This window comes from Rhodococcus sp. BE178 (assembly GCF_050433545.1).
Lineage (GTDB): Bacteria > Actinomycetota > Actinomycetes > Mycobacteriales > Mycobacteriaceae > Prescottella.
The window spans coordinates 55,506-113,176 of sequence record NZ_JBNPXA010000011.1 but is presented as its reverse complement, the minus strand read 5'-3'; the positions used below and the strand labels follow the sequence as shown (position 1 = coordinate 113,176).

The window sequence follows — 57,671 nt, the reverse complement described above, 5'->3', positions numbered from 1 at the left end:
TCGCAACGCCGGCACCCCCGGCCCGCAGTTCCGGACCCGCATGCTCGAGATTCCCGGCGTCGGCGACGGCGCCCCCGGCCGGCGGTCCCGTTCCCGCTCGACCCGGGGCCGCACCGTCCGGACGACGACCGAGTCCGGTCACGGCCTGCACCTGGTGGGGACGCTGTTCGCCGCCGCCGAACACCAGGCGGACCGCGGGCGGTGCGACGGTCCGATGCGGCTGGCGCCCAGTGACATTCGGGGAGCGATCCGGGAAGGTCGCGAGGGCAACCTGGTGCTGTTCGTCGTCGACGCGTCCGGCTCGATGGCCGCCCGGGACCGCCTGTCCGCGGTCACCGGTGCGGTGGTGTCGTTGCTGCGCGACGCCTACCAGCGGCGCGACAAGGTCTCAGTGATCACCGTCCGCGGCCGCGACGCGGAGCTGGTCTTGCCGCCCACGTCGTCGGTGGACGTCGCGGTGCGGCGTCTGCGGTCGATGAAGACCGGCGGCAGAACCCCACTGGCGGAAGGCTTCCTGAGTGCCCGCGACGTCGTGTTGCGGGAACGGGTCCGCGATCCGCGCCGCCGCGCGCTGGTGGTGTCCCTGACCGACGGCCGCGCCACCGGCGGGCCGGACGCCGTGTCGCGGGCCAAGCGCGCCGCCGCGATGCTTGCGGACACCGGCGCCGCCTCGATCGTCGTGGACTGCGAGACAGGAATGGTCCGGCTCGGCCTGGCCGCCGAACTGGCCCGTGACCTGCGTGGCGGCTACGTGCGGCTCGCGGAGCTGTCGGCGCAGCAGGTCGCCGGTGTCGTCCGCGCCGCCGCCTGACCCGCCCGAACATCCGAGTCCGAGGAAGGGACTGCACATGCCCAAGGGCGTACCCGAGAACGTGCCCGTGGACGGGCTCACCACCCGTCAGCGCCGCAACCAGCCGGTGCTCGCCGTGCACACCGGACCCGGCAAGGGGAAATCCACCGCCGCCTTCGGCATGGCGCTGCGCGCCTGGAACCAGGGCTTCGACGTCGGTGTGTTCCAGTTCGTCAAGAGCGCGAAGTGGAAGGTGGGCGAGGAGGCTGCCTTCCGGGCGCTCGGCGAACTGCACGAGAGCAGCGGTGTCGGCGGCGCCGTGCAGTGGCACAAGATGGGCGAGGGCTGGTCGTGGACCCGCAAGCAGGGTTCCGAGGAGGACCACGCGGCCGCCGCGGCCGAGGGTTGGCAGGAGATCGCCCGTCGGCTCGCGGCCGAGACACACCGCTTCTACGTGCTCGACGAGTTCACCTACCCGCTCAAGTGGGGCTGGGTGGACGTCGACGAGGTGGTCGAGGTGTTGCGCAACCGGCCCGGCAACCAGCACGTCGTGATCACCGGCCGGGACGCCCCGCAGGCCCTGATCGACGCGGCCGACCTGGTCACCGAGATGACCAAGATCAAGCACCCCATGGACGCCGGCCGCAAGGGCCAGCGCGGCATCGAGTGGTGATCACCCCCAGCACCCCCGCCGTCGTCATCGCGGCACCGGCGTCCGGCAGCGGCAAGACGACCGTCGCGACCGGACTGGTCGGGGCGCTGCGGGCCGCCGTGGACCGGGTGGCTCCGTTCAAGGTGGGCCCCGACTACATCGATCCCGGCTACCACGCGCTCGCCGCGGGACGGCCCGGCCGCAACCTCGACCCGGTCCTGGTCGGCGCCGACCGGATCGGGCCGCTGTTCCGGCACGGCAGCGCCGACTGCGACATCGCCGTCGTCGAGGGCGTGATGGGCCTGTTCGACGGCAAGATCGACCCCGGATCGTCGGAACCGTCGGCGGAGGGGTCCACCGCGCAGGTGGCCGCCGCGCTGGGCGCGCCCGTCGTGCTGGTGATCGACGCCCGCGGACACAGCCAGAGCCTCGCCGCCGTCCTGCACGGCTTCTCGACGTACGACCCGGCGGTCCGGATCGGCGGGGTGATCCTCAACCGGGTCGGCAGCGCCCGGCACGAGCAGGTGCTGCGGCAGGCGAGCGAACGAGTGGGCCTGCCGGTCCTCGGGTCGGTGCCCCGGCTGGCGGAACTCGAGGTGCCGTCGCGCCATCTCGGGCTGGTCCCGGCCGTGGAACACGGCAGGGCGGCGCTGGACGCCGTCGCCGCGATGACGGAACTGGCGGCGGCGCACCTGGACCTGATCGCCATCCGATCGCTCGCGCGCTCGTCGGTCGACACGCCCACCTGGGACCCGGCGAGCGAGGTCGGTCCGGTGGCCCCCGGCACGCGGCCGGTGATCGCGCTGGCCGGCGGTGTCGCGTTCACCTTCGGCTACGCCGAGCACCGCGAACTGCTCACGGCGGCGGGCGCCGACGTCGTCACCTTCGATCCGCTGCTCGACGAACTGCCCTCCGGTGCAACCGGTCTGGTGCTGCCCGGCGGATTCCCCGAGGAACATGCCGTGGCGCTGTCGTCGAATGCTGCACTGCTGCAGCAGGTTCGGCAGCTGGCCGCGGACGGCGCACCGATCCACGCCGAGTGCGCGGGGCTGCTGTACCTGGCCCGTAGCCTCGACGGGCATCCGATGGCCGGAGTGGTCGACGTCGACGCGCGGTTCGGCTCCCGGCTCACCCTCGGATACCGCGATGCCGTCGCGCTCACCGAGTCGACACTGTTCGCCGCCGGCACGCGGGTGACGGGCCACGAGTTCCACCGCACGTCGCTCACGACCGACACCGCCGACGGAACGGGCCCGGCGTGGGGGTGGCGCGCGTGGGACGCCGGCGCCACCCGCGAAGGGTTCGTCGGCGGGCCCGCCGGACCCGGAGGCTCCGCCGGCACGGTGCACGCGTCGTACCTGCACACCCATCCCGCCGGGAACCCGGAGTCCGTGCGCCGATTCGTCGAGGCCGCCCGTGGCTGACCGGGCCGGGTGGTGCGTCGGGGTCGGCGCGGGCAGCCGGGTGGGGGCGGCGGACATCGTCGCCGCCGTCCTGGACGTGTGCGGTGACGAACCGGTGCGCAGGCTGGCCACGCTCGACCGGAAGGTGACAGCCGACCCTTTCGTGGACGCCGCAGAGGTCCTCGGCGCGACGCTCGTCGGGTACACCGCCGATCGGCTCGCCGCGGTTCCGGTGCCGAATCCGGCGGACGCTGTGGCCGGGGCGGTGGGGACGCCGAGCGTCGCCGAGGCTGCCGCCGTCCTCGCCGCGGACGGCGGTCGCCTGGTCGTGTCGAAGCGGGTCACGAATGGCGTCACTGTCGCAGCTGCCCGTAGTGTTTCGTGATCTGTCGTATGAACAACAATCCGCAATTCGAGAACAGGGAGTACGCAGTGTCTGCTGCCGCCGGTGACGAGACCAGCTACCTGGTCGGACTCAACCTGACGGACCGTCGTGTCGTGGTGGTCGGGGGCGGCACCGTCGCGCAGCGCCGCCTCGGTCTGCTGATCGCGTCCGGGGCCCGAGTGCACCTCATCAGCCGCGCGGTCACCCCCGCGGTGGAGGGCATGGCCACCGCTGGGCAGATCACGCTCGAACTGCGCGACTACGTCGACGGCGACCTCGACGGCGCCTGGTACGCCATCGCGTGCACCGACGAGCCCGAGACCAACGCCGCGATCGTCGCGGAGGCCGAGCGCCGCCGCGTGTTCTGCGTGCGCGCCGACAGTGCCCGCGAGGGCACGGCCGTGACCCCGGCGACGGGAATGTTCGACGGCCTGAGCATCGGCGTCCTCGCCGGCGGCGCGCACCGGCGTTCCGCGGCCGTGCGGACGGCGCTGCTCGAGGCACTGCAGTCCGGCGCCGTCTCCGACACCGACGAGGCGCCCGCACCCGGCGTCGCGCTGGTCGGTGGGGGACCGGGCGACCCGGACCTCATCACCGTGCGTGGCCGACGGCTGCTCGCCGGTGCCGACGTCGTCGTCGCCGACCGCCTCGCCCCGCCGGAGTTGCTGGCCGAACTCGGTCCGCACGTCGAGGTGATCGACGCCGCGAAGATCCCGTACGGCCGCGCCATGGCGCAGGAGGCGATCAACGCCGCCCTGATCGAGGGCGCGAAGGCCGGCAAGTTCGTGGTCCGGCTCAAGGGCGGCGACCCGTACGTGTTCGGCCGCGGCTACGAGGAACTCGAGGCGTGCGCGGCCGCGGGTGTCCCGGTAACCGTCGTCCCCGGCATCACGAGCGCCATCTCGGTGCCGTCGGCGGCCGGGATCCCCGTCACACACCGCGGCGTCACACACGAGTTCGTCGTCGTCAGTGGACACGTCGCGCCCGACCATCCGGATTCGCTCGTCGACTGGTCCGCGCTCGCGAAGCTGCGCGGCACGATCGTGCTGCTCATGGCGGTCGAGCGGATCGAACAGTTCGCGACCGTCCTGGTCGCCGGCGGCCGGCCCGCCGACACCCCGGTCACCGTCATCCAGGAGGGCACGCTGCGCACCCAGCGGGTGCTGCGCGCCGACCTCGCGACCGTCGCGGCGCGTGTCCGGGAGGAGAACATCCGCCCGCCTGCGATCGTGGTCATCGGCACTGTGGCCGGGTTTTCCGCCGACGCTCGGTAACGTGAACTCTCGTGTCTGACTCCATCGTCGTGAAGTACCCCGTGACCACGCGGGCGTTCGGCCTCGCGATCGTCGTCCTCAGCGGAATGCAGCTGATGATGGTGCTCGACGGCACGGTCGCCTCGCTCGCGCTCGCCAAGATCCAGGAAGACCTGGGACTCAGCGATTCCGGTCGCAACTGGGTCATCACGTCGTACGCGCTGACCTACGGCGGGCTGATGCTGCTGGGCGGCAGGCTCGGCGACTCGTTCGGCCGCAAACGGGTGTTCATCGGCGGCGTCGCATTGTTCACGGTCACGTCGCTGCTGTGCGGACTCGCCGTCAACGAGGCCACGCTGGTTGTGGCGCGCGCACTCCAGGGCGTCGGCGCGGCGATCGCGTCACCGACCGCGCTGGCGCTGGTGGCCACAACGTTTGCGCCCGGCCCGGTCCGGAATCAGGCGATCGCGATCTTCGCGGCGATGACCGGCATCGGCTCGGTGCTGGGGCTGATCATCGGCGGTGCGCTCACCGAAGTGTCGTGGCGGTGGATCTTCCTCATCAACGTGCCGATCGGCCTGGTGATCCTGGTGTTCGCGTTCCGCGCGCTGGAGGAGACCAACGCCGAGCGCCTGAAGCTCGACGTGCCGGGCGCGATCCTGGCAACCCTCGGCTGTGCCGCCGTCGTCTTCGGGTTCACCGAGGGCCCCGAGATGGGCTGGGGCAGCCCCCTCGTACTCACCGGGCTGATCGGCGGCGTGGTCCTGCTGGGCGCCTTCCTCGCGGTCGAGCGCCGTGCGGAGAACCCGCTGCTGCCGTTCTCGCTGTTCCGCAACCGCAGTCGGGTCGCGACCTTCGTCTCCATCGCCCTCGTCGGCATGGTGATGTTCTCGCTGGCGCCGTTCGTCGCGCTGTTCGTCCAGGATATCCTCGGCTACACGCCGCTGCGCGCGGGCCTCGCGTTCGTGCCGTTCGCGTTCGGCCTCGGTGCCGCCGCGTTCGTTGCGTCGAAGCTCGCGGTGAAGGTGCAGGCGCGCTGGCTGGTGGTGACCGGCACCCTCATCACGTTCGTCGGCCTGCTTTACGGATCGACGCTCGACGCGTCCGCGACCTATGTCGGCAACATGTTCTTGCTCGTCGTCGGAGTCGGCTTCGGCGTCGGTCTCGCGGTGGTGCCGCTGCCGCTGTGTGCGATCGCCGGCGTCGGCCCGCACGAGATCGGCCCGCTGGCCGCGATCGCGCAGGTCGCGCAGACGCTGTTCGGCCCGGTCGGTCTGGCGATCGTCGGCGCGATGGCCACGTCCAAGACCCTCTCGCTCGGCGGCACCTCGGGTGTGGCCGCGGACATGACGTCGGATCAGCTGTTCGCACTGAGCGAGGGCTACACGTTCGCACTGCTGGGCTGCGCCATCTTCGCGCTCCTGGCGGCGCTGACCGCGCTGTTCATCCGGTTCACCCCCAAGCAGGTGGCGCAGGCCCAGGCCGCGGAGAAGGCCGCGCAGGAGGCATAGAAGGCCGCGGGTCGGCCGTGCGCGGGCCGGCGGCGTCGGGATCCACCCGGGACACACGGGTGCGCTGTGCCCGAAATGTCCTGGCTGAACGGGCCGCCGCCCCGTAACGTGCCCTCGGTGCTGCTGACACTGACTGCTACCGCCACAGACGGCGTCCCGGACGCCTCGGACCTCGGCTACCTGCTGCACAAGCATCCCGATCGGGTGCAGACGTTCGAGTTGTCCGTGGGCACCGCGACGGTGCTGTACCCGGAGTCGACCCGGGCGCGGTGCACCGCGGCGCTGCTGCTCGACGTCGATCCCATCGAACTCGCGCGCAGCAAGTTCCGCCGCGGCAGCGACGGATTCGCGCTGGGCCAGTATGTGAACGACCGGCCGTATGCCGGGTCGTCGATGCTGGCGGTTGCCCTGTCACGGGTATTCAAGTCGGCGTTGGCAGGCGTCTGCAAGACACATCCGGAGCTTGTCGACGCCGCGATGCCGCTGCAGATCACGATTCCGGCGATGCCCGCTCGTGGCGGGGCAGATCTGCCCGGCCGACTGTTCGGCCCGCTCGGCTGGGACGTGACTTCGATCCCGCTGCCCCTCGACGAGACGATTCCGCGGTGGGGCGACGCGGACTACGTGCGCCTCGAGCTGGCGGGAACCACGACACTGTCGGCGGCTCTGCGTCACCTGTACGTGCTGCTGCCGGTGCTCGACGACGTCAAGCACTACTGGGTGGGCGAGGACGAGGCGGACAAGCTGGTGCGGGTGGCCGGCGAATGGCTCGCCGGGCACCCCGAGACCGGACTGATCGCGTCGCGGTACCTCGCACACCGCCGAGAACTGGTGTCGTCGGTCGTCGATCGACTGACCGACGATGTGGCAGGGCAGGACGCCGACGCGCCCGCACCCGACACGAGCCTCGCGCAACTACGCCAGGACGCGGTGCTGACGACCCTCGAGAACCTGGGTGCAGCACGAGTGGTGGATCTGGGCTGCGGGGAGGGTCGACTGCTGCGGGCCCTGCTCGCCCGACCGTCGTTCACCAGGATCGTCGGCGTCGATGTCAGCGACCGCGCACTCCGCAAGGCCGAGAGCAGGCTCGGCGTCGACGAACTGCCGGACGGTCAGCGGGACCGTGTCGCGGTGCTGCAGTCCTCGGCCACCTACCGCGACGCGCGGCTTCGTGGCTTCGACGCGGTGGTGCTGATGGAGGTCGTCGAGCACGTCGACGAGTCGCGCTTGCCCTCCCTCGTGCAATCGGTCTTCGGTGACATGCGGCCGCGGGTGGTACTGGTGACGACACCCAACGCGGAGTACAACGTGCTCTACCCGAACCTCGAGGCGGGCGCGTTCCGGCATCCGGATCACCGGTTCGAATACACCCGAACACAATTCGAGAGCTGGGCGGCCGACGGAGCCGCCACGCATGGCTACGACGTGAGTTTCACCGGGATCGGCGAGCACGACGAGACCCACGGCGCGCCCACCCAGATGGCCGTATTCACCCGAAAGGAGGGCTCGTAGATGAGTGTCCTCGAGATTCCCGAACCGTCCTTGGTCGTGCTCGTCGGGATCAGTGGATCCGGCAAGTCTTCGTTCGCTGCCCGGCATTTCGGCCCCTACGAGGTGATCTCCAGTGATCACTGCCGGGGGCTCGTCAGCGACGACCCGAACGCGCAGGCCGCGACGGCCGACGCGTTCGAGGTGCTCGAGTTCATCGCGGCCAAGCGTCTGCGTGCGGGCAAACTGACCGTCGTCGACGCCACGAGTGTTCAACCGGCGGCGCGGAAGAAGCTGGTCGACCTCGCCCGCAGCCACGACACTCTTCCCGTGGCGATCGTCATGAACGTCCCGGAGCCCGTCTGTGCCGAACGCAACGCGGCGCGCGGGGACCGAGCCTTCGATCGCGCCGTGCTGCGCCGTCAGCACCAGCAACTGAGCCGTTCGTTGCGCGGGCTCTCCCGTGAGGGATTCCGGGTCGCGCACGTGCTCGACGGCGTCGACGCCGTCGAGTCGGCCCGGATCGTCCGACAGCCGCTGCGCAGCGACCGCCGCGACCTGACCGGACCGTTCGACGTGATCGGTGACATCCACGGTTGCCTCGGTGAGCTCGAAACACTGCTGGGTGCGCTGGGGTACACGGTGCTCCGCGATGACCTGGGTCGGGCGGTGGACGCGGTTCCGCCGGCCGGCCGGACCGCGGTCTTCGTGGGCGACTACGTCGACCGGGGACCCGACTCTCCCGGTGTGCTCCGGTTGGTGATGGGGATGGTCGGCGCCGGTCATGCGCTCGGCGTGCCCGGAAACCACGAGAACAAACTGGTCAAGGCGTTGCGCGGTAGGAAGGTCAGCGCCACGCACGGTCTCGAGCGCACTCTCGAGCAGCTGGCCGGCGAGCCCGAGGAGTTCCGCAGACAGGTCGCGGACTTCTGCGACGGGCTGGTCGCGCACCTCGTTCTCGACGGGGGACGCCTGGTCGTCGCGCACGCCGGGCTCAAGGAGGAATACCACAACCGCGCGTCGGGCCGGGTGCGCAGCTTCGCACTGTACGGCGAGACCACCGGGGAGACGGACGAGTTCGGGCTTCCGGTGCGCTATCCCTGGGCCGAGGACTATCGGGGTGAGGCAATTGTGCTCTATGGGCACACACCCGTGCCGGACGTGCGTTGGGTCAACCGCACCGCCTGCCTCGACACCGGATGCGTCTTCGGCGGCGCGCTCACCGCAATGAGATACCCGGAACGCGAAGTGGTGTCGGTGCCCGCCGAGCGGCAGTGGTACCGACCGGTGAAGCCGATCCACCAGCCCACCTCGGATCCGCAGGCCCTCGACATCGACGACATCCTTCGGGCCGGGGGAGTGGAGACGTCGACTCGCGGGCGGATCTCGGTTCGCCCGGAGAATGCGGCGGGCGCACTCGAGGTGATGAGCCGCTACGCGGTGGACCCGCGGTGGCTCACCTACCTTCCGCCGACGATGTCGCCGTGCGCGGCGTCCACACTCCCGGGACTGCTCGAGCACCCTGCTGAGGCCTTCGCTGCCTATCGAAAGGCGAAGGTGGACAAGGTGATCTGTGAAGAGAAGCACATGGGTTCGCGCGCTGTGGCGCTGGTGTGCCGTGATGCCTCCGTCGCCGCGGAGCGTTTCGGTGTCGGCGACGGGCTGTCGGGGATGGTGCACACCCGCACCGGTCGGCGCATGTTCGGAGAGACGCAGACCGAGTTGCTGGTCGCCAAGGTCGCGGATGCCGTCGGGGCCGCCGGGCTGTGGGACGAACTCGGCACCGACTGGCTGCTGCTCGACACCGAACTGCTGCCGTGGTCGGCGAAGTCGGAGGAGCTGCTGCGGTCGCAGTACGCGGCCGTTGGTGCGGCCGCGTCCGCGGACCTGTCCGCGCGCGTGGCGGTGCTCGATGCCGCGTCCGGGCGGGGACTCGATGTCGGTGCTCTGCTGGCCGTGACCAGGTCCCGAGCCGACGACGTCGAGCGCTACGTCGAGGCGTACCGGAGATACGTGTGGCCGACGGACGGGCTCGACGGCGTGCGGCTCGCGCCGTTCCAGTTGCTCGCGACCGAAGGGGCGAGCTACGGCGACCGTGACCACGGTTGGCACCTCGAGGTCGCCGATCGACTCGCCGACGTCGCGCCCACGCTGTTCACGACGACGCGGCGAGTGGTCGTGGACACGACAGTGCACGAGTCGGAGGAGTCGGGCGTTGCCTGGTGGGAGGAGCTGACCGCGGCGGGCGGGGAGGGAATGGTGGTCAAGCCGTTCCACAACCAGAGCGGTGGCGGACGTGTGCAGCCGGGCATCAAGGTGCGGGGACGCGAGTATCTGCGGCTGATCTACGGCCCGCACTACACCGAGCCGGAGAACCTGGCCCGACTGCGGAATCGGAGCCTGGGCCACAAGCAATCGATGGCGTTGCGCGAGCACGCGCTCGGAATGGAGGCGATCGACCGGCTGATCAAGGCCGAGTCGCTGTGGCGGATCCATCAGGCGGTGTTCGCCGTCCTCGCGCTCGAGTCGGAGCCGGTGGACCCGCGGTTGTAGGTCGAGCCGACTAGGTCAGGATGATCAGTTCGCCGTCGGAGGCGGTCTCGACGGTGAGACCGGCCTTCGACGCGACGCGGGCGACGCCCTTGATGTCGGTCGGCTCGGCGCGCGAGACGGTCAGTGCCCGCGCGAGCAGGCCCTTGTGGTGCTTGTTGAAGTGGCTCACCACTTTTCGTGAGCCGTCCGGCTGTTCGGTGAGTACGGTCGCGATGATCGCACCCGGCACCGGGCCCAGCTGCTGGTAGGTGCCGGAGCGCAGGTCGACCACGAGACCGCCGTCGGCCTCCGCCACCAGGGCGTCGGAGAGTTCCGGCTTCCACAGCGACTGTAGGGTGCCGAAGCCGGGCAGCTTGGATCCGCCGGACAGCCGGTACGCGGGAATCGGGTCCCCGGCCCGCACCGCACCGAACAGTGCCGAGCCCATCCCGAGCCGGCGATAGGCCTTCTCCCGCTGCACCTTCGTGAAGGACGTCGCGTCGAGCGCGTCGAACAGCACTCCCGTGTAGCGCTCGAGCGCGGGGCGGGTGGGGGAGACCCACAGCTTCGCGTTGCGTTCGATCTCGTCGGCCTGCTTCGGGCCCAGTCCCAACGCCAGATTCGAAGCCTCGGTGTCCTCCGCCAGGTCGACGAGCGCTTGGACGAGCAACTCGCGCGTCTCGGTCAGCTGCGGCATCGACAGTTCGCTGAGATCGAGCGGCGCGCCCTTGCCGCCGTCGGACTTGGTTTCGGAAGGGGGAAGCAGGACAAGCACGAACGCCAACGCTACCGGGCGGCCGCGGCGCCGACGCTCGCGGCGTGCGGATCTGAGTCGCGAACCGTCGGGCACACGAAACAGGTCTGGCCTCCGCTCCGGGGAGCGAAGGCCAGACCTCAGTTGTTCTGCGGGTTCAGCTCAGGTGCGACGACCTCAGGAGCGACGACCTCAGGCGCGACGACTCAGTGCCGTCACGGCCAGGCCGGCAGCGATGGCGCCACCAATGGCCAGCGGAGCGACCGGCGGGCCCTCACCGGCGTCGGACTGGACGCTGGCGACGTTCTGGATCTCGGGAGCATCGACGACCAGTGCGGAAACCGGTGCGGCAGCAGGCGCCGTGAAGGTGATCGAGGTCTTGGTGTCCTGGCTGCGGTCCGTGGAGCCATGGGCCATGACGGTGTAGATCGAGCACGCGTTCACGAAGCAGTTCGAGACGCCGTTGACGGCGGTCGCGTTGATGGTGGCGGTCCAGGCACCGCCCACGATCTGACCCTTGGTGATGAATCCGGTGGTGATCCACGCGCCGGCGTTGGTGGTCGAGAACTGGTCGTCCTGGACGATGCCGTAGTACAGGCCGGTGCCGGCCGCGGCACCTTCGAAGCCGGTGCCCGAGACGGTGATCGTCTCGCCGACAGTCAGGTTGGTGGTCTTGTTCGCGGTCACCGCGGGTCCGGTGGGCACGACGACCGGCGGCGCGAAGGTGACCGGCGTCTGGGTGTCCTGGCTACGGTCGTCGATCGTGTTGTGATCGGCGAGCGTGAAGATCGAGCACGCGTTCTCGTAGCAGTTCGCGTCACCCTTGATCGCGGTGGCCTTCAGCGTGGTGGTGAAGCCGCCGTCCACGATCTGAGCGGCCTTGATCCACTCGGTGGAGTGGAAGGCGCTGCTGTTGGTGCCGGAGTACTTGTCGACCTGGGCGAGACCGACGTAGATGCCCTGGCCCTCGCGGCCGAAGCCGGTGCCGGTGACGGTGATCTCCTCGTCGTTCGTCAGACCGGTTGTCTTCGAGATCGTCACGGCAGGGCCGGCCGGCACGACGACGGGCGCCGCGAAACTCACCGGGGTCTGGGTGTCCTGGGTGCGGTCGGGCGAGCCGTGTGCGGCGACGGTGTAGATGGAGCAGGTGTTCTCGAGGCAGTTCGAGTCGCCCTTGACGGCGGCGACGTCGATGTCGGCGGTCCAGGCGCCGCCCACGATGTCGGTTGCCTCGAGCCACTTGGTGGTCATCCAGGCGGTGGAGTCGGTGGCGGAGTACTTGCTGTCCTGGATGAGGCCGACGTAGATGCCGGCGCCGGCGCCGGAGAAGCCGCTGCCCGTGACGGTGATGGTCTCACCGTCGGCGACGAGGTCGGTGGCCTTCGACAGCGACACCAGTGGCGTCACCTCGCCGGGTTCCTCGGTTCCCGGGTCGCTGGAGCCGAGGCTGCCCAGCGAGCCGAACGGGCTGGTCTGCGCTGCCGCGACGCCCAGCGGCATCGTGCAGGCGACCGTGGTGGCAACCGCCACGATCGCGGACTTTGTGAACGCGCGCATTTTCCTACTTTCTGATGTGGGCCGCCGGAACGCGGCGAAGATTAGGCAAAGCTAGCCTTAGTTGGATTCGCGGTAAAGGGGTAGCCGGAAGCAGATTTCAGGGCCGCGGATGTTCGCATGTAGCCAGTTCAGGGCACGTTCAGGTGAGGGGCATCCGGTTCGGATGCCCCTCACGCGAAAAGGGGTGGCGCTAGGTGCGGCGGCGCAGTGCGAACGTCGCTGCCACTGCAATTCCGGCTCCGACGACGCCACCGATGAGCAGTGGCAGGATCCAGGCGGTGCCGTCGGTGAACGCGTCCGACAGATTGCGGATCGCCGAGGAGGCGGTGTTCGAGTTGTCCGAGGAGGTCGTGCCTCCGTCGTTCGAGCCGCCGTCTGCACCCGCCGCCAGTGCTGCTTCTTCGGCCTTGTCGGCGTTGGGTGCGTTCGGGTCGTCGCCGAAGCTGACGGGAGTCTGCGTGTCCTGGCTGCGGTCGCTCGAGCCGTGAGCCGCGATCGTGTAGATCGAGCACGCGTTCTTGGTGCAGTCCGAGTCGCCCTTGACGGCCTGCACCTTCATGGTGGTCGACCAGGCGCCGTCCTTGATCCTGCTCGGCGTGATGAACGCCGTGGTCATCCAGACGCCGGCGTCAGTGGTGGAGAACTTGTTCTCCTGGATCAGGCCGACGTAGATGCCGGGTTGCGCACCGGAGAATCCGGTGCCCGAGATGGTGATCTCGTCGCCCTCGACCTTGAGTCCCTTGGCCTTCGACAGCGTCACGGCCACGGTCTTCGCGGCGCCGGGAGCGCCGGCGGCATTCAGCACCGGAGGCGCCGTGACGGTGCCCGGTGCGACTCCGCCGACGAAGCTCACCGGGGTCTTGGTGTCCTGGCTGCGGTCCGAGGAGCCGTGGGCAATGACGGTGTAGATCGAGCACGCATTCTTGATGCAGTCGAAGGCGCCCTGGGTAGCGATCATTTCCACGGGGAGGGACCAATTGCCACCGGAGATCTGCTCCGGCTTGATGAACGCCGAGGTCATCCAGACCGACGCGTCGGCGGCCGAGAAGACGTTGTCCTGCACGAGGCCGACGTAGAGGCCCGGAGCGGCGCCGGAGAAGCCGGAGCCGGAAACCGTGACGGTCTCACCCGACGGGTTGATACCGCTCGACTTCGAGAGCGACACCGACAAACTGCTGTTCGCCGTGAACGTTTCGCCGGGCGCAGCGCCGGCCGCGCCGCCACCAGCAGCCCCGCCGGTCCCGGCTCCGACGCCGCCACCACCGCCACCACCGGTGACCGGGGGTGCGGTGCCGACGAAGCTGATGGAGGTCTTGGTGTCCTGGCTGCGGTCACTCGAGCCGTGCGCGGCGAGCGTGTAGAGGGCACACTTGTCGGCGATGCAGTCGCCGCCCTCGAATGCGCCGATGACGTCGATACTCGTCGAGAACGAACCACCCGGCATTTCGGACGGCTTGATGAACTTCGGCTTGTAGAAGACCGAAGCGTCGGTGGACGAGTACTTGTTCGTCTGCGCGATGCCGACGTAGATACCCATGCCGGAAGTCGAGAACCCGCTGCCGCGGACATTGATCGTGTCACCGGCGGCATTGAGTCCGCTCGTCTTGCTCGCGTTGACCCGGGGGCCGCTGCCCGTGACCGGAGGCGTCGTCGGCTTGGTGGTCGTGGTCGGCGGCGGCGTGGTGGTCGTCGGCTTGGTGGTGGTGGTGGTCGTCGTCGGCGGTGTCGTGGTGGTCGTCGGAGTGACTGCGGCAAAGGACACGGGGGTCTCGGTGTCCTGGCTGCGGTCGGCGGAGTCGTGCGCGGCGACGGTGTAGATCGAGCACGCGTTCTGGGTGCAGTCCGAGTCGCCCTTGACGGCTACGACATCGACGGTGGTGCTCCAGGAGCCGCTCTTGATGTCGGCTGCCTTGATCCCCGCGGTGGTCATCCATGCGCCGGCGTCGGTGGCCGAGAACTTGTCGTCCTGGACGAGGCCGACGTAGATGCCGGGTTGTGCGCCGGAGAAGCCGGTGCCCGAGACGGTGATGGTCTCACCGTCGACCAGGCCGGTCTTCTTCGAGACGGTCGTGACCGGAGTGCCGGAGGTGGTCTTGACCACCGGAGCGCCGGCCACGGTCGTGATCACCGGAGTGCTGGCGGCGGTCGTGACCGGGGTGGTGGTGGCGGCGGTCGTGACCGGGGTGCTGGAAATGGCTTGGGCGGCAGCGTCGCTGCCGTCTGGGGTATCGGGAGCAGCAATGGCGATGCCCACCGGCGTCGTCAATGCCAAGGCGACCGCCATGGTCGCGAACGCAGCCCTGCTGAACGCGCGCATCTTCCTTCTTCCTGGTCACGGCCGCAGTCCACGGCGCCATAGGGCGAACAGACCTCGAGTTAGGTTAGCCTATGTTGGGCTAGGCGAGCCTAAGCTACATCACTTTTCGTGATTTTGGTGAGCCAGGATTTCGGGTCGGGTTCGTAGCCGACGGATTTCGGTCCCCGGAGGAGACGGCGGACGAGCGCTCTGCCGGCCGTGAGTGGCGGACGGCTAGGGCGTCGCGGATCCGGGCGTTTGGATCTGCACGGCCAGCCAGGGCAGCGCGTCGGCGAAGCCCTGTGCCGCGAACTGCCAGGTGTGACGACCGTTCGATGTGTGCACCTCGCAGGAGATCCCGACCGACGACGCGGTGGCACACAGTTGCTCGGCCGCACCGGTCTCGCCGGCATCGTGGGTGTCGTCGTGGCCACCCGTTCCGTCCATCCCCGGACTCGGCGCCGGCGCGGGGCCGGACAGGTTCGCGCCCTGTCGCGGCGGTACGTCGCTGTCCTGGAACCAGCCCGAGATCCCTTGGTACAGCCTGTGTTCGGTCATCGCCTTCGTCGGATCGAACCGGTCCCGCAGCGCGGTGTCGCCGCCGTACAGGCGGTCCAGGGTCTGCTCGTCGGTGCCGGCGGTCGGGGCGACGTCTCCCGCGATGTCCTCGAAGGTGCTGAACAGGTCCGGATGCATCACGATGAGATCGACCGCGCACGTGCCACCCATCGACCAGCCCACGACACCCCAGTTTTCGGGGTTTGCCGATGCACCGAACGTGGACACGACGTACGGGCGGACGTCGTCGACCAGGTGGGATGCCGAGTTTCCTCGCGGGCCGTCGACACATTCGGTGTCGTTGTTGAAGCTGCCGCCGGCATCGACGAACACGAGGATCGGGGCCTGGCCGCCGTGTGCCTGCGCATAGGCGTCGACGGTGTCGACGGCGCCGCCGGTCCGCAGCCAATCCGCAGCAGTGTTGAACTCGCCGCCGACCATCATGATGACCGGCAACGCGGGAGGCGTGTCGCCGGCGAACCACGCCGGCGGCAGATACACGTACTCGGTCCGATGCTTGAAACCGCTCGCGGCGTCGGGGACGTCGACCGGCACCACCTTCCCCGTCGACATGGTCGTGTTTCGAAGGACAGGGAGGTCCGCGGCATCCACCTGATCCGGGACCGGGCCGGCCGTCGCCGCGCCCCACGCGGTCTGCACGGTGGGGTAGTAGCCCACCCACTGGTTCAACGTCAGCGCCACACACGCGAAGGTCGACGGGATCAGAACGATCGACAGGCCGCGTCGCCACCAGCGGGTTCCCCGCCACCCGAGCACCGCGATCGCGATCGCGGCGACGAACACCGCCGACCACGCCCACAGCTGGATCGGTGCCGGATCCGACGCCAGCCCCTGCTGTCCGACGAACCAGTGCGCGGTCGCCGCGGCCGCCACGCCCAGCGCCGCGGCGACCGGCACCCACAGCAGCCACCAGCGCCTGCTGCGGCGGACCAGGACGGCAATCAACACGACGACGCTGACAATCTCCACCGTCAGTGGAAGCCAGCCGCCCAGCAGCGATACGCCGCTGCGGTAACCGCCCTGCGCAGCCACCCCGGCGGCCGGAGCGGCCGCGAGAAGGGGGGAGACCACGGAGTCCACCTACCCAGTGTGCGACGCGAACCTGGCAACCGGCTGTGCCCTCGATCGGTCTCGCACGCTCAACCCCTGTGCCCTCGATCGGTCTCGCACGCTCAACCCCTGTGCCCTCGATCGGTCTCGCACGCTCAACCGACTAGGCTGCTACACCGTGATCACCCGCATGTCGCACCTGTTCCTCCGTACCCTCCGCGACGACCCGGCCGACGCCGAGGTCGCCAGCCACAAGCTGCTGGTCCGTGCCGGCTACGTGCGGCGTATCGCGCCAGGCGTGTACTCGTGGCTGCCTCTGGGTCTGCGGGTGCTGCGCGAGGTGGAGCGCGTGGTCCGCGAGGAGATGAACGCGATGGGTGCGCAGGAGATCCTGCTGCCCGCGCTGCTGCCGCGCGATCCCTACGAGACGTCGAACCGCTGGACCGAGTACGGCGCAAGCCTGTTCCGCCTCCAGGACCGCAAGGGCAACGACTACATGCTCGGCCCCACCCACGAGGAGCTCTTCGCGCTCACCGTGAAGGGCGAATACAACTCGTACAAGGACTTCCCGGTCACCCTGTACCAGGTGCAGACCAAGTACCGCGACGAGGAGCGTCCCCGCGCCGGCATCCTGCGCGGCCGCGAGTTCGTGATGAAGGACTCGTACTCGTTCGACCTCACCGACGAGGGCCTGACGGCGTCCTACCAGGCGCACCGCGACACCTACGAGCGGATCCTGTCCCGGCTCGGCGTCAAGTACGTCATCGTGTCCGCCACGTCGGGCGCGATGGGTGGCAGCGCGTCGGAGGAGTTCCTGGCCGAGAGCGAGATCGGCGAGGACACCTACGTCCGCTGCATCGAGTCCGGCTACGCCGCCAACGTCGAGGCCGTCAAGACCCTGGCTCCCGCGCCGATCCCGTTCGACGGGCTGCCGGCCGCCGAGGTTCGTGACACCCCCGGCACCGAGACCATCGACACCCTCGTCGAGTGGGCCAACGGCGCCGACCTCGGCAAGACCGTGACCGCCGCGGACACGCTGAAGAACATCATGGTGAAGACCCGCGTGCCCGGCGGCGAGTGGGAACTGCTCGCGATCGGCATCCCCGGCGACCGCGAGGTGGACGAGAAGCGCCTCGAGGCTGCGCTCGAGCCGGCCGAGTACGTGCTCATCACCGAGACCGATTTCAAGAACAACCCGTTCCTCGTCAAGGGCTACATCGGCCCGAAGGCGCTGCAGGAGAACGGTGTCCGCTACCTCGTCGACCCGCGCGTCGTGGACGGCACCAGCTGGATCACCGGCGCCGACGAGGAGGGCAAGCACTACGTGGGCCTGGTCGCCGGACGCGACTTCACCCCGGACGGCACCATCGAGGCCGCCGAGGTGCGCGACGGCGATCCGTCGCCCGACGGCGCCGGTGCACTGGTCGCCGCCCGTGGTATCGAGGTCGGTCACGTGTTCCAGCTGGGCCGTAAGTACACCGACGTGTTCAATGTCGACGTGCTCGGCGAGAACGGTAAGCCTGTCCGCCCCACCATGGGCTCGTACGGCATCGGCGTCTCGCGTCTCGTCGCGGTCATCGCCGAGCAGCATCACGACGACAAGGGCCTGCGCTGGCCCGCCGAGGTCACCCCGTTCGACGTGCACCTGGTCATCGCGAACAAGGACGACGCGGCCCGCGAGGGCGCCGAGGCCCTGGCCGCCGAGCTGGACAAGGCCCGCGTCGAGGTCCTGTTCGACGACCGCAAGGCGTCGCCGGGCGTGAAGTTCAAGGACTCCGAGCTGATCGGCATCCCGCTGGTCGTGGTCGTGGGTCGCGGCTTCGCCGAGGGCAACGTGGAACTGCGCGACCGCTTCACCGGCGAATCCCGCGAGGTCCCCGTCGAGGGCGCGCTCGGGGAGATCCTCACCGCGATCCGCGGCTGACGAAGCTCCGCGTACCGCCACCGCGGCACGTTTGATCAGTGGCCGCCCACCCCTGACCGGGGTGGGCGGCCACTCGTATACATTCGGCCGACGGACAGCTCGAGGGGGGCATGGTGCTGATCGGAACGTGTGCAGTACTGCTCGGCGTCGCATTTCATCTTCTGGAGGCGTGGTTCTCGGCCCGTCAGGAACTCGGCCGTCCGATGTCGGCTGCCGATGGTCGACCTCCGGGGCGGCGATCTCGGTGGACGCGCCGCTTGCAGACCACCGGATGGGTACTGAGCATCATCGGCGCGCTCGCGTTCGGCGATGCCACGCGGGAATCGCCAGGTGTGAGCATCGCCGTCGTCGTGGCAGTGCTCGTACTGGTCAACGGGGTACCGAGTCTGATCGTGAGCTTGTTCCATCCGCGCACGGCGTGTGGGTGATCTAGTTCGATTGGCCCCCGGCCCCCGGCCCCCGGCCCGCGGGCCGTCACGCCGACTGCCATCGGTGAGTCCGTTCGGATCAGCGCTTGATCCCGGCGTCGTACTCGGCGCGTCCGGCGTCGACGTCCAGGAACACCCGCTCGAGTCCGGTCGCCCGCCGCAACAGGCGGGCGACCGGTCGCGGGAACAGCGGCCACAGCAGCGCACCGGACAGGCGTCCCGGCACGACGGCCCGGCGGCGACCGGTCCGCAGGATCTGCACCACTGCCTGCGCGACCTGTTCCGGCCGGATCGGGGCGATCAACCGTCCGGGATGAGTACCGGCGAGCAGTCCGGTGCTCGTGAACGTCGGCAGCACCGTGCCGACCCGCACCCCGTGCGCGGCCAGTTCGGCGTCGGCGGCGTCGCCGAAGCACAGCACCGCGGCCTTGGTGGCGTTGTAGACGGCCATGCCCGGAGCCGGGATGCATCCGGCGATCGAGGCGATGTTGACGATCCGGCCGCCGCCGGATGCCCTCATCGCCCGTCCCGCGGCGCGGGTGCCGTGCACCACCCCGCGCAGGTTGACGTCCACCACGGTGTCGACGATCGCGTCGTCCTGCTCGAGCAGTGGGCCGAGCGGCATGACGCCGGCGTTGTTGATCCAGCCCCACGGGGGACCGAGGGTCGACCGCACACGGGCGAGGAAGGACTCGACCGAACGGGGATCGGTGACGTCGAGGACCGCACCGAAGACGCCGACGGCGTCGGCGGTGCGCCGCACCTCGGCCTCGTCGATGTCGCCGATCGCGACCAGTGCGCCGGCGTCGCGCAGCGCCGTTGCGGTCGCCCTCCCGATGCCCCGCGCTCCGCCGGTCACCACGACGACGCGACCGGTGATGTCGGTTCTTCTCACGAGTGGCTCTCCTTCAGTTCGTCGAGCGTGCGGCGCAACACTTTTCCCGACGATCCGCGGGTCCGCGCGTCGACGAACACGACGTCGCGGGGCATCCGGGATCGGGGGAGTTCGGCTGCGAGATAGTCGCGGACGGCCTGCTCGTCGAGGCCCTGCTCGCACACCAGGTACGCCCGCAGGCGCTGCCCGAAGTCGGCGTCGGGGACGGGGGCGACCACGGCATCGGTGACGGCCGGGTGCGCCAGCAACACCACCTCGACCTCCTCGGGGAAGACGTTCTCGCCCCCGGAGACGATCATCGCGTCGGAGCGGCCCGCGACGTGGAGTCGGCCCGCCGCGTCGAGGTGGCCGCGGTCGCCGGTGTCGAGGAAGCCGTCGGCGTCGCTCTTGCGGGTGCCGTCGGTGTAGGTCTCGATCTGGCCCGGGGTGCGCACCAGAATCCGGCCCTCGGCGCCGGGTGGGACCGGACCGTCGTCGGTGTCGGCGATGCGAACTATGTTGCCGCGCGGGGGAACCCCCGCGCAGTCGGGCGCTACGGCGAGGTCGGCGGGTGTCGCGATGCTGATGTACGCCGCCTCGGTCGAGCCGTACAGGTTGTGCAGCACCGGGCCCCACGCGTCGGTGACCTGCGCGACGAGGGAAGCGTCCAGTCGTGCGCCGCCGCTCGCGACGATCCGCAGCGCGGACAGGTCGGCCTCCGGCATCGCGTCCACCACACCGAGCAGTCGGCGCAGCATCGTCGGCACCGCGATCAGGGCGGCGCAGCGGTGGGTATGCAGGTCGCGTAGCGCCTGGACGGCGTCGAATCGTCGCCGCAGCACCAGCGTGGACCCGAGGGTCAGCGTCAGCGTCGCGACCAGTAGACCCCAGCCATGGAAGATCGGCGCCGCCACCAGGACTCGTTCGTCGCCGCGCAGCGGGATCTTCGACAGCAGACCCGCCGGCAGCAACAGCGTCGGCGAATCCCCGCGCGGTGCGCCCTTCGGCGTCCCGCTGGTGCCGCTGGTCAGGATCACCAGCGACGGCGGCCGCGGCGGCCGCGGCGGCCTGGGCGACAGGGTGTCCGGGGCGCCGGTCAGGAGAGCCGACAGCGACCCCTCCGTGTCCGGATCCTCGGTCCACGCGCACCAGCGCGGGCCGTCGAATCCCTCTACGACCGGGGTGAACTCCTCGTCGTGGATCACCGCGTCGAGGCGCTCCCGCGCGGCCACTTCGGTGACCTGACGGCGCCCGAAGTCGGAGTTGAGCAGCACCACACGGGCTCCGGCGGCCGACGCCGCGCACAGCGCGACGACGGCGTCGGCGTGGTTGCGGCACAGGATGCCCACCTCGTCGACGATGTGCATGGCTCGCCTCATGCTCGGTGCCGCACTGCGAGCAGGGCGCGGGTGCCGGCGTTCATCGCGGCCAGCAGGGGCCCGCGGAGTCGGTCGGGGTAGGCGGTCGCGACGCGTTGGGTGGTGACCGTCTGCGGTTCGGTGTAGCGGACGATGCCCTCGCGACCGTGTCGGCGCCCGGTCCCGCTGGTGCGCATGCCGCCCATCGGGGCGCCCAGTGACGCGATCGCGGACAGGTAGCCGTCGTTGACGTTCACCGAACCGGCCACCACCTGGGCGGCGATCCGGCGTCCGCGCCGCACGTCGCGGGTCCACACGCTCGCGCTCAGTCCGTACTCGCCCTCGTTGGCCCGACGGACCGCCTCCACCTCGGACGCCACGGGGTAGACGGAGACGACCGGACCGAAGGTTTCCTCGGCGTGGACCGCCATCTCGGCCGTCACGCCGGTGAGGACGGTCGGCTCGTGGAACAGCGGGCCGAGATCGGGGCGTGCCCGGCCGCCGGTCACGGCGGTCGCGCCCTTCGCGAGAGCGTCCGCGACATGCTTCTCGGTGGCCTCCAGCTGGCGGCGGGACGTCAGCGAACCCATGTCCACGTCGTAGCCGTACCCGGCGCCGATCCGAAGCCGCTCGGTGCGCGTGACCAGTTCGCGCACGAACCGGTCGAACACGCTCTCGTGCACGTAGATCCGCTCGATGCCGATGCACATCTGCCCGGCGTTGGAGAACGCCGCCTGCACCGCGCCGCGCACGGCGGCCGCGAGATCCGCGTCGGCGCACACGATCATCGGGTTCTTCCCGCCCAGCTCGAGTGAGGCCCCGATCAGTCGGTCCGCGCAGCACCGGGCGATCTCCCGGCCGGTTGCGGTGGACCCGGTGAAGCTCACGTAGTCCACCTCGGCCACCAGCGCGGGCCCGATGCGGCTGCCGGGACCGGCCACCACCTGCCACACCGCCTCCGGCGCCCCGGCCCGAATCGCCAGGTGGCGGGCGTAGAGCAGCGTGAGCGGTGCCTGCGAGTCGGCCTTGCTGAGCACCGCATTGCCGGCGAGCAGAGCGGGGATCACATCGCCGACGGCCAGGAACAGCGGGTAGTTCCACGGCGCGATCACCCCGACCAGGCCCTTGGGCCGGTAGCCGACGCGGGCGGAGACCAGTCCCGGCACCGCGCCCCGGACGCGACGTTCGCCCAGATAGCGGGTGCTGTGGGCGGCGTAGTGCAGCGCGGTGGCGACGACGCCCTGCACCTCGACGGCGGTATGCACGCGGGCCTTGCCGGTCTCCCACTGCATGAGGTCGCACAGGCTGTCGTGGTGGTCGACGAGCAGACGCGCGAAGCGCGCCGCGATCGCCTGCCGGTCCCGGACCGGCCGGGCCGCCCAACCCGGCTGCGCTGCCCGGCCCACGGCTGCGACGGCGGCCACCGATTCCGAGGACGTCTGCGGGACGGCGGGGAGCGGCTCGCCGGTGAACGGAACGGCGGCGCAGGAGAATTCGGAGGAGGTCGGCAGCTGGGCCAGCAGGCCCTCGTGCAGGGCGGTCAGCACGGCGCACCCGCGCGCGTGCGGACGGTGGTCACCACACCAGTCGGGTGAGGTACCTCTCGGCGTAGCGGCGCACCGCGGCGGGATCGGTCGTGTCCAACTGCCCGTGCGGATGCAGCATCAAAGACATCGCGATGCGCATGAGGATCTCGGACGCCGCGAGCAGATCCTCCTCGGGCATCGCCGCCCCACTGTGACGCAGCGCCGCGGCGACCCGGGCGGCGGTCACCGCGATCGGCGCCCCGTCGGTCCGCGAGGTCACCTCGACCATCAGCTCCGGCTCGCTCTCGAGGATGCGCCCGATCAGCGGGATCTCGCGGGTCAATTGGATTCCCCGGGCGAAGCACTCGACGACCGCCTGCGCCGGGTCGAGATTCCGGGCAAGGGCGTCGAGTTGGTCGAAGAACAGCCCCGCCTCGCGCAGGATCAGCACCTCGACCAGCGCGTCCTTGTTCGGGAACCGTCGGTAGAGGGTGCTGCGGCTGATTCCCGCCCGCTTCGCGATGTCGTCCATGTTGGTGCGCCGAATCCCGTAGCGCTCGAACTCCTCCCGCGCGGCGTCGAGCATCGCCTGCTCCGCGGTGGCGGCGGGCAGTGCGGTGGGAGTGCGGCGCGTGGTCATCACCGGTCAGCATATCCATCGTCAGATCGCCCGCAGCGTCACCGGGAGGCGGTCCTTCGGAACCGGCAGCGTGGTGTTGTCGAGCTTCCAGGTGTAGCCGTCGGGGACCGACCACTCGTACTCGAGCAGGAGGTTGTGCATGATCGTCTTGATCTCCATCTGGGCGAAGTACAGGCCGATGCACTTGTGCACGCCGCCGCCGAACGGCATCCATGCGTACCGATGCGACTTGTCCTCGGCGCGTTCGGGTGAGAAGCGGTCCGGATCGAACCGTTCGGGATCCGTCCACAGCGCCGGGTTGTGGTGGTTGACCATTCCGATCGCGCTGACGTACGTGCCCTTCGGGACGAAGTGTCCGTCGATCTCCGTGTCCTCCAAGGCTCGTCGGGCCAGACCGGGCACCGGCGAGTTCAGCCGCAGCGACTCCTTCATGACGGCGTCCAGCACCGTGAACTCCGCGAGGTTGTCGTACGTGATGTCCCGCGGCAGCGCGCGGGACTGCGCGCGGGCCTTCTCCTGCCACTCCGGATGCAGGGCAAGGTAGTACGCCATCGTGGTGAGCGTGATGGTGGAGGTGTCGTGTGCCGCCATCAGCACGAAGATCATGTGGTTGACCACGTCCTCGTCGGTGAAGGTGTGGCCCTCCTCGGACCGTGCCCGACACAGCACGGAGAACAGGTCGGGGGTTTCGGTGGCGCGCTTGGCCGGCAGGTGCGCGCGGAAGAACTCCTCGAGCACGGCACGACCGGCCAGGCCGCGGGCCCACTTGGTTCCGGGGATGTTCCTGCGCACGAGGGACATCCCGGCGTTGACGCAGTCGATGAAGGCCTTGTTGATCCGGTCGGCCTCCAGGCGCGGCAGATCCATGCCCAGGAAGATCTCCAGGGCCAGGTCCAGGGTGAGTTCCTTGAAGCGGTCCAGGATCAGGATGTTCTCGCCGACGGGTAGGCCACGGACGCCGTCGCGCAGCATCGGCTGCATGTCGTCCAGGTAGCCGCGCAGGTGCTTGTTGTTGAAGGCCTGCTGCAGGATCAGCCGGTGGTGTCGGTGTTCCTCGAAGTCCATCAACAGGATTCCACGGCGGAAGAACGGCCCGATGAGGAACCCCCACGCCGGCTCGGCGGCCAGCGCCTTCTGCCGATTCGCGGCCACCGACTCAGCGCCGTCGGCGGTGAGCGGCACGGCGAACTTCTGGCCGAACGCGTTGATGTAGGTGATGTCCCCGAAGGCCTCCCGGCGCTGCGCCACCAGCCGAACCGGGTTGCGGAAGAATCGCAGGAGTTCGATGACCCCCGGATCGCCGGTACCGTTGATCGGGCGGAGGTCGCTGCCGGCCGGCGGTGGTGCCAACTGCTTGGTACGCACGGGATCTCCTATCGGGTGGGGGCGGATTCGCCGAGCGAGTTCAGCAGCGGTCGGGGGTCGATCCCGACCCGGCGCCACGCCTCGTACGCCCAGGGCAGGTACAGCGCGCGGAGCGGAAGCCGGTTGACGAGCGGGTTGATGCGGCGCGAGAACGCTGCGAAGCGTTGGAACTGCCTCTCCTTCTTCGGATTCCAGTCGAGTCCGCACACCTCGCGCATCTGCGGGGGAAGCGTGCCGACAACGACGATGCGCATGAACGCGTTGATCGGCGCGGACAGCAGGTTCCACACGGGCGCCGGAATCCGCCGCGGTCGCGGCACGCCCTTGCGGATGTACCCGGTGGCGTACAGGATCGTCGGCGTCGGCACGAACCGGTCGAGCATCTGCGCCCAGTACTCCAGGAACTCCTCGTAGGTCTGCGGCTGGCTCCGATCGCTGACCCCGTAGATCTGGTACCAGATCCGGCCCTCCTCGAAGATCCGCACCTTCTCCTCGTACGAGAGCCGGCGGATGAAGGTGTCGGTGATGTAGAGGACCTGGTCGACGAAGGTGGCGTGCGCCCAGTAGAAGAGCTCCGGGTTGAGCGCGTGGTAACGCGAGCCGTCGCTGATCGTGCCCTTGATCGGCTTGTGGAAGTCGCGGACCGTGCGTCCCCAGTGATAGGGGTCGTCGCTGTAGACGGTCTTCATGATCGGCGGCCCGCTGCGGCGGGCCCGGCCGAGGGTGTCGGAGAAGATCACCGAGTGGTCCTCGACCGCCTTACCGAGCTGCTCGATGCAGTTCTCGGTCCCGGCGAGTCGCTGGAAACCCAGTAGTCCGCGCACGTCGCCGTAGTACTTCCAGATCAGTGAATCGGGGCCCAGGCGCGGCGAGTCGGCGGCGGACTCTGCGTCGACGGGCATGGGGACCGCCTCGCGGATGGCGGCGTCGAAGTCGAGCGGCATCGGTAGTTCCCTGTCTGCTTTGGGACGGTGGAACAAAAGTGTCTCGCTGTGTCAGAAACTAGCACCGAGTGATCTGTGACACAAGAACGGATCCGCTCGAACGACGAGTTGCTTCGCGAGAAAGTCCGCGCATGCGACGGGTCTCGGGGAGAGTGGACGATGAGCCCCTCGACGGGCGCCGCTTCCGTTTCCCGGAGGGTGATGACAGTGGGCGAGCTGCTGCTGAATCCGCACGACTACGACCCGAAGGACTTCGATCCGAACACGCGCCGACTGCTGCGCGCGACGATCGACTGGTTCGAGGCCCGGGGCAAACGCCGGCTGCTGCAGGACGACCTGCACGCGATCTGGACCGGGGACTTCCTGGACTTCGCCGGGCGAGAGGGTCTGTTCGCGACGTTCCTCACCCCGGCCTCCGAGGCGAACGGCGATCCCAACAAGCGGTGGGACGCCGCCCGCAACGCCGCGCTGAGCGAGATTCTCGGGTTCTACGGGCTGTCCTACTGGTACCTGTGGCAGGTGACCGTGCTCGGGCTCGGGCCGATCTGGATGAGCGACAACCCGACGGCCCGGCGACGCGCGGCCGAACAGTTGGATGCCGGCGGGGTCATGGCGTTCGGCCTGTCCGAACGCGAGCACGGCGCCGACGTGTACTCGACCGACATGCTGCTCACCCCCCGTACCGACACGGCGGACGGCACGGCCGCGTTCCGCGCGAACGGCACCAAGTACTACATCGGCAACGGCAACGTCGCCGGCATGGTGTCGGTGTTCGGGCGCCGCACCGACATCGAGGGGGCCGACGGCTACGTCTTCTTCGTCGTCGACAGCCGGCACCTGCACTACCGCCTCATCGACAATGTCGTGCACGGGCAGATGTACGTCAGCACGTTCGCGCTGCGCGACTACCCGGTGCGGGAGGAGGACATCCTGCACACCGGTGCGGACGCGTTCTCGGCGGCGCTCAACACCGTCAACGTCGGCAAGTTCAACCTGTGCACGGCGTCGATCGGGATCTGCGAGCACGCCTTCTTCGAAGCGATCACGCACGCTCACAACAGGGTTCTGTACGGCCGGCGGGTCACCGACTTTCCGCACGTGCGGGCCAACTTCGTGGACGCCTACACCCGGCTCGTAGCGATGAAGCTGTTCAGCGCCCGCGCGGTCGACTACTTCCGCAGTGCGGGACCGGAGGATCGCCGGTACCTGCTGTTCAACCCGATGACCAAGGCGAAGGTCACCTCGGAGGGCGAATCGGTGATGGCGTTGCTGCACGACGTCATCGCCGCCAAGGGCTACGAGAAGGACACCTACTTCCGGGAGGCCGCCGAGCTGATCGGCACGTTGCCCAAACTCGAGGGCACCGTCCACGTCAACGTCGCGCTGATCCTCAAGTTCATGCCGAACTACCTGTTCAATCCGGCGTCGTATCCCGATGTCGCCACCCGCACCGACCCCACCGACGACGCGTTCTTCTGGGCGCAGGGCCCCACCCGGGGCGCGGGCAAGGTCCAGTTCCAGGACTGGACCCGGGTGTTCGACGAGCATGCCGACATCCCCAATGTCGCGCGGTTCCACGAGCAGGCGCTCGAGCTACGTGAGTTGCTCGCGACGGCCGGGCCGGACGACGCGCAGCGGGAGGACCTGGACTTCCTGCTCACCGTCGGGCATCTGTTCGAGCTGGTCGTCTACGGGCAGCTGATCCTCGAGCAGGCCGACATCGTCGGCCTCGACCGTGATCTGCTCGAGCAGATCTTCGACTTCCAGATCCGCGACTTCTCCCGGTATGCCGTTGCTCTGCACGGCAAGCCGTCGTCGACGGACGCGCAGCAGGAGTGGGCGATCGGCGCGATCCGCAAGCCCGCCGTCGACACCGAGCGGTTCGACCGGGTGTGGGAGCAGGTCGTGGGGTACGACGGCGCGTACGAGATGCGGCCCTAGGCTGACGGCATGACTGACAGCAAGGATGACGCGAATCGGTGGGCCGAGGTCGATCGCTACCTGGTCGAGACGGTGGTCGGCGCGGACGACGCACTCGACCACGCACTCGCGGCCAACGCGTCGGCGGGGCTGCCGCCGATCGATGTGTCGCCGACGCAGGGCAAGCTGCTGAACCTGCTGGCGCGCATGGTCGGCGCGACGCGCGTGCTCGAGATCGGCACCCTCGGTGGGTACAGCACCATCTGGCTCGCCCGTGCGGTAGGGGAGTCCGGGCGGGTGGTCACGCTCGAGTACGAACCCCGGCATGCTGCGGTCGCCCGGGACAACGTGGACCGCGCCGGTGTCGGCGGCCGGGTCGACATCCGGGTCGGTGCGGCGCTGGACAGCCTGCCGGCCGTCGAGGCCGACGGCATCGCGCCCTTCGACCTGGTGTTCATCGACGCCGACAAGGTGAACAACTCCAACTATGTGCGGTGGGCGCTGCGGTTGTCGCGGCCCGGCACGGTGATCGTCGTCGACAATGTCGTCCGCGGCGGATCGGTGTCCAACCCCGACCTCGACGACGAGGCCGTCCGCGCCAGCCGCGAGGTGCTCGACCTGCTGGCGGCCGAACCCCGACTCGATGCCACCGCGCTGCAGACCGTCGGGTCGAAGGGCTGGGACGGTTTCGCTCTTGCGCTGGTGGTGAATTGAAACGCGGTCCCCGACGCTGTTCGAGCTGACGCGGACGCGTCGTGCACGTATGGTGTGACGCGCGTGAATCGAACTGACCGTCGAACCTGGGGGACACCGCCGAATGCACAAGCTGAGAACCACTATTGCCGCGGCCGGGCTGGCCGTGCTCCCGCTCCTCGCGGCTGCCCCGGCACATGCCGCCTCGCTCAACATCCCGGGACTAATCAATCAGGGCATCGACACCCTCGAGTACACCGCCGGGTCCGGGGTCTCCGACACCGTTGCCTCGTTGGGCCAGTACGCAGCCGCGCACGCGTATCTCACCGGTGATCCTGCCTCGCGCTACATCGTGGTGCTCGGTGCCCGACTCGACGCCGACGGGTTGCTGCCGGGGGTTCTCAACGCTCGGTTGGATACCGCGGCCGCGATCGCGCGCCTCCATCCGATGAACAAGGTGATCGTCGCGGGTGGGCCGACGCAACCTCTGCCGTACAGCGAATCGCAGGCGATGTTCGCCGGCCTGGTGCTGAGGGGTGTCAATCCCGCGAGCATCATCCTCGAGAACGCCTCGTACTCGACGGTCGACAACGCGCGCAACACCACCGGAATCCTCTCCGCAAATGGCGCGGACGGAGCCGTCCTCGTCACCTCCGCGTCGCACATCGACCGGGCGCTCGGGGCGTTCCGATCCGCGTCGGGCCAGTTCCGGTACACGCCCGTGGCCGTTCCCGGTTGGTGAAACCGGATCGTCGCGCCACGGCAGGCTGAGTGGGCGGCCGCGGCGGGGAGGTAAGGCATGGCGGTTGTGTTGGCTCTGCCGTTCACGGGTCGGTGGCTGGTTCAGAACAGTCCGGCACGGCGAGTGCCCAGCCATGGTGTCGACGTGTTCGGCCAGCGATACGCGATCGACTTCGTCGGGGTCGACGATCGAGGCAGGACAGCGTCGGCACGTGACTGGCGCACGTTTCTTGCGACGGAGCCGCCGTCCCGGTTCTTCGCCTTCGGGCGCCCGATCCTGGCTCCGGTCGACGGTGTGGTCGTTCAAGCGCATGACGGGGAGCCCGATCACCAGGCGCGCAGATCTCAGTTTGCTCTGATCCCCTATGCGGTGGGGCAGCCGTCCCGCCTGCGGCAAGGTCCGGCCTCGATCGCGGGGAACCACCTGATCATCCAGGACCGGCGCAGCGGGATGTTCGTCGCGGTGGTCCACCTGCGGGCAGACACGCTCAGCGTCGCAGTGGGCGACGAGGTGGCGCTGGGGCAACAGATCGCCGAGTGCGGGAACTCGGGAAACTCGACGCAACCGCACGTGCACGTCCAGGTCATGGACAGCCTCGACCTTGCTGTTGCGCAGGGTGTTCCGATGGAGTTCGGGAACTATCGCCAATGCAGCCGTGACGGCACGGGCCTGTGCGACGTCGACTCGGGTATCCCCGAGGAAGGCACGATCGTCACCGCACTCGTTCCCGACGGTCGCTAGGCGCGGGGGCGGGCGGACCGACCCGAATCGGACTCGCCTCCCGGTGTGGGGTGCCGGCCGGTCGTAGCATCGGGTCCGTGGCTAATCCGACCGTCCGCTCCGATGCCTCCGATCCGCTGCGTGTGCTCGTCTACAGCAGTGACGCCTCGACACGCGAGCAGGTGATGCGAGCCCTCGGTCGGCGCCCGCATCCGGACCTTCCGGAGTTGGAGTACGTGGAGGTCGCGACGGCGCCCGTGGTGGTCCGCACGATGGACGCGGGCGGGATCGATCTGGCGATTCTCGACGGCGAGGCGGCGCCGGCAGGTGGCCTGGGAATCGCCAAGCAGCTCAAGGACGAGCTCGATGTGTGCCCGCCGGTGGTGGTGCTGACCGGACGCGCCGACGATGCCTGGCTCGCGGACTGGTCGCGGGCGGAGGCTGCGGTGGCGCACCCGATCGACCCCTTCCGCCTGGCAGCGGCCGTTGTTCCGCTGCTGCGGCGGCCGTGATGTAACCGGTTCCGGCTCGATATTGCGCCGGCATCGGAAGACTCGCGGGGTAAAACCGAAGCCAAGGGTGGCGCCTGTCCCGGTAGGCTGAGGCGTAGATCACATTCTGCGGGTGGATTCTCCTGATTGCGTGATTGTGCGTCTCTCGTGGCTACCCGCCGCTCGTGGTCTGGGTGCGACCGTCCGGCATCGGGCATGGGCGGCCAGGCTCGCGACGAGAGGAGCTGAGGCGACGTGAACGCATACGTGCCGATTCTCGTGCTCGGGGCGATTGCCGCCGCGTTCGCGGTCTTCTCCGTGATCGTCGCGTCGGTCGTGGGACCCAGGCGGCTCAACCGTGCCAAGCTCGAGCCGTACGAGTGCGGGATCGAGCCAACCCCCGCGGAAGTCGGGCGTGGCCTGGCCGGACAGCGGATCCCGGTGAAGTACTACCTCACAGCGATGCTGTTCATCATCTTCGACATCGAGATCGTGTTCCTCTACCCGTGGGCCGTCCACTTCGACGCGCTCGGTGTGTTCGGTCTGGCCGTGATGGCCGTGTTCGTGTTCAACGTCGCGGTGGCCTACGTGTACGAGTGGCGGCGTGGGGGATTGAGCTGGGACTAGGCGTGTTTCGGGTGACTACCGAGCGGAGGTGAACCGGGTATGGGTCTCGAGGAGAAGCTGCCGAGTGGTTTCGTGCTGAGCACGGTCGAGACCGTTGCCGGCTACGCGCGCAAGGGCTCGCTGTGGCCTGCCACCTTCGGCCTGGCCTGCTGTGCGATCGAGATGATGGCCACCACGTCCGGCCGGTTCGATATCGCCCGCTTCGGGATGGAGGCGTTCCGGGCGTCCCCACGCCAGGCCGATCTCATGATCGTCGCCGGCCGGGTCAGTCAGAAGATGGCACCGGTGCTGCGTCAGGTCTACGACCAGATGGTCGAGCCCAAGTGGGTGCTCGCGATGGGGGTGTGCGCGTCGTCGGGTGGGATGTTCAACAACTACGCGATCGTGCAAGGCGTCGACCACGTGGTTCCTGTCGACATCTACCTGCCCGGCTGTCCGCCGCGCCCCGAGATGCTGCTCAATGCGATCCTGATGCTGCACGCCAAGATCCAGGAGATGCCGCTCGGGGTCAATCGTGAGCAGGCCGTGCGGGCGGCGGAGGAGGCGGCGCTGGCCGCCAGGCCCACGATCGACCTCGGCTTGCCGGGGCACGGCGCGGGGACGGTGCTGCGATGACGGACGAGCGTGACCGCGGCCTCGGTGGCCCCGATCCCGAGGCCACCGCCGGTCCGGAGGGGACGGTGCCACCCGAGTCGGTCGCGGGCGGCGAGATGATCGGTCTCCGGCAGGGCATGTTCGGGGTCGGTGGCACCGGCGACACATCCGGTTACGGTCGACTGGTGCGACCGGTCACGTTGCCGGGCGGCACATCTCGTCCCTACGGCGGCTACTTCGACGTTGTCGTCGACACGCTCGCCGCCGCGCTCGACGGCAGCGGCACGCTGTTCGACGACGCCGTCGAGCGGGTCGTCGTCTTCCGCGGGGAGCTGACCCTGCACGTGCGGCGCGAGTGCCTGCCGACGGTCGCACGGTTGTTGCGCGACGACCCGGACCTGCGGTTCGAACTGTGCCTGGGGGTCAGCGGGGTGCACTACCCGCAGGACTCCGGGCGGGAACTGCACGCGGTGTACCCGCTGATGTCGATCACCCACGGCCGCCGGATACGGCTCGAGGTGGCCGTGCCGGACGCCGACCCGCACGTCCCGTCGCTGTACGGGGTGTACCCCACCACGGACTGGCACGAGCGGGAGACCTACGACTTCTTCGGCCTGATCTTCGACGGTCACCCGTCGCTCGCCAGGATCGAGATGCCCGACGACTGGGTGGGACACCCACAGCGCAAGGACTACCCCCTCGGCGGCATTCCCGTCGAGTACAAGGGGGCGAAGATCCCGCCACCGGACGAACGGAGGGCCTACCAGTGAGCCATCCTCGCGATCCCTTCGCTCGGAACGGTGACGGCGACGCGGTGTTCACCGTCGGCGGGCAGGACTGGGACGAGTTCGCGGACGCGGCCACCGCGGCGCACGACGCCGGGGCGGAACGCATCGTCGTGAACATGGGTCCACAGCATCCGTCGACGCACGGGGTGCTGCGGCTGATCCTCGAGATCGAGGGAGAGACGGTCACCGAGGCCCGCTGCGGTGTCGGATACCTGCACACGGGGATCGAGAAGAATCTCGAGTACCGCAACTGGACGCAGGGCGTCACGTTCGTCACCCGGATGGACTATCTGTCCCCGTTCTTCAACGAGGTCGCGTACTGCCTGGGCGTCGAGAAGTTGCTCGACGTCACCGACCAGATCCCCGACCGCGCCACCGTCATCCGTGTCCTGCTCATGGAGCTCAACCGGATCTCGTCCCATCTCGTCGCGCTCGCGACGGGCGGCATGGAACTGGGCGCGATCACCCCGATGCTGTTCGGCTTCCGGGAACGCGAACTGGTCCTGGACGTGTTCGAGATGATCACCGGATTGCGCATGAACCACGCGTACATCCGCCCCGGCGGGCTGTCGCAGGACCTTCCCGACGGCGCCGTCGGGAAGGTGCGCGAGCTGCTCGACCTCATGCCGCGGCGGTTGAAGGACATCGAGGACCTGCTGAGCGCCAATCCGATCTGGAAGGCCCGGACGAAGGGCATCGGCTACCTGGACCTGACGGGCTGCATGGCTCTCGGTGTCACCGGACCCATTCTGCGTGCCACCGGCCTGCCGTTGGACGTGCGCCGGTCGGATCCGTACTGCGGCTACGAGACCTACGAGTTCGAGGTCGTCACCGAGTCCGGATCCGACTGTTACAGCCGCTACCTCATCCGTCTGCGCGAGATGGCCGAGTCGCTGAAGATCGTCGAACAGTGCCTCGATCGCCTGCGCCCGGGACCGGTCATGTTGGCGGACAAGAAGATTGCCTGGCCCGCCGACCTGGCCGTCGGCGCCGACGGGCTCGGGAACTCGCTCGAACACATCCGGCGGATCATGGGCACCTCGATGGAGGAACTGATCCACCACTTCAAGCTGGTCACCGAGGGATTCCGGGTACCTCCCGGCCAGGTGTACATCGCGGTGGAGTCGCCGCGCGGCGAGCTGGGCGTGCACATGGTCAGCGACGGTGGAACCCGGCCCTTCCGGGTGCACTACCGGGATCCGTCGTTCACCAATCTGCAGGCCGTCTCTGCGATGTGCGAGGGAGGCATGGTGGCCGACGTGATCGCGTCCGTCGCCAGCATCGATCCCGTCATGGGGGGAGTGGACCGATGACCGACGCGCGAGAAGCCGACGGACCGGGCCCGGTGTTCGTCGAGTTGGGCCGTCCCGGCGACCGTCCGAGCTATCCGCCGGACGTGCACGCCCGGCTGGCGGCCGACGCCGAGGAGATCATCGCCCGCTACGAGACCCGCGATGCCGCGGCGGACCACGAGCGCGGCCCCGACGGCCCCGGCCGTTCGGCGTTGCTGCCGCTGCTGCACCTGGTGCAGTCCGAGGACGGCTACGTCTCCCCGGCGGGAATCGACTTCTGCGCACGACAACTCGGTCTCACCGCTGCCGAGGTCACCGCGGTCGCCACGTTCTACACGATGTACCGGCGCAGTCCCACCGGCACGTACCACGTCGGCGTCTGCACCAACAGCCTGTGCGCGGTGATGGGTGGCGACGCGATCCACACCGCGCTCCGTGAACACCTCGGGATCGACGACGGCGAGACCACCGCGGACGGATCGGTGACCCTCGAGCACATCGAGTGCAACGCGGCCTGCGACTTCGCGCCCGTGATGATGGTGAACTGGGAGTTCTTCGACAACCAGACACCGGCGTCGGCGACCGGGATAGTGGACGCCCTCCGGTCGGGAGAGACCGTCACCCCCAGTCGCGGTGCGCCGCTGTGCTCGTTCCGCGACACGGCCCGGGTGCTCGCCGGGTTCCCCGACCGGCGCCCCGGGGCGCTCGAGGCGGGCGGCGGGGCCGGCGACGCGACACTGGCCGGCCTGCGTGCCAGTCGCGAGCATCAGGATCGTCCGGGGCACGACGGGGCCGACGCACTGACGCCGGTGCTGAGCCGGTACTGGGACGAGGCTCGGTCGTGGACCCTCGACACCTACCACCGCCACGACGGCTACATCGCGCTGCGGAAGGCGCTCGGAACGAACCCGGACGAGGTGATCCAGACGGTCAAGGACGCCGGGCTGCGTGGCCGCGGCGGGGCCGGGTTCCCGACCGGCATGAAGTGGTCGTTCATCCCGCAGGACCCGCCCGTCAGCAGCGCCGCCGGCACCGCCAAGCCGCACTACCTGGTCGTCAACGCGGACGAGTCGGAACCGGGGACCTGCAAGGACATTCCGTTGATGTTGGCGACGCCGCACGCGCTGATCGAGGGGGTGATCATCGCGGCGTACGCGATTCGGGCCGCGCGCGCCTTCATCTATCTGCGCGGCGAGGTGGTCCCGGTGCTGCGCCGACTCCAGGCCGCGGTGGCCGAGGCATACGACGCCGGATATCTCGGCCGCGACATCCTCGGATCCGGCTACGACCTCGACATCGTGATCCACGCCGGCGCCGGCGCCTACATCTGCGGTGAGGAGACCGCGCTGCTCGACTCGCTGGAGGGGCGCCGCGGGCAGCCGCGTCTGCGCCCGCCGTTCCCGGCGGTGGCCGGTCTGTACGCCTGCCCGACGGTGGTCAACAACGTCGAGTCCATCGCGAGCGTGCCGCCGATCATCCTCGGCGGACCCGAATGGTTCCGCAGCATGGGCAGCGAGGCGTCACCCGGGTTCACCCTCTACTCCCTGTCCGGCCACGTGACCAGGCCCGGACAGTACGAGGCACCGCTGGGAATCACGTTGCGGCAGTTGCTCGACTACGCGGGCGGCGTCCGGGCCGGGCATCGCCTCAAGTTCTGGACGCCGGGCGGATCGTCCACGCCGATCTTCACCGACGAGCACCTCGACGTGCCGCTCGACTACGAGGGCGTCGCCGCGGCCGGGTCCATGCTGGGCACCAAGGCGCTGCAGATCTTCGACGAGACCACCTGTGTCGTCCGGGTGGTGTTGCGCTGGACGGAGTTCTACGCCCACGAGTCGTGCGGCAAGTGCACCCCCTGCCGGGAGGGCACGTACTGGCTGGTGCAGATCCTCGAACGGCTCGAGCGCGGCGACGGCACCGAGGAGGACCTGTCGAAGCTGCTCGACATCTCGGACACCATCCTCGGCAAGTCGTTCTGCGCACTCGGTGACGGCGCGGCCAGCCCGATCATGTCGTCGCTGAAGTACTTCCGCGACGAATACATCGCCCACCTCGACCACCACGGCTGTCCGTTCGACCCGGGCGAGGCGGCACTCGTCTCCCGGGTCGCCGCGGGACCGGAAAGGGGGACGCCATGACCGTCAACGTCAACGTCGACGCGTCCGGGCAGCCGGTGCTGTCGGACCGGGTGACCTTCACGATCGACGGGGTGGAGGTCACCGTCCCGAAGGGGACACTGGTGATCCGCGCGGCCGAGGGGATCGGGATTCAGATCCCCCGGTTCTGCGACCACCCGCTGCTCGAACCGGTGGGTGCGTGCCGCCAGTGTCTCGTCGAGGTGGAGGGGCAGCGCAAGCCGCTCGCGTCGTGCACCACCGTCGCGACGGACGGCATGGTGGTCCACACCCAGGTCACGTCCGAGGTCGCTGACAAGGCGCAGAAGGGCGTGATGGAACTGCTGCTCATCAACCATCCGCTGGACTGCCCGGTGTGCGACAAGGGCGGTGAGTGCCCACTGCAGAATCAGGCGATGTCCAGCGGTCGGGCCGAGTCCCGGTTCGGTGGCGTCAAACGCACCTTCCCCAAGCCGATTCCGCTGTCGACCGAGGTCCTGCTGGATCGTGAGCGATGCGTGCTGTGCGCGCGGTGCACGCGGTTCTCGAGGCAGATCGCGGGCGACCCGATGATCGAACTCCTCGAACGCGGCGCGCTGCAGCAGGTGGGCATCGGGGAGGACGAGCCGTTCGACTCGTACTTCTCCGGCAACACCGTCCAGATCTGCCCGGTCGGTGCCCTCACCGGGGCGGCGTACCGGTTCCGGGCGCGGCCGTTCGACCTGGTCTCGAGCCCCAGCGTGTGCGAGCACTGCGCGAGCGGATGCGCGCAGCGCACCGATCACCGCCGCGGCACCGTGCTGCGTCGCCTGGCCGGTGACGATCCGCAGGTCAACGAGGAGTGGAACTGCGACAAGGGCCGTTGGGCGTTCACGTACGCCGGTGAGCCGGATCGGATCGAGACGCCGATGATCCGCGGCGCCACGGGTGATCTGGTTCCCGCTTCGTGGCCGGAGGCGCTGGCGGTCGCGGCGCGGGGGCTGCGATCGGCCGACGGCGGTGTCGGTGTGCTGGTCGGTGGGCGGGTCACGTACGAGGACGCCTACGCCTACTCGAAGTTCGCGCGGATCGTGCTGGGCACCAACGACGTCGATTTCCGTGCGCGCGTGCACTCGGCCGAGGAAGCGGACTTCCTCGCGGCACGGGTAGCCGGCCGCATGCTGGGCGCAGATCCGGCGGCGGTCACCTACGACGATCTCGATCGGGCGCCTGCCGTCCTGCTGGTCGCGTTCGAACCCGAGGAAGAATCGCCGATCGTCTTCCTGCGGCTGCGAAAGGCAGTGCGTACCAAGAGGACCGTGGTGCTCTCGATTGCGCCGTTCGGGAGCCGTGGTCTCGGGAAGATGTCCGGCCGGCTGCTGCGTGCGGTCCCCGGGGACGAGCCGGCGCTCCTCGACGAGTTGGGCAGTTCGGAGTTCCTGCGTTGCCCCGGCGCGGTGATCCTGGTCGGGGAGCGGGCCGCTGCGATCCCGGGCGCGTTGTCCGCGCTGGCGCGCCTCGCCGACGACACGGGGGCGCACCTGGCGTGGGTGCCGCGGCGGGCCGGTGAGCGCGGTGCGCTCGAGGCCGGGGCGCTGCCGTGCCTGTTGCCCGGCGGTCGGCCGGTCGTGGACGCCGAGGCCCGTCGGCAGGTTGCCGCCGCGTGGGGGGTCGGCGACCTCCCGGGCACGACCGGCCGCGACACCGCTGCCATGCTCGCCGCCGCCGTATCGGGGGATCTCGGTGGATTACTGGTCGGTGGTGTCGAACTCGACGATCTGCCGGATCCGCGGCTCGCATTGTCGGCGATCGACACCGCCGGGTTCGTCGTCAGCCTCGAGTTGCGTCGCAGCGCGGTCACCGACCGTGCCGATGTGGTGTTCCCGGTGGCGCCCGTCGCGGAGAAGGACGGCGCCTTCGTCGATTGGGAAGGCCGTGGGCGACCGTTCGAGGCCGCGCTGCGCACCACCGGCACCGTGCCCGACCAGCGGGTGCTCGACGCCCTCGCCGCCGAGATGGGTGCCCGCCTCGGTCTGCCGGACGTAGCCGCCGCGCACGCCGAACTCGGACGGCTCGGGGTGTGGGACGGGACTCGCCCCACCGCGCCCGACGTGGTTCCGCGCGGGGCACGGGAACCGGGTCCGGGCGAGGCCGTGCTCGCGGGCTGGCGGATGCTGCTCGACGCCGGGCGGATGCAGGACGCCGAACCGTACCTCGCGGGCACGGCCCGCGCACCGGTGCTGCGACTCTCGGCCGACTGCGCCGACGAGATCGGTGCCCGGGACGGTGATCCGGTGACCGTGGAGAGCGACACGGGAGCCGTCACGCTGCCGCTCGAGGTGACCGACCTGCCCTACCGGGTGGTGTGGCTGCCGCTGAACTCGCCCGGGTCGGCGGTGTACCGGCAACTCGGCCGGGGGCCCGGCGACGTCGTACGCATCCGCCGCGGAGAGTTCGCCGGCGCAGCGGCGAATCCGGCACGGGGGGAGGCTCGGCGATGACCACCCCGATCACCACCCTGGCCTACACGGACCTGTCGATGTTCGGACACGACCCGTGGTGGCTGGTCGTCGCGAAGGCACTGGGCATCTTCGTGTTCCTGGTGCTCACCGTGCTGATCGCGATCTACGCCGAACGGAAGGTGCTGGCGTGGATGCAGATGCGGGTCGGCCCCGACCGGGTCGGCCCCCGCGGCATCCTGCAGAGCCTCGCCGACGGCATCAAGCTCGCGCTCAAGGAGGGCATCGTCCCCAAGGGCGTCGACAAACCTGTCTACCTCCTGGCGCCGATCATCGCGACCGTGCCGGCGTTCATGGCGTTCGCGGTGATCCCGTTCGGTCCCGAGGTCTCGATCCTCGGACACCGGACACCGTTGCAGCTCACCGACCTGCCGGTGGCCGTCCTCTACATCCTCGCCGTCACCTCCGTCGGCGTGTACGGAATCGTGCTGGCGGGGTGGGCATCCGGTTCGACCTATCCGCTGCTGGGTGGCCTGCGGTCCACCGCGCAGGTGATCTCGTACGAGGTTGCGATGGCGCTGTCGTTCGCGGCGGTGTTCCTCGATGCCGGCACGATGTCGACGTCGGGAATCGTTGCCGCGCAGAACGGCCACTGGTACGTGTTCCTACTGCTGCCGTCGTTCCTCATCTACGTCACGTCGATGGTCGGCGAGACCAATCGGGCGCCGTTCGACCTGCCCGAGGCCGAGGGCGAACTGGTCGGCGGTTTCCACACGGAGTACTCGTCGCTGCGGTTCGCGATGTTCATGCTCGCCGAGTACGTCAACATGGTGACGGTTTCGGCGCTGGCGGCGACGCTGTTCCTCGGTGGCTGGCACGCGCCGTGGCCGCTGAACATGTGGGACGGCGCCAACTCCGGGTGGTGGCCGCTGCTGTGGTTCGCCGCGAAGGTCTGGGGCTTCCTCTTCGTGTTCGTCTGGCTGCGCGGCACCCTGCCGCGCCTGCGTTACGACCAGTTCATGAACCTCGGATGGAAGGTGCTCATCCCGGTCTCCGTCGTGTGGGTCATGGTGGTCGCCGCGGTGCGCGCGATGCGCATCGAGGGCTACGAGACCCGGTGGATTGTCCTCGCGGTCGGCGGCGCGGTCGTGGGACTGCTCCTGCTGGCGCTGCTGTACCGCAAGCTGCGTTCCGGACCGCCGGTGCCGGGCCCGGAGACACCGTCGGTGCGCGAACCCTTCGACCCGATGGCCGGTGGATTCCCGGTTCCGCCCCTGCCCGGCCAGGGCGCACGGTCCGACCGCACGCTCGTGCGGTCCGGCCACTCCGGAAAGGAGGATTTCGATGCCTGACTTCTTCGACTCCGTAGCGGGTTTCGGTGTGACCTTCTCGACGATGTTCAAGAAACCCGTGACCGAGTTCTATCCCGAGCAGAAGGTGCCGACGGCCGAGCGGTACCACGGCCGCCACCAACTCAACCGCCACCCGGACGGCCTCGAGAAGTGCATCGGCTGCGAGTTGTGTGCGTGGGCGTGCCCGGCCGACGCGATCTACGTCGAGGGCGCCGACAACACCGACGAGGAACGGTTCTCGCCGGGGGAGCGGTACGGCCGCGTCTACCAGATCAACTACCTGCGCTGCATCGGCTGCGGGCTCTGCGTCGAGGCGTGTCCCACCCGCGCGCTCACGATGACCAACGAATACGAGATGGCCGACGACAACCGCGCCGACCTGATCTACGAGAAGGACCGGCTGCTCGCGCCGCTGCAGCCGGGCATGGAACCCCCGCCACACCCCATGGCGCCGGGCAGCACCGACGAGGACTACTACCGGGGGACGGTGACCGGCACGGCGACCGGTCCCGCGACGCGACCCGGGGAGGTGACCTAGTGGACGCCGGGATGTTGAACGCGACGGCGCTGCTGGCCGCGGACACCTTCACCCGGACATCCACCGGTGAGGGCGTGCAGTTCTGGATCCTGGGCACCATCGCGGTGATCGGCGCGCTCGGCGTGGTGTGCGCGCCCAAGGCGGTGTACTCGGCGATCTTCCTCGCGATGACGATGATCATCCTCGCGGTCTTCTACATTGCACAGGGTGCGCTGTTCCTCGGCGTCGTGCAGGTGGTGGTCTACACCGGCGCGGTGATGATGCTGTTCCTGTTCGTGGTGATGCTCATCGGCGTGGACTCGTCCGATTCGCTGGTCGAAACGCTTCGCGGGCAGCGGATTGCCGCGGTCGTGGCCGGGGTCGGGTTCGGGCTGCTGCTGATCGGGGGACTCGGCAATGCGACGGTCGGGTCGATCGGCCCGGACGGCACGCGGGTCGGATTCGTGGGCCTGGACCGGGCGAATGCCGGCGGAAACGTCGAGGGCCTCGCCGAGATCGTGTTCATCCGGTACGTGTGGGTGTTCGAACTCACCGGCGCGCTGCTGATCACCGCGACGATCGGCGCGATGGTGCTGGCGCACCGCGAACGCTTCGAGCGGCGCCTCGGTCAGCGGGAGATGTCCCAGCAGCGGTTCCGCGACTGGGGTGCGGGCGAGCCCGACGCGACCGCCCGCGTCACGCCACCGCCCAGCCCCGGCGTCTACGCGCGGCACAACGCCGTCGACATGCCGGCGCGATTGCCCGACGGCACCTACGCGCGGGAATCGGTCAGCAAATTGCTCACGCCGCGCAGTGTTCCGCCGGCCGCCGAGTCGTCCGACCCGGAGGGGGAGCGATGAACCCGGAGAACTACCTGTACCTGGCGGCGCTGCTCTTCACGATCGGCGCGGCGGGAGTGCTGCTGCGGCGCAACGCGATCGTCGTGTTCATGTGCATCGAGCTGATGCTCAACGCCGCCAACCTGGCCTTCGTGACGTTCGCCCGGATGCACGGCAACCTCGACGGCCAGGTGTTCGCGTTCTTCACGATGGTGGTCGCCGCGGCCGAGGTCGTCATCGGACTCGCGATCATCATGACCATCTTCCGCACCCGTCGTTCGGCCTCGGTCGACGACGCCGACCTGCTGAAGTACTGACGTGAACGGGGGGACGGGAATTCAGTCACTCATCTGGCTCCTGCCGGCACTGCCGCTGGTCGGCGCCGCGGTCCTACTGCTCGCCGGTCGGCGCAGCGACCGCTGGGGCCACCTCCTCGGGTGCACCGCGGCGCTCGCATCCTTCGTGGTCGCGGTGGCACTGTTCGTCGACCTGATCGGCCGGGACGCGTCGGACCGTGTCGCGCAGCAGGATCTGTTCACGTGGCTTCCGGTGGCCGAGCTGCAGGTGGACTTCGGCCTCCGGCTCGACCAGTTGTCGATGTGCTTCGTGCTGCTGATCACCGGTGTCGGATCGCTCATCCACATCTACTCGGTCGGCTACATGAAGACAGATCCCGATCGCAGGCGGTTCTTCGCGTACCTCAATCTGTTCCTCGCCGCGATGCTGCTGCTGGTCCTCGCCGACAACTACCTCGGCCTCTACGTCGGCTGGGAGGGTGTGGGTCTCGCGTCGTACCTGCTCATCGGGTTCTGGCAGTTCAAGCCGACCGCCGCGACCGCGGCGAAGAAGGCGTTCGTGGTCAACCGCGTCGGCGACATGGGTCTGATCGTCGCGCTGATGATCATGTTCGCGACGTTCGGCTCGGTGTCGTTCACCGACGTCCTCGGCGGTGTGGGCGACGCGAGCGGCGGAGTGACCACCGCGCTCGGCCTGACCTTGCTGCTCGCGGCGTGCGGCAAGTCGGCGCAGGTTCCGCTGCAGTCGTGGCTGGGCGACGCGATGGAGGGCCCCACACCGGTGTCGGCGCTCATCCACGCGGCGACGATGGTCACCGCGGGTGTCTACCTGATCGTCCGATCCGGCCCGATCTTCGAGGCGTCGCCCGGCGCACAGGTCGCGGTCGTGCTCGTCGGAGCGGTCACCCTGCTGTTCGGCGCGATCATCGGCTGCGCCAAGGACGACATCAAGAAGGCGCTCGCGGCGTCGACGATGAGCCAGATCGGCTACATGGTAATGGCTGCCGGACTCGGTCCGGCGGGTTACGCGTTCGCGATCATGCTGCTGCTCGCCCACGGGTTCTTCAAGGCCGGACTGTTCCTCGGCGCCGGATCGGTGATGCACGGGATGAACGACGAGACCGACATGCGCCGTTACGGCGGACTGCGGACACTGATGCCGATCACGTTCGCCACCTTCGGTTTCGGCTACCTCGCAATCATCGGGATACCGCCGTTCTCCGGCTTCTTCTCCAAGGACAAGATCATCGAGGCCGCGTTCGGGTCGGGCGGTGTCGGTGGCGCCGCCCTCGGCACCGTCGCGCTGCTCGGTGCCGGTCTGACGGCGTTCTACATGACGCGCGTGATGCTGATGACGTTCTTCGGCGAACGGCGCTGGGAAGCGGGCACCCATCCGCACGAGTCGCCCGGTGTGATGACGGTGCCGATGGTGGTGATCGCGGTCGGCTCGGTCGCGGCCGGTGGGTTGCTCGCGATCGGCGGCACGCTCGAGCACTGGCTCGACCCGGTCTGGACCGAGTTCGGCGCGGCCGCGGAGCATGCGGAACTCGCCGTCCCGGTGTGGGCGATCACCGTCGTCACGCTGGCGGTGGTCCTGGTCGGTGTCGGCATCGCGTGGCGGCAGTACGCGACACGCCCGGTCCCCACCTCGGCGCCGGAGGAGGTGTCGGTCCTGACCGTCGCCGCGCGCAGCGACCTCTACGGCGATGCCGTCGACGAGGCCGTGTTCATGCGCCCCGGACAGCAGTTGGTGCGGGCGTTGACGACGGTCGAGGACAAGGGCATCGACGGAGTGGTCGGCGGTGTCGCCGGCCTGCTCGGTGTCGCGTCGGTGGCGCTGCGGCGGTTGCAGACCGGCTTCGTCCGGTCGTACGCCCTGTACATGTTCGTCGGCGCGGCCGTCGTGGTCGCCGCCGCACTGGTCGGGAGGGCGGGATGAACGACTTTCCCTGGCTGACGGTGCTGTGGGCACTGCCACTGGTGGGTGCGGCCGCGGCACTGGGGACGCCGGCCCGGACGAGGGTCGTCGCGAAGTGGCTGGCGGTGGCGGCGGCACTGCTGACCCTCGTGGTGGCCGTGGTCCTCGCGATCCGCTTCGACCCGGGTGGCGAGCAGTATCAGTTCGTCGAATCGCATTCGTGGATACCGGCCTTCGGGACCCGGTACGAGCTGGGTCTCGACGGCATCGCGTTGGCGCTGGTGCTGCTGACCGCCGTCCTCGTGCCGCTGCTGTTGCTGGCCGGGTGGCGTGATGTGGCCCCGGACGATTCTCGGCCGCGCGCCACGCACATGTACGTCGCGCTGATCCTGATCGTCGAGTCGATGGTGCTGATGTCGTTCCTGTCCCTCGACATCCTGCTGTTCTACGTCTTCTTCGAGGCCATGCTGATCCCGATGTACTTCCTCATCGGTGGGTTCGGGCCGGCCGGCATCGGTCGGTCCCGCGCGGCCGTGAAGTTCCTGCTGTACAACCTGTTCGGCGGCCTGATCATGCTCGCCGCGGTGATCGGTCTGTACGTGGTGACGGCGGGGGCGGACAGCCCGTTCGAGACGGGGACGTTCGACTTCCGGGCCATCGTCGACGCCGTGTCTTCCGGCGCGCTGCCGATCGATGCGCCGGTCGCCAACGCACTGTTCCTCGGGTTCATGTTCGCGTTCGCGGTGAAGGCGCCGCTGTGGCCGCTGCACAGCTGGCTCCCGGACGCCGCGGTCGAGGCCACCCCGGTCAGCGCCGTCCTCATGATGGCCGTGGTCGACAAGGTGGGCACGTTCGCGATGCTGCGCTACTGCCTGCAGCTGTTCCCCGACGCCGCACAGTATTTCGCGCCGCTCGTGGTGACGCTCGCCGTGATCAGCATCGTGTACGGCGCGCTGCTGGCGATCGGTCAGACCGACGTGATGCGCCTGATCGCGTACACCTCGATCTCCCACTTCGGCTTCATCGTGCTGGGCGTGTTCGCGATGACCAGCCAGGGCCAGAGCGGCTCGACCCTCTACATGGTCAATCACGGATTCTCCACCGCCGCACTGATGCTGGTGGCCGGATTCCTGGTCTCGCGCCGCGGCACCCGGGCCATCGCGGACTACGGCGGTGTGCAGAAGGTGGCGCCGCTGATGGCCGGCACGTTCCTGATCGCCGGCCTGGCCACGCTGTCGCTGCCGGGGCTGGCCCCGTTCATCAGCGAGTTCCTCGTGCTGATCGGGACCTACACCCGCTATCCGCTGGCCGCGGTCCTCGCGACGATCGCGCTGGTCCTCGCGGCGCTGTACGTGCTGTGGCTGTACCAGCGGATGATGACCGGCCCGGTCCGGACCGGGAACGAACGCATCCGCGATCTGAGACGTCGTGAGATCGCGGTGGTCGCGCCGCTGATCGCGCTGCTCCTGATCCTCGGGGTCTATCCCAAGCCGATCCTCGACGTCATCACACCCGCGGTCGACAACACGCTGACCACGATCGATCGGCAGGATCCCGGGCCGGTCGTCGCCGAGCAGGACGGAGGTGGCCCCCGGTGACTCTCGCCGACGGAGTTCTGCCCGCCCCCAGCATCGAGTACAGCCTGCTCTCGCCGATGCTGATCGTGTTCGGTGTCGCGGTCGTCGGTGTCCTCGTCGAGGCGTTCGGGCCCCGGCGCATCCGGTACGCGACCCACGTCGTGCTCGCGCTCGGCGGTCTCGCTGCGGCGTTCGTCGCGGTCGTCGCGCTGTCCGGGACACGGGCCGTCGCCGTCTCGGGGTCCGTCGCGATCGACGGTCCGACGCTGTTCCTGCAGGGGACGATCCTGCTGGTGTCGATGCTCGCGATCGCGCTGATAGCCGACCGGGGCACGGACCGGAGCGCCGATCGGGTCGGTGCGGCGGCCGGCGGCGGACCGGTCGACGCGTTCACGCCGCGCGCGTCCGCCGTCCCGGGCAGTGTGGCCGAGAAGGAGGCGACCAGGGCCGGGGTCACACAGACCGAGGTGTTCCCGCTGACGATGTTCGCGGTCGGCGGCATGCTGCTGTTCCCCGCGGCCGACGACCTGCTCACGATGTTCGTCGCGCTCGAGGTCCTGTCCCTGCCGCTGTACCTGCTGTGCGGGTTGGCCCGTCGACGGCGACTGCTCTCCCAGGAGGCCGCCCTCAAGTACTTCCTGCTCGGAGCTTTCTCGTCGGCGTTCTTCCTCTTCGGCGTCGCGCTGCTGTACGGCTATGCCGGCACGGTCGAACTGTCCGGTATCGCCGACGCCATCGCTCCGGGGACCGGCGACGAGGCCCTGGCTCAGATCGGCCTCGGATTGCTCTCGGTGGGCCTGCTCTTCAAAGTCGGTGCGGTGCCGTTCCATTCGTGGATCCCGGACGTGTACCAGGGCGCGCCCACGCCGATCACGGCGTTCATGGCGTCGGCCACCAAGATCGCGGCCTTCGGTGCGGCGCTGCGAGTCTTCTACGTGGCCGTGCCCGGGCTGGACTGGGACTGGCGTCCGCTGCTGTGGGCGGTCGCGATCCTGACGATGGTCGTCGGCGCGGTCCTCGCGGTCACCCAGACCGACGTCAAACGGATGCTGGCGTACTCGTCGGTGGCGCACGCCGGATTCATCCTCACCGGGTTGATCGCCGGCAACGAGGCCGGACTCTCGTCGACGATGTTCTATCTGCTCGCGTACGGCTTCAGCACGCTCGGGGCGTTCGCGGTGGTGAGCCTGGTCCGTGACTCGCGCGGGGCCGAGGTCACCGACCTGGCGCGGTGGGCAGGGCTCGGCCGGACCTCGCCGATGCTGTGCTCGGTCTTCGCGCTGTTCCTGCTCGCCTTCGCGGGCATCCCGCTCACCAGCGGATTCGTCAGCAAGTTCGCGGTGTTCCAGGCCGCGGCGTCGGGCGGTGCCGTGCCACTGGTCATCGTCGGCGTGATCAGCAGCGCGATCGCCGCGTTCTTCTACGTGCGGGTGATCGTGCTGATGTTCTTCTCGGACCCTCCGGCGGGCGCGCCGACCACGGTGGTATCCAGTGGTCCGACCATCGCGGCGATCACCGTGGCGGCGGCGGTGACGGTGATCCTGGGCATCGTGCCGCAACCAGTGCTCGATCTCGCGGAGCGGGCGGCGAGCGCCCTCGTCTGATCGGGCGGTTCTGGCACGCAACCTCGGGCGCGGGGTGCGACACCCGACGTTCACCTGGGTTACGCAAAACCCACACGCAGGGAAACGAGCGACGTTATGGTCAGCGCCATCCTTCCACGCGAACCCCGAGGTGGCCCATGAGCTTTCCGGACCGGAACGTCTCCCGTCGTAGTTTCCTCACGGGGTTGTCGGTGGTCGGCGCCGCGGCGGTGTTCCCCGTCGCCGCACAGGCGACGCCGGTCCTGCGCCAGGCCCCCGACTCGGGGGCCGGATTGATTCGGAATCCGGAGTTCGGGAACGGAATCATGGCCGGTGTGCCGCGCACCGACGGTGCGACGCTGTGGACGCGGATCGGTGCGCCGGGTGGGGGCGGCAGCCTCGGTTCCGCCAGCGCCGGCGGCAGTCTCGGCCCCGGCAGCCTCGGTTCCGGCGCGCTCGGCAGCGCCGGCGCCGCGGGCGGCGAACTGGCGGTGATCGTGTCCACCCGGGAGGACCTGTCCGCGCCGGTCCTGGCCGAGCGGGTCCAGGTGCGCGAGGATGCTGACGGCACAGTGCATTTCGATGCGACCGGGCTCGCCCCCGGCGAGACCTACTACTACCAGTTCCGCGGCGACGGGGGAGAGTCCCCGGTCGGCCGATTCCGGACGTTGCGGCCCGCCGACTCCAACGAACCGGTCCGCATCGGTTGGTTCACCTGCCAGGGATTCGAGGAGGGCTACTACGCGGCCCACCGCCACCTCGCCGAGGAGGACCTGGACTTCGTGGTGTGCCTCGGCGACTACGTTTACGAGTTCACCATGCCCGGGGTCCGTGGGTTCGATCTCAATGCGTTCCCACAGGGGCTCGACAGCATGCGGGACAAGTACCGCAGGTACCGCTCGGACGCCGACCTGCGGCTGATGCACAGCCGGCACGCGTTCCTGCCGATCTGGGACGACCACGAGTTCCGCAACAACTACAGCAAGGACGGGTGGACCTTCCCGGTGATCTCACCGATCGACGGCGCGATCGGGTTCCAGCAGAAGAAGCAGTGGGCGTGGCAGGCGTGGTTCGAGCACATGCCGGTGCCACGGTTCGCGGACGACCCGTTGCGCACCTACCGGTCGCTGCGGGTGGGGCGGACGGTGGAGTTGTTCGCACCGGATACCCGGCAGTACCGAGACCGTCAGGCGTGCGGCGATTCGCTCGATCACATCGTGTGCGCGGACGCCGATGCACCGGGCCGCACGATGCTGGGCGCGCCGCAGAAGCGGTGGCTGCTCGACGGCATGACCGGGTCGGACGCGACCTGGAAGGTGGTCGCGAACGCGAACATGATGATGGGCATGGTGGTGGCGGACAACGGCACCCGGGCCTACATGGACACCTGGGACGGCTACGGCGCCGAGCGGGCCGAGATCCTGTCCACCGCGGCCCAGTCGGTCGAGAACATGGTCCTCGTCACGGGAGACGACCACGACGGGTGGGCGGGGGAGTTGTGGGACACCGGATTCGCCCCGGGCACGTCGAGCGGTGAGCAGGTGAACGCGCCCGGCACTGCGCGGGCGGGCGTCGAGTTCGTGGTCCCGTCCGTCACGTCCACGAACACCGGGGACGGCGGGTACACCGTCGGCGGCAGCAGTGGCGACCCGGTCGGCGCGGCACGGGCCGAGGAGATCAACCGGCGCGACCACAACCCACACATCAAGCACGCCGACATGGTCAGCCACGGCTACGGACTGCTCGACGTCGACGCCGGCGAGGCGCGTTTCAGCTTCCGCACGGTAGACAAGCTGAACCCGAACGCCGATGTGGTGACGTCGAAATCGTTCCGCACCCCCGCCGGGCAGGCGGTGCTCGAGTCGGACTGACGGTCGGCCGGGATCGGGCCGTGACACAACCATCTGGAGGCCCCACCGTGTCGGTGGGGCCTCCAGCGGGTCGTGCGTCAGGAACCGAAGTTGAACCCGCCACCGGCGCCACCGGCGCCGCCACCGGCAGCTCCTGCCTCGGAGCCGGCCGAACCGCCGTCCGAACCGAATCCGATATTGCCTCCGAACATCGCGGACAGCAGGGCCGAGAAGATCGCGGAGATGGACATATTCGCTCCTGTGGGTCACTCGATCCAGGTCGACACCGGTTGGTGTCAGGAGCCAGTGGACCGTGCACGGGGCCGCCGACGTGGGGGATCGGCGGCAGGTTAGGGGGCGATTAGGGGACTGCTAGGGGAATCGTCCTGCCTCCCCGTTCACCTACGGAATCCCCTACTCGGGGCTCCTGATTCGGGCATTCGACCGTCGCACGTGGAGGTGATCTGGTAGCGGTCGCGCGCCGGTCGGTGGGGCGAGCGTCGACGTCGGTCGGTGCCCGTGTCGATCATCCGCACATGGCCGTTCAACTGGGCTGGCAGTGTGGCGGTTGCGTCGTTCCATTCGATCCGGCCGGCGTGCTCCGGATCCAGCTCGACGTCATCGCCGAGCAGACCCTCGGATTGCCGAGGGAGCCGCGGTGACCGGGTTACCGCAACGGAGCAGCCGGCCGGGTGGTGACGGTGACTAGGCTGCACCCGTGAGCGATTCCGTTGCCGTGCCGATGAGCCCCGACGACATGACCGATTCACAGCGCGAGCGTCGGCGGCACCTGCTCGACACCGTGATCGCCATGCTGGCCGAGACGAGCCCGGACAGGATCCAGATGCGAGAGGTCTCCGAACGGTCGGGGGTGGCTCTCGGCACGCTGTACCGGTACTTCCCGGCGAAGCAACACCTGCTCGCGGCCTCGATGGTCGCGTGGAACGACATTCTCGCCGAGCGTCTGGCCGAGGAGAAGGCCTCGGGGAGTCGCAGTCGCGCACAGGGTTCGGTCCTCGACCGGGTGGTCGACCTCTACAGCCGCCAGATGAAGGCGTTCCAGCGCGGACCGAACTTCGCGCGCCTGGAGGTGGAACTGCAGACGTCGGACGACCCGTACGTTCGCGACACGCTCGACGAGCGATCGGCCGTGAACAGAACGGGGCTGTTCGAGTTGATGGACGGCGTTCCCGCCGAACGGGCCCGGCTGGCGTCGCTGTCGATCGGCAGCACGATGCTCAATTCGCTGGTCCTGTGGACCACCGGCCGCATCGGGTTTCCCGAGGCCCTGCGCAACGTCCAGGACGTGAGTCGGCTGGTCCTCGCCGACTATTCCTGAGCGGCGAGCAGCGTCCCGATCCGGTAATCGGTGAAGTGGCGGACGACGATGTCGAGAATCGGTGACTGGCTTCGTCCCAGTAGTGAGTGCGACCAGAATGGATCGCACCGGTACCGAGGAGAAACACGATGGCCAAGTACTTGCTGCTCAAGCACTACCGTGGCGCCCCGGCTGCGGTCAACGACGTGCCCATGGACCAGTGGACGCCCGAGGAGGTCTCGGCCCACATCCAGTTCATGCAGGACTTCGCGGCTCGGATCGAAGGGACCGGTGAGTTCGTCGACGGTCAGGCGCTCGCCCCCGAGGGAATGTGGGTCCGGTACGACGGCGAGGGTCGCCCGCCGGTCACCGACGGTCCGTTCGCCGAGACCAAGGATCTGATTGCCGGCTGGATGGTGATCGACGTCGACAGCCGCGAGCGGGCCCTCGAACTGGCCGGGGAGCTGTCGGCCGCGCCCGGTGCAGGCGGAAAGCCCATCCACGAGTGGCTCGAGGTGCGCCCGTTCCTGACCGAGCCGCCCACCATCACGGAATGACCGCCGAGGTGAACGAGGTCCTGGTCCGGAGCCTCACACCGAGCGTCCTCGCGATCCTCGTCCGCCGCGGAGCCGACTTCGCGGCAGGCGAGGACGCCGTGCAGGACGCGCTGGTCGAGGCCGTTCGCGTCTGGCCGGCCGACCCGCCGCGGGACCCGAAGGGCTGGTTGGTCACCGTGGCCTGGCGCCGGTACCTCGATGCGACCCGGGCGGACGCGGCGCGCCGTCGGCGTGAGGAGTTGTTCGAGGAGGAGCCCGAGCGCGGGCCCGCGCAGGGGTTGGACGACACGCTCCAGTTGTACTTCCTGTGCGCCCACCCGTTGCTGACGCCGTCGTCTGCGGTCGCGCTCACGCTGCGCGCCGTCGGGCATCGAGATCCTGCAGGCGGCGCTGGCCCGCGACCGGCTGGGCGAGTTCCAGGCCCAGGCCGCCATCGCGGCACTCCACGCCGACGCGCCCGCTGCCGAGGAGACCGACTGGGTGCAGATCGTCGAGTGGTACGACGAGCTCGAGCGCCTGACCGGCAGCCCGGTCGTCCGGCTCAACCGCGCGGTGGCCGTGGGCGAGGCCGACGGACCGCGCGCCGGCCTGGCGGCGCTCGCAGCGCTGGACGATTCACTGCCCCGCCACACCGCGGTGGCGGCGTACCTCCACGAACGCGACGGCGACCTGCCGACGGCGGCACGGCTGTACGCCGAGGCGGCGCGGCAGGCACCGCCCCGGTCAGCCCGCGGCCCCGGCGGCGGCGTCGAGGCTGTTCCCGAAGGCGCAGACCGACAGTTCCGCCAGCGCGGGGTCGTTCTCGGCGTGCTGGGGCGCCTCCATCGCGAGCAGCGTGTTGAGCAGCATGCCGTTGGCGATGAAGGTTCGGGCCTGCTCGGGGGTGCACCCGGTGCGGGTACGGATCTGGGTGTAGATCTTCGACATCCAGTCCCGGGCCTGCGCGCCGATCTCCGGTGTCGATCCGGCCGCGAAGCCGTGCATCATCACCAGCAGCAGGTCTCGGTCGGCGAGTAGTTCGGCGTACGCGGCACCCATCTGTGCCCACCGTTCCTCGTCGTCGGGATCCTCGGCGACCTGGTCGAGCGCGGGTTCGAACGCATCCATGATCCGGCCGATCGCGTGGGCGAACACCTCGCGGAAGAGATTCGCCTTGCTGCCGAACATGCGCACCACGTAGGGCTGCGAGACCCCGGCCTCCCGGGCGACGGCGTCGGTGCTGGTTCCGTGGAAGCCGCCACGCGCGAACGCCGTGGTGGCCGCTGCGAGGACGAGTTCGCGGCGGGCCTCGGCGCTCATCCGCGTCTGTTTTCCCGACTTCTCTGCCGTCGACATACTTGACAGGTTATCACTCGATTACTAACGTCGGGCGGCGTAAGTAATCATCTGATGCTTACAACAAGAGTTTCCGTCCTCCAGGCCTCAGGAGCCGACATGACGACCATCTCCGATCAACTCGATCCGCACTTTGCCGACGCGTCCACCGGATCACCTCCCGGTCGCGCCGTGCCCGTCTGGCTGGCGATCGTCGCGGCGTCGATCCCGATGTTCATGGCCACGCTCGACAACCTCGTGATGACCAGTGCGCTGCCCGTCATCCGCGACGATCTCGATGCCTCGGTGGGGCAGTTGCAGTGGTTCATGAACGCCTACACGCTCGCGTTCGCGACGCTGATGCTGCCGCTCTCGACACTCGGTGACCGGCTCGGGCGCAGGCGCGTGTTCCTCTGGGGCATAGCACTTTTCGCCGTAGCCTCGATCGCGTCCGCGCTGTCGACCACGCCCGGGATGCTGATCGCGGCCCGCGCGTTCCAGGGTGTCGGCGCCGCGGCCATCATGCCGCTGTCGCTCACCCTGCTCGCGGGGGCGGTCCCGCTCGCGAAGCGGGCGCTCGCGATCGGCGTCTGGGGTGGGGTGTCCGGACTCGGAGTCGCGCTCGGTCCGGTCGTCGGCGGAGCCGTCGTCGAGGGGGTGTCGTGGCAGGCGGTGTTCTGGATCAACGTTCCGGTCGCGCTGGTCGCGGTGCCGCTCGCGCTGTACGCGCTCGCCGAATCGCACGGACACCGGCAGCCGCTGGACCCGCTCGGCGTGGTCTTCGCAGGTGGTGCCGTGTTCCTCGCGGTGTGGGGAATCGTGCACGGCAACGACGACGGCTGGACCAGCGCCTCGGTCCTCGGCGCACTGATCGCGGCCGCGGTCCTGCTGGTGCTGTTCCTGATCCGGGAATCGCGTACCGAGTTCCCGGTGATGCCGCTGCGACTGTTCCGGTCGCGCCAGTTCTCGATCGCGAACGTCATCGCGTTGACGTTCACGCTGGGAATGATGGGCGCGGTGTTCCTGCTGTCGCAGTACCTGCAGATCGTCGCCGGATACAGCCCGTTCGCGGCGGGCCTGCGGACGCTGCCCTGGACGGCGGCGCCGATGATCGTCGCACCCATCGCCGGCCTGCTGGCGCCCCGCCTCGGACTGCGGGCGCTGCTCGTGACCGGACTGGTGCTGCAGGGGCTGTCGCTGGTGTGGATGGCGCAACTCATCGAACCCGGTGTGGCCTACTCGAGCCTGGTTCCGGCCTTCGTGATGGCCGGTGTCGGTATGGGACTGACGTTCGCGCCGAACGCGACCGCGGTCCTCGCCGACATGAAGGAGTCCGACCAGGGCGCGGCGAGTTCGATCAACGCCACGCTGCGCGAGATCGGCGTCGCGCTCGGTATCGCGCTCCTCACGGCCGTCTTCCTCGGCGCGGGCGGCAGCCTCACGCCGACCGGATACACCGACGCGCTCGCCCCCGCACTGTACGTCGGGGCGGGGTTCGTGGTGATCGCGGTGATCGCGGCGGCGTTGATGCCCGGAGGCACCCCCGCCGCCGGCGACACCGAAGGCGATCAGCCCGCGGTGACGACCGCGCCCTCACCGAGCGGACGCGTCATCGACCACAGCGTGATCGACTGACACTTCGACATCTTCCACTCACCGTTCTCGATCACATACTCGTCGACGTACTCGATGGAGCGAACGGTCTCGGTGTTGTCGATGAGATTGACCTGGCGGAAGGCGAGCGTCCACTTGCCCGACGCCAGGTCTTCGCCGTGCAGCGTGATGTCCGGATGGAACGCGTGGTGCATGTCGAGGATGACGTTCTTGCCGTCCACCTTCTGCAGTGCGATGGTGCGGAACACTTCGGCGATCGGGTCGGCGTCGTCGAACTTGCCGAGCGGTCCGTAGTCGATCACGGCACCGCGATCGATGAAGCACGCGCGGAAGGTGTCGGCGTCCTTCGCGTCGCACGCCCGGAGGTACCGGTGCTTGAGCGCCTTGATCGCCTCGATCCGCTCCAGGTCGTCGAGGCGTTGTTCGATGGTGCGTTCCGTCACGGGGGTTCCTCTCGATCGCGAACTGATGTCGAAGAACCTAGGTCCTGCAACGCGATTCGCGGACGACTTTCCCGCTCAGTGGGTGAGTGGGCGCTGCCTCGGCAGGGTCAGGGCTGTCCCGGGAAGGCGGTGGTGGGGGGAACGACCCCGAGGATCGCGCGCCAGTTCGCTGCTCGCACAGCGGCTTCGGTGAGGGCGGTGACGCCCACCTCGCGGGTGTGCTCGGACTGGCTGCGTTCGATCACCGACCGCCATGCCACCGCGGTATCGGCTTCGACCTGCGCGGCCAGCTGGGCGGCGGAGGTCGGATCGCTCACCGGGAACGGCACGGAGTACGCGGGCTGCGGTTGGGGGGCCTCGACGTCGGCTGCCGTCAGCGCGTCGATCGTCGCGTCGCGGCGCGCCCGGTGCGCCGCGGTGTTCGCCGAGACCAGGTCGGAGCGGGTGGGATTGGAGAAGGCCGCGACCAGCCCGTAGGCGAAGACGGCGGCGTACTCGGCCTGCAGCGCATCGATGAGCGCCTGCTGTTCGGGTCCGGGGCTCTGCTTGCTCACGGCAGCAACACCGCCTGCTGCGCGGCGCAGGCCGCGCTGATCGAACCCAGTAGCCCGGCGCGGTAGCCGGACTGGGTGCGTGCCAGCCGGGCAGCCTCGCGTTGCGCGTCCGCGATTTCGGCGCGCAGCTGCTCGAGTGTCGGTGGTGCCGGCACCTGCGGGGAGGGTGTCGTCGTGTCGGACGACGCGGAACCGGCGGCGCGTGCGATCTCCGCGTCCAGCGCGTCGGCATGCGCGGTCCGCTCGGCAGCCACCACGCCGAGCGCCCCGGCCCGATCGGGGTACGTCGCAATCGCCGTCGTCGCGTTCGCGGCATCCCGGCGCGCGAGTTCGGCCTGGGCGGTGAGGGCATCGATTTCGGCCGGGGTGTCGGCCTGCCCCGAATCCGAGCAACCCGTCGTCAACGTGAGCGCTGTCGTCCCGAGCGCGGCGCTGCCCACGACGCGCAGCGCGGCGCGTCGGGAGAGCGGGTGAGTGAGAAAGGGCGTTCGCACTCGATCATGGTGCCAGGAATCGGTCGGATAGTCGGCACCGCGCAGGTCGCGGCGAAGTGCGGGGCCGTCACATCGGACCGGATGGTCGGCCGGTCGCGTCGGACCGCATGGTCACGAACGCCCCGGAAGCGCGATACCCTGAATGCTCCACAGTCCACCTCGTGGTGCGTACCGTCCTGCGACGACGAAGTCGATCGGCGCAGGGTGAGACCACCACACGTCAGTGATGACCACAACTGAAGCGAGGAGCGTCCCAGATGCCGGTGCCGTCGAGGGAGAGGGTTATCGAGCTTCTCGCCGAACCTGTCGAGCGTGAGGGCTACGACCTCGAGGATGTGACGATCACACTCGCGGGCCGGCACAGCTCGGTCCGCGTCATGGTCGACAGTGACGCCGGGCTCGAACTCGACGAGGTCGCCCGGCTCAGCCACGTCATCTCCGACGTGTTCGACGCCGCCTCGGATTTCGGTGAGTCCCCATACACGCTCGAGGTGACGTCGCCGGGTATCGACCGGCCGCTCACCGAGGAGCGCCACTGGCGGCGCGCCCAGGGGCGCAAGGCGTTGATCGAACTCGAATCCGAGTCCGTGACCGGCCGGATCGGCCAGCTCGCCGACGGTGGTGTCGATGTCGTCGTCAAGGCCAAGGGTGGCCCGACGGTGCGTCGTGTGGAACTGGAAGATGTCAGGAAAGCTGTTGTGCAGGTGGAATTCTCGCGACCCGATGCGAGGGAGATCGAGCTTGCGGGTGGAATCCCGGAGGGTCGTGTCGCACCTGCGGACGCGGATGCGTCGAACGAAGAAGTAGAAGGGTCGGACAAGTGAATATCGATATCGCCGCGCTGCGGGCAATCGAGACGGACAAGGGAATCTCCGCGGGCACGATCATCGCGGCGATCGAGACGGCTCTGATCACCGCGTACCGACACACCGAGGGACACCAGCCCCACGCGCGTATCGACGTCGATACCAAGACCGGCATCGTGCGAGTCATGGCGCACGAGGTCGATGCGGACGGCAATCGTGTCGGCGAGGAGTGGGACGACACCCCGGAGGGCTTCGGGCGTATCGCCGCGACCACGGCTCGTCAGGTCATCCTCCAGCGCCTGCGTGACGCCGAGCATGAGCGCAGCTTCGGCGAGTACGCCACCCACGAAGGTGAGATCGTCGGCGGCGTGATCCAGCGCGACACCCGCGCTAACGCGCGCGGCATGGTCGTCGTGCGGATCGGTAGCGAGGCCAACGGGGCCGAGGGTCTGATCCCGCCGGCCGAGCAGGTGCCGGGGGAGACCTACGAGCACGGCGACCGGATCAAGTGCTACGTCGTCGGGGTCTCCCGGGGTCAGCGTGGGCCGCAGATCACGCTGTCGCGGACCCACCCGAATCTGGTCCGCAAGTTGTTCGCCCTCGAGGTTCCCGAGATCGCCGACGGCTCGGTCGAGATCATCGCGGTCGCGCGCGAAGCTGGCCACCGGTCCAAGATCGCGGTTCACTCCCGCGTGCAGGGGCTGAACGCGAAGGGCGCGTGCATCGGCCCGATGGGTCAGCGCGTGCGAAACGTCATGAGCGAACTCGCCGGTGAGAAGATCGACATCATCGACTACGACGAGGATCCGGCGAAGTTCGTCGGCAACGCGCTGTCGCCGTCGAAAGTGGTGTCCGTCACTGTGGTGGATCCCGATGCGCGGGCTGCGCGGGTCGTCGTCCCCGATTTCCAGCTGTCGCTGGCCATCGGCAAGGAGGGGCAAAATGCGCGTCTCGCTGCACGGTTGACCGGGTGGCGTATCGACATCCGCAGTGACGCCGCCCCGGGCCCCGAGTCACAGGTCGGTCGCGAAACGACGGGTGCTTAGAAACAGAATGCGGAGTTCACGCCAATACAGCGGTAGAGTGGTCGATGGTTCAGCGTGAACTGTCGGTGTCTACGCGTGTCCAAGCCGGTGAACCGGTGCGGACGTGCGTTGGATGCAGGCAGAAAGGGCTGGCCGCCGACCTGCTCAGGGTCGTGGCGCGGGAGGCCGAGTCCGGTGGATTCGTCCTCACCCCCGATCCGAAGCGAAGGCTCCCAGGGCGCGGTGCGTGGTTGCACCTCGACCCGAAGTGCCTGGCTGAGGCGGGTCGGCGCCGAGCATTCGGCAGAGCACTACGGGTGTCCGGAAGTCTGGATTCCTCGGAACTCGACCGGCTGACCGAGCCGGGCGGGATGTTCGAGACATCGAAGGCGGGTCATTCGAACCTGTGAAAACAGGCACAGTGATCACGCAGGACGTAGTACCACTCGGGACCTCTCGGGTTGCACAACACTCGGGAATGTCGAGCAGTACCTCAGAGAACAGGCACAAGCACTCATGAGCACACCGTGAAGCACCAGCGATGAACGTCCATCGGAGATAACCGAGGTCGTGCGGGCAAGTCGCTCGCTCGACCTCTCAGTAGAGGAGAGCAGTGGCAGGCAAGGCCCGCGTGCACGAGTTGGCGAAAGAACTCGGTGTCACAAGTAAGGAACTACTCGCACGGCTCAAGGAGCAGGGCGAGTTCGTGAAGTCGGCGTCCTCCACGGTGGAGGCGCCCGTCGCGCGTCGTCTGCGGGAGTCGTTCCCGTCCGCGAAGTCGCAGACCGAAGGCAAGACGGAAGGCTCGGACAGTGCTCCGCGTCCGTCCGCCAAGCCCGGTGCGGTCGCGCCCAAGCCCGGTGCCCCGCGCCCCGGCCCCAAGCCCGCTCCGGCCGCTCCCGCGGCCCCGGCGGCAGAAACCCCGGCGGCTCCGGCCGCTCCCAGCGCTCCGGCCGCCAAGGTGCCCGGTCCGCGGCCCGGCCCGGCACCCACGCCGGCGCCGAAGCCTGCCCCGCAGGCACCCGCTGCTCCGGCCGCGCCCGCTGCTCCGGCAGCTCCGGCGGCCTCGGCCGCTCCGGCTCCAGCAGCCCCGACCGCTCCGGGCCCCAAGCCCGGTGGTCCGCGCCCCGGCCCCAAGCCGCCGCGCGTCGGTAACAACCCGTACTCCTCGGCTCCCGCCGACCGTCCGGCTCCGCGCCCGGCACCCGGTGCCCCGCGTCCGGGTGCTCCGCGTCCGGGTCCGCAGGGCGGTGCCCCGCGTCCGGGTGCTCCCGGCGCTCCGCGCCCGGCCGCAGGTCCCGGTGGCCCGCGTCCGGCTCCCGGCCAGGGCGGCCCCCGTCCCAGCCCCGGATCCATGCCTCCCCGTCCGAGTCCCGGTGCGATGCCGGCCCGCTCGTCGCGTCCCGCACCCGGTGCGGGTCGTCCCGGCGGCGGCCGTCCCGGCGCTCCCGGCGGTCGTCCGGGTGGTGGCGGCGGTGGCTACCGCGGTGGCGGCGCTCCCGGTGCCGGTGCTCCCGGTGCCGGTGCAGGTGCCGGTGCTCCCGGTGGATTCCGCGGTCGCCCCGGTGGCGGCGGCGGACGTCCGGGTGGTCGCGGCGGTGCCGCGGGTGCCTTCGGTCGCCCCGGTGGCGCTCCGCGTCGCGGTCGTAAGTCGAAGCGGCAGAAGCGTCAGGAATACGATTCCATGCAGGCGCCCGCCGTCGGCGGCGTGCGGTTGCCCCGTGGCAACGGTGAGACCATCCGTCTCGCTCGCGGCGCATCCCTCTCCGACTTCGCGGAGAAGATCGACGCGAACCCGTCGGCACTGGTCCAGGCGCTGTTCAACCTCGGCGAGATGGTCACGGCCACTCAGTCGGTGAACGACGAGACCCTCGAGCTGCTCGGCG

The 57,671-nt window shown here is 69.2% G+C and carries 51 protein-coding genes and 2 pseudogenes (2 of these 53 cut by a window edge); 38 read left to right on the top strand and 15 right to left on the bottom strand.

The features are described 5' to 3' along the window. The 8 genes from J2X34_RS19200 to J2X34_RS19165 all read left to right on the top strand — a co-directional run. Window positions 1-811 carry the final stretch of a magnesium chelatase subunit D family protein gene (locus J2X34_RS19200; protein WP_258557698.1) on the top strand. The gene continues 1,133 nt to the left of window position 1, outside the view, so the window shows 811 of its 1,944 coding nt (coding positions 1,134-1,944); its start codon lies off the left edge, out of view; its stop codon occupies window positions 809-811. A 37-nt stretch (window positions 812-848) separates the two neighbouring features. Continuing rightward, on the top strand, window positions 849-1,463 hold the full coding sequence (gene cobO, locus J2X34_RS19195) for a cob(I)yrinic acid a,c-diamide adenosyltransferase (protein WP_114719657.1): 615 nt from the start codon (window positions 849-851) through the stop codon (window positions 1,461-1,463). Next, complete coding sequence (locus J2X34_RS19190) at window positions 1,460-2,866, top strand: cobyrinate a,c-diamide synthase (protein WP_429519173.1); 1,407 nt, start codon at window positions 1,460-1,462, stop codon at window positions 2,864-2,866. The genes cobO and J2X34_RS19190 overlap by 4 nt, the downstream gene beginning before the upstream one ends. Further along, window positions 2,859-3,230, top strand: coding sequence for a cobalamin biosynthesis protein (locus J2X34_RS19185; RefSeq protein ID WP_114719661.1), 372 nt, complete (start codon window positions 2,859-2,861; stop codon window positions 3,228-3,230). The genes J2X34_RS19190 and J2X34_RS19185 overlap by 8 nt, the downstream gene beginning before the upstream one ends. A 47-nt stretch (window positions 3,231-3,277) precedes the next feature. Continuing rightward, the gene (gene cobA / locus J2X34_RS19180) at window positions 3,278-4,504 is read left to right on the top strand and encodes a uroporphyrinogen-III C-methyltransferase (protein WP_429519171.1); all 1,227 of its coding nucleotides are present in this window, start codon (window positions 3,278-3,280) and stop codon (window positions 4,502-4,504) included. Window positions 4,505-4,515: 11 nt separating this feature from the next. Continuing rightward, window positions 4,516-5,994, top strand: a complete 1,479-nt coding sequence (locus J2X34_RS19175; RefSeq protein ID WP_429519169.1) for a DHA2 family efflux MFS transporter permease subunit — start codon at window positions 4,516-4,518, stop codon at window positions 5,992-5,994. A gap of 117 nt (window positions 5,995-6,111) precedes the next feature. Beyond that, window positions 6,112-7,506 (top strand): 3' terminal RNA ribose 2'-O-methyltransferase Hen1, encoded by a 1,395-nt coding sequence (locus J2X34_RS19170; RefSeq protein ID WP_429519168.1) that lies wholly within the window; start codon window positions 6,112-6,114, stop codon window positions 7,504-7,506. Then, complete coding sequence (locus J2X34_RS19165) at window positions 7,507-10,035, top strand: polynucleotide kinase-phosphatase (RefSeq protein ID WP_429519167.1); 2,529 nt, start codon at window positions 7,507-7,509, stop codon at window positions 10,033-10,035. A 10-nt stretch (window positions 10,036-10,045) separates the two neighbouring features. Here J2X34_RS19165 and yaaA read toward each other — a convergent pair whose 3' ends face one another. The 4 genes from yaaA to J2X34_RS19145 form a co-directional block, all read right to left on the bottom strand. Continuing rightward, the gene (gene yaaA, locus J2X34_RS19160; RefSeq protein WP_429519165.1) at window positions 10,046-10,789 is read right to left on the bottom strand and encodes a peroxide stress protein YaaA; all 744 of its coding nucleotides are present in this window, start codon (window positions 10,787-10,789) and stop codon (window positions 10,046-10,048) included. A 171-nt stretch (window positions 10,790-10,960) separates the two neighbouring features. Next, window positions 10,961-12,325, bottom strand: a complete 1,365-nt coding sequence (locus J2X34_RS19155) for a hypothetical protein (protein ID WP_429519163.1) — start codon at window positions 12,323-12,325, stop codon at window positions 10,961-10,963. A gap of 190 nt (window positions 12,326-12,515) precedes the next feature. Beyond that, complete coding sequence (locus J2X34_RS19150) at window positions 12,516-14,642, bottom strand: hypothetical protein (protein ID WP_429519161.1); 2,127 nt, start codon at window positions 14,640-14,642, stop codon at window positions 12,516-12,518. A 213-nt stretch (window positions 14,643-14,855) separates the two neighbouring features. Then, window positions 14,856-16,271, bottom strand: a complete 1,416-nt coding sequence (locus J2X34_RS19145; RefSeq protein WP_258557700.1) for an alpha/beta hydrolase — start codon at window positions 16,269-16,271, stop codon at window positions 14,856-14,858. Between the two features lie 157 nt (window positions 16,272-16,428). On the opposite strand from J2X34_RS19145, the gene J2X34_RS19140 reads away from it, so the two are divergent. Continuing rightward, window positions 16,429-18,174 (top strand): proline--tRNA ligase, encoded by a 1,746-nt coding sequence (locus J2X34_RS19140; RefSeq protein ID WP_114719669.1) that lies wholly within the window; start codon window positions 16,429-16,431, stop codon window positions 18,172-18,174. A gap of 257 nt (window positions 18,175-18,431) precedes the next feature. Further along, complete coding sequence (locus J2X34_RS19135) at window positions 18,432-18,602, top strand: hypothetical protein (RefSeq protein ID WP_429519159.1); 171 nt, start codon at window positions 18,432-18,434, stop codon at window positions 18,600-18,602. A 79-nt stretch (window positions 18,603-18,681) separates the two neighbouring features. Here the strand turns inward: J2X34_RS19135 and J2X34_RS19130 are convergent, their stop codons facing one another. The 6 genes from J2X34_RS19130 to J2X34_RS19105 are packed head-to-tail and all read right to left on the bottom strand — an operon-like array spanning window position 18,682 to window position 25,309. Beyond that, on the bottom strand, window positions 18,682-19,497 hold the full coding sequence (locus J2X34_RS19130) for an SDR family NAD(P)-dependent oxidoreductase (RefSeq protein WP_174909661.1): 816 nt from the start codon (window positions 19,495-19,497) through the stop codon (window positions 18,682-18,684). Further along, entirely contained in the window at window positions 19,494-20,843 is a 1,350-nt protein-coding gene (locus J2X34_RS19125; protein ID WP_254622895.1) for an AMP-binding protein, read from the bottom strand. Before J2X34_RS19125 ends, J2X34_RS19130 begins: the two co-directional genes overlap by 4 nt. 8 nt (window positions 20,844-20,851) lie before the next feature. Continuing rightward, complete coding sequence (locus J2X34_RS19120) at window positions 20,852-22,381, bottom strand: succinic semialdehyde dehydrogenase (protein ID WP_429519156.1); 1,530 nt, start codon at window positions 22,379-22,381, stop codon at window positions 20,852-20,854. A 28-nt stretch (window positions 22,382-22,409) separates the two neighbouring features. Then, on the bottom strand, window positions 22,410-23,000 hold the full coding sequence (locus tag J2X34_RS19115) for a TetR/AcrR family transcriptional regulator (protein ID WP_114719680.1): 591 nt from the start codon (window positions 22,998-23,000) through the stop codon (window positions 22,410-22,412). A 21-nt stretch (window positions 23,001-23,021) separates the two neighbouring features. After that, window positions 23,022-24,365, bottom strand: coding sequence for a cytochrome P450 (locus J2X34_RS19110; RefSeq protein ID WP_114719682.1), 1,344 nt, complete (start codon window positions 24,363-24,365; stop codon window positions 23,022-23,024). A gap of 8 nt (window positions 24,366-24,373) precedes the next feature. Then, a complete protein-coding gene (locus J2X34_RS19105) occupies window positions 24,374-25,309 on the bottom strand; it encodes an oxygenase MpaB family protein (protein ID WP_114719684.1) in 936 nt (311 codons plus the stop codon). Between the two features lie 201 nt (window positions 25,310-25,510). Between J2X34_RS19105 and J2X34_RS19100 the strand changes: the two genes are divergently transcribed. The 19 genes and pseudogenes from J2X34_RS19100 (at window position 25,511) to J2X34_RS19010 (ending at window position 47,681) form a co-directional block, all read left to right on the top strand. Continuing rightward, window positions 25,511-27,250 carry an acyl-CoA dehydrogenase family protein gene (locus tag J2X34_RS19100; protein ID WP_114719686.1) on the top strand — a complete coding sequence of 580 codons (1,740 nt, stop codon included), beginning with the start codon at window positions 25,511-25,513 and terminating at the stop codon, window positions 27,248-27,250. A 9-nt stretch (window positions 27,251-27,259) separates the two neighbouring features. Continuing rightward, window positions 27,260-27,943: an O-methyltransferase gene (locus J2X34_RS19095; RefSeq protein ID WP_114719688.1), complete on the top strand. Its 684-nt coding sequence runs from the start codon at window positions 27,260-27,262 to the stop codon at window positions 27,941-27,943. A 103-nt stretch (window positions 27,944-28,046) separates the two neighbouring features. Further along, the gene (locus J2X34_RS19090) at window positions 28,047-28,664 is read left to right on the top strand and encodes a YdcF family protein (RefSeq protein ID WP_114719690.1); all 618 of its coding nucleotides are present in this window, start codon (window positions 28,047-28,049) and stop codon (window positions 28,662-28,664) included. Window positions 28,665-28,721: 57 nt separating this feature from the next. Then, on the top strand, window positions 28,722-29,405 hold the full coding sequence (locus J2X34_RS19085; protein WP_114719692.1) for a M23 family metallopeptidase: 684 nt from the start codon (window positions 28,722-28,724) through the stop codon (window positions 29,403-29,405). A 77-nt stretch (window positions 29,406-29,482) separates the two neighbouring features. After that, entirely contained in the window at window positions 29,483-29,896 is a 414-nt protein-coding gene (locus J2X34_RS19080; protein WP_429519152.1) for a hypothetical protein, read from the top strand. Between the two features lie 234 nt (window positions 29,897-30,130). After that, window positions 30,131-30,502, top strand: a complete 372-nt coding sequence (locus J2X34_RS19075; protein ID WP_114719694.1) for an NADH-quinone oxidoreductase subunit A — start codon at window positions 30,131-30,133, stop codon at window positions 30,500-30,502. 39 nt (window positions 30,503-30,541) lie between these two features. Next, window positions 30,542-31,117, top strand: a complete 576-nt coding sequence (locus J2X34_RS19070; protein WP_114719696.1) for a NuoB/complex I 20 kDa subunit family protein — start codon at window positions 30,542-30,544, stop codon at window positions 31,115-31,117. Beyond that, window positions 31,114-31,866 carry an NADH-quinone oxidoreductase subunit C gene (locus J2X34_RS19065; protein ID WP_114719698.1) on the top strand — a complete coding sequence of 251 codons (753 nt, stop codon included), beginning with the start codon at window positions 31,114-31,116 and terminating at the stop codon, window positions 31,864-31,866. Before J2X34_RS19070 ends, J2X34_RS19065 begins: the two co-directional genes overlap by 4 nt. Then, complete coding sequence (gene nuoD, locus J2X34_RS19060; protein ID WP_114719700.1) at window positions 31,863-33,197, top strand: NADH dehydrogenase (quinone) subunit D; 1,335 nt, start codon at window positions 31,863-31,865, stop codon at window positions 33,195-33,197. Before J2X34_RS19065 ends, nuoD begins: the two co-directional genes overlap by 4 nt. After that, window positions 33,194-35,314, top strand: coding sequence for an NADH-quinone oxidoreductase subunit NuoF (nuoF, locus tag J2X34_RS19055; protein ID WP_114719702.1), 2,121 nt, complete (start codon window positions 33,194-33,196; stop codon window positions 35,312-35,314). Before nuoD ends, nuoF begins: the two co-directional genes overlap by 4 nt. Beyond that, window positions 35,311-37,770: an NADH-quinone oxidoreductase subunit G gene (locus J2X34_RS19050; protein WP_429519148.1), complete on the top strand. Its 2,460-nt coding sequence runs from the start codon at window positions 35,311-35,313 to the stop codon at window positions 37,768-37,770. Before nuoF ends, J2X34_RS19050 begins: the two co-directional genes overlap by 4 nt. After that, window positions 37,767-39,014: pseudogene (gene nuoH, locus J2X34_RS19045) on the top strand (NADH-quinone oxidoreductase subunit NuoH); the annotation flags it as partial. The gene J2X34_RS19050 and the pseudogene nuoH, both read left to right, overlap by 4 nt. 58 nt (window positions 39,015-39,072) lie before the next feature. Continuing rightward, a complete protein-coding gene (nuoI, locus tag J2X34_RS19040; RefSeq protein WP_114719708.1) occupies window positions 39,073-39,618 on the top strand; it encodes an NADH-quinone oxidoreductase subunit NuoI in 546 nt (181 codons plus the stop codon). Window positions 39,619-39,629: 11 nt separating this feature from the next. Continuing rightward, window positions 39,630-40,457 (top strand): NADH-quinone oxidoreductase subunit J, encoded by an 828-nt coding sequence (locus J2X34_RS19035; RefSeq protein ID WP_429519146.1) that lies wholly within the window; start codon window positions 39,630-39,632, stop codon window positions 40,455-40,457. Then, entirely contained in the window at window positions 40,454-40,753 is a 300-nt protein-coding gene (gene nuoK, locus J2X34_RS19030) for an NADH-quinone oxidoreductase subunit NuoK (protein ID WP_107985339.1), read from the top strand. Before J2X34_RS19035 ends, nuoK begins: the two co-directional genes overlap by 4 nt. 1 nt (window position 40,754) lies before the next feature. After that, window positions 40,755-42,671 (top strand): NADH-quinone oxidoreductase subunit L, encoded by a 1,917-nt coding sequence (nuoL, locus tag J2X34_RS19025; protein ID WP_429519144.1) that lies wholly within the window; start codon window positions 40,755-40,757, stop codon window positions 42,669-42,671. Further along, window positions 42,668-44,248, top strand: a complete 1,581-nt coding sequence (locus J2X34_RS19020) for an NADH-quinone oxidoreductase subunit M (RefSeq protein ID WP_429519142.1) — start codon at window positions 42,668-42,670, stop codon at window positions 44,246-44,248. Before nuoL ends, J2X34_RS19020 begins: the two co-directional genes overlap by 4 nt. After that, the gene (gene nuoN, locus J2X34_RS19015) at window positions 44,245-45,831 is read left to right on the top strand and encodes an NADH-quinone oxidoreductase subunit NuoN (protein ID WP_258557710.1); all 1,587 of its coding nucleotides are present in this window, start codon (window positions 44,245-44,247) and stop codon (window positions 45,829-45,831) included. Before J2X34_RS19020 ends, nuoN begins: the two co-directional genes overlap by 4 nt. 137 nt (window positions 45,832-45,968) lie before the next feature. Beyond that, window positions 45,969-47,681: an alkaline phosphatase D family protein gene (locus J2X34_RS19010; protein WP_429519139.1), complete on the top strand. Its 1,713-nt coding sequence runs from the start codon at window positions 45,969-45,971 to the stop codon at window positions 47,679-47,681. A 77-nt stretch (window positions 47,682-47,758) separates the two neighbouring features. Here the strand turns inward: J2X34_RS19010 and J2X34_RS19005 are convergent, their stop codons facing one another. Then, window positions 47,759-47,911: a hypothetical protein gene (locus tag J2X34_RS19005; RefSeq protein ID WP_174909684.1), complete on the bottom strand. Its 153-nt coding sequence runs from the start codon at window positions 47,909-47,911 to the stop codon at window positions 47,759-47,761. A 285-nt stretch (window positions 47,912-48,196) separates the two neighbouring features. Here J2X34_RS19005 and J2X34_RS19000 point away from each other — a divergent pair, with 285 nt between their 5' ends. The 4 genes and pseudogenes from J2X34_RS19000 to J2X34_RS18985 form a co-directional block, all read left to right on the top strand. After that, the gene (locus J2X34_RS19000; protein ID WP_258557711.1) at window positions 48,197-48,322 is read left to right on the top strand and encodes a hypothetical protein; all 126 of its coding nucleotides are present in this window, start codon (window positions 48,197-48,199) and stop codon (window positions 48,320-48,322) included. Window positions 48,323-48,402: 80 nt separating this feature from the next. Further along, on the top strand, window positions 48,403-48,999 hold the full coding sequence (locus tag J2X34_RS18995; protein ID WP_114720024.1) for a TetR family transcriptional regulator: 597 nt from the start codon (window positions 48,403-48,405) through the stop codon (window positions 48,997-48,999). Window positions 49,000-49,127: 128 nt separating this feature from the next. Continuing rightward, a complete protein-coding gene (locus tag J2X34_RS18990) occupies window positions 49,128-49,535 on the top strand; it encodes a YciI family protein (RefSeq protein WP_114719718.1) in 408 nt (135 codons plus the stop codon). Between the two features lie 8 nt (window positions 49,536-49,543). Further along, a pseudogene (locus tag J2X34_RS18985) lies at window positions 49,544-50,249 on the top strand (sigma factor); the annotation flags it as partial. A 9-nt stretch (window positions 50,250-50,258) separates the two neighbouring features. Here the strand turns inward: J2X34_RS18985 and J2X34_RS18980 are convergent. Continuing rightward, window positions 50,259-50,870, bottom strand: a complete 612-nt coding sequence (locus tag J2X34_RS18980; RefSeq protein ID WP_114719720.1) for a TetR/AcrR family transcriptional regulator — start codon at window positions 50,868-50,870, stop codon at window positions 50,259-50,261. Window positions 50,871-50,969: 99 nt separating this feature from the next. On the opposite strand from J2X34_RS18980, the gene J2X34_RS18975 reads away from it, so the two are divergent. Next, window positions 50,970-52,484, top strand: coding sequence for an MFS transporter (locus J2X34_RS18975; RefSeq protein ID WP_174909686.1), 1,515 nt, complete (start codon window positions 50,970-50,972; stop codon window positions 52,482-52,484). Here the strand turns inward: J2X34_RS18975 and J2X34_RS18970 are convergent. The 3 genes from J2X34_RS18970 to J2X34_RS18960 form a co-directional block, all read right to left on the bottom strand. Beyond that, the gene (locus tag J2X34_RS18970) at window positions 52,418-52,906 is read right to left on the bottom strand and encodes a nuclear transport factor 2 family protein (protein ID WP_114719724.1); all 489 of its coding nucleotides are present in this window, start codon (window positions 52,904-52,906) and stop codon (window positions 52,418-52,420) included. The two genes, J2X34_RS18975 and J2X34_RS18970, sit on opposite strands and share 67 nt — an antisense overlap. A gap of 107 nt (window positions 52,907-53,013) precedes the next feature. Further along, window positions 53,014-53,460 carry a ferritin-like domain-containing protein gene (locus J2X34_RS18965; RefSeq protein ID WP_174909687.1) on the bottom strand — a complete coding sequence of 149 codons (447 nt, stop codon included), beginning with the start codon at window positions 53,458-53,460 and terminating at the stop codon, window positions 53,014-53,016. Next, window positions 53,457-53,954: a hypothetical protein gene (locus J2X34_RS18960; protein WP_114719728.1), complete on the bottom strand. Its 498-nt coding sequence runs from the start codon at window positions 53,952-53,954 to the stop codon at window positions 53,457-53,459. The genes J2X34_RS18965 and J2X34_RS18960 overlap by 4 nt, the downstream gene beginning before the upstream one ends. 257 nt (window positions 53,955-54,211) lie before the next feature. Between J2X34_RS18960 and rimP the strand changes: the two genes are divergently transcribed. The 4 genes from rimP to infB all read left to right on the top strand — a co-directional run. Then, the gene (gene rimP / locus J2X34_RS18955; RefSeq protein WP_429519134.1) at window positions 54,212-54,778 is read left to right on the top strand and encodes a ribosome maturation factor RimP; all 567 of its coding nucleotides are present in this window, start codon (window positions 54,212-54,214) and stop codon (window positions 54,776-54,778) included. After that, window positions 54,775-55,806 carry a transcription termination factor NusA gene (gene nusA / locus J2X34_RS18950; protein ID WP_114719732.1) on the top strand — a complete coding sequence of 344 codons (1,032 nt, stop codon included), beginning with the start codon at window positions 54,775-54,777 and terminating at the stop codon, window positions 55,804-55,806. The genes rimP and nusA overlap by 4 nt, the downstream gene beginning before the upstream one ends. Window positions 55,807-55,850: 44 nt before the next feature. Further along, a complete protein-coding gene (locus J2X34_RS18945) occupies window positions 55,851-56,195 on the top strand; it encodes a YlxR family protein (RefSeq protein ID WP_114719734.1) in 345 nt (114 codons plus the stop codon). 203 nt (window positions 56,196-56,398) lie between these two features. Continuing rightward, window positions 56,399-57,671, top strand: partial view of a translation initiation factor IF-2 gene (gene infB, locus J2X34_RS18940; RefSeq protein ID WP_114719736.1) — the beginning only. Its footprint extends 1,631 nt past the window's final position; the window shows 1,273 of its 2,904 coding nt (coding positions 1-1,273); the start codon lies at window positions 56,399-56,401; its stop codon lies off the right edge, out of view.

What these genes read in the sequence shown, in the direction of transcription:
- cobO (WP_114719657.1), top strand. Translation starts at nt 849, where the DNA reads ATGCCCAAGGGCGTACCCGAGAACGTGCCCGTGGACGGGCTCACCACC.
- J2X34_RS19165 (WP_429519167.1), top strand. Translation starts at nt 7,507, where the DNA reads ATGAGTGTCCTCGAGATTCCCGAACCGTCCTTGGTCGTGCTCGTCGGG.
- J2X34_RS19155 (WP_429519163.1), bottom strand. Translation starts at nt 12,325, where the DNA reads ATGCGCGCGTTCACAAAGTCCGCGATCGTGGCGGTTGCCACCACGGTC.
- J2X34_RS19150 (WP_429519161.1), bottom strand. Translation starts at nt 14,642, where the DNA reads ATGCGCGCGTTCAGCAGGGCTGCGTTCGCGACCATGGCGGTCGCCTTG.
- J2X34_RS19125 (WP_254622895.1), bottom strand. Translation starts at nt 20,843, where the DNA reads ATGCACATCGTCGACGAGGTGGGCATCCTGTGCCGCAACCACGCCGAC.
- J2X34_RS19115 (WP_114719680.1), bottom strand. Translation starts at nt 23,000, where the DNA reads ATGACCACGCGCCGCACTCCCACCGCACTGCCCGCCGCCACCGCGGAG.
- J2X34_RS19105 (WP_114719684.1), bottom strand. Translation starts at nt 25,309, where the DNA reads ATGCCGCTCGACTTCGACGCCGCCATCCGCGAGGCGGTCCCCATGCCC.
- J2X34_RS19100 (WP_114719686.1), top strand. Translation starts at nt 25,511, where the DNA reads ATGACAGTGGGCGAGCTGCTGCTGAATCCGCACGACTACGACCCGAAG.
- J2X34_RS19095 (WP_114719688.1), top strand. Translation starts at nt 27,260, where the DNA reads ATGACTGACAGCAAGGATGACGCGAATCGGTGGGCCGAGGTCGATCGC.
- J2X34_RS19090 (WP_114719690.1), top strand. Translation starts at nt 28,047, where the DNA reads ATGCACAAGCTGAGAACCACTATTGCCGCGGCCGGGCTGGCCGTGCTC.
- J2X34_RS19085 (WP_114719692.1), top strand. Translation starts at nt 28,722, where the DNA reads ATGGCGGTTGTGTTGGCTCTGCCGTTCACGGGTCGGTGGCTGGTTCAG.
- J2X34_RS19070 (WP_114719696.1), top strand. Translation starts at nt 30,542, where the DNA reads ATGGGTCTCGAGGAGAAGCTGCCGAGTGGTTTCGTGCTGAGCACGGTC.
- J2X34_RS19065 (WP_114719698.1), top strand. Translation starts at nt 31,114, where the DNA reads ATGACGGACGAGCGTGACCGCGGCCTCGGTGGCCCCGATCCCGAGGCC.
- nuoF (WP_114719702.1), top strand. Translation starts at nt 33,194, where the DNA reads ATGACCGACGCGCGAGAAGCCGACGGACCGGGCCCGGTGTTCGTCGAG.
- J2X34_RS19050 (WP_429519148.1), top strand. Translation starts at nt 35,311, where the DNA reads ATGACCGTCAACGTCAACGTCGACGCGTCCGGGCAGCCGGTGCTGTCG.
- nuoI (WP_114719708.1), top strand. Translation starts at nt 39,073, where the DNA reads ATGCCTGACTTCTTCGACTCCGTAGCGGGTTTCGGTGTGACCTTCTCG.
- J2X34_RS19035 (WP_429519146.1), top strand. Translation starts at nt 39,630, where the DNA reads ATGTTGAACGCGACGGCGCTGCTGGCCGCGGACACCTTCACCCGGACA.
- nuoK (WP_107985339.1), top strand. Translation starts at nt 40,454, where the DNA reads ATGAACCCGGAGAACTACCTGTACCTGGCGGCGCTGCTCTTCACGATC.
- J2X34_RS19020 (WP_429519142.1), top strand. Translation starts at nt 42,668, where the DNA reads ATGAACGACTTTCCCTGGCTGACGGTGCTGTGGGCACTGCCACTGGTG.
- J2X34_RS19010 (WP_429519139.1), top strand. Translation starts at nt 45,969, where the DNA reads ATGAGCTTTCCGGACCGGAACGTCTCCCGTCGTAGTTTCCTCACGGGG.
- J2X34_RS19005 (WP_174909684.1), bottom strand. Translation starts at nt 47,911, where the DNA reads ATGTCCATCTCCGCGATCTTCTCGGCCCTGCTGTCCGCGATGTTCGGA.
- J2X34_RS19000 (WP_258557711.1), top strand. Translation starts at nt 48,197, where the DNA reads ATGGCCGTTCAACTGGGCTGGCAGTGTGGCGGTTGCGTCGTTCCATTC.
- J2X34_RS18995 (WP_114720024.1), top strand. Translation starts at nt 48,403, where the DNA reads ATGAGCCCCGACGACATGACCGATTCACAGCGCGAGCGTCGGCGGCAC.
- J2X34_RS18990 (WP_114719718.1), top strand. Translation starts at nt 49,128, where the DNA reads ATGGCCAAGTACTTGCTGCTCAAGCACTACCGTGGCGCCCCGGCTGCG.
- J2X34_RS18980 (WP_114719720.1), bottom strand. Translation starts at nt 50,870, where the DNA reads ATGTCGACGGCAGAGAAGTCGGGAAAACAGACGCGGATGAGCGCCGAG.
- J2X34_RS18975 (WP_174909686.1), top strand. Translation starts at nt 50,970, where the DNA reads ATGACGACCATCTCCGATCAACTCGATCCGCACTTTGCCGACGCGTCC.
- rimP (WP_429519134.1), top strand. Translation starts at nt 54,212, where the DNA reads ATGCCGGTGCCGTCGAGGGAGAGGGTTATCGAGCTTCTCGCCGAACCT.
- J2X34_RS18945 (WP_114719734.1), top strand. Translation starts at nt 55,851, where the DNA reads ATGGTTCAGCGTGAACTGTCGGTGTCTACGCGTGTCCAAGCCGGTGAA.